The organism is Pseudomonas sp. RIT-PI-o, assembly GCF_001297215.1.
Taxonomy (GTDB): Bacteria; Pseudomonadota; Gammaproteobacteria; order Pseudomonadales; family Pseudomonadaceae; genus Aquipseudomonas; species Aquipseudomonas moraviensis_A.
Genome location: NZ_LHPA01000028.1, coordinates 115,344 through 172,746 on the forward strand (window position 1 = coordinate 115,344; position 57,403 = coordinate 172,746).

Sequence of the window (57,403 nt, forward strand, 5' to 3'; positions counted from 1 at the left end):
GCCGTTGCTCGACGGCGGCGTAGCGGCCATGCAGCGCCAGTTCGAGACCAATGTCTTTTCGATTGTCGGTGTCACCCGCGCGCTGTTTGCGCTGCTGCGTCAGGCCAAAGGTCTGGTGGTGAATATCGGCAGCGTGTCCGGTGTGCTGGTCACGCCATTCGCCGGTGCCTACTGCGCGTCGAAAGCGGCGGTGCATGCGCTGAGCGATGCCCTGCGCATGGAGCTGGCGCCGTTCGGTATCCGCGTGATGGAAGTCCAGCCCGGCGCGATTCAATCGAGTTTTGCCAAAAACGCCGGGCACGAGGCCGAGCAGTTGATCAACGAGCAGTCGCCGTGGTTTCCGCTGCGTGAGGGCATTCGCGCGCGGGCCAAGGCGTCGCAGGACAAGCCGACACCGGCCAATGAGTTTGCCGCCGAGGTGCTCAAGGCTGTGCAGCAGAGCAACCCGCCACGCTTGATCCGCATCGGCAATGGCAGCCGCGCGTTGCCGTTGTTGGCGGCGTTGCTGCCCAAGGGTTTGCTGGAATCGACGTTGATGAAGCGGTTCGGCTTGCGCGCGAAACTCTAGGCAGGGCGGCCCGCTCCCACAGGGATCTTCGGTGCAGCCTGGATTCAGTGTGGGAGCGAGCCTGCTCGCGAAGGGGACGACGCGGTCTGTCAGAGCTTCGCAGCAGTCTGGTTCACCACCACCGTGCAAGTAATCCCTGCCGCCAACAAAACCCCTTCCGGCACTTCATCAATGTGTATCCGCACCGGCACGCGCTGCGCCAGGCGCACCCAGTTGAACGTCGGGTTCACATCGGCGATCAGCTCGCGACTTTCCGGGTTGTCGCGGTCGTAGATGCCGCGTGAAATGCTCTCGACATGGCCCTTGAGCACTTCGCCGCTCATCAATTGCATATCGGCTTCGTCACCGACTTTCACATGCGGCAGTTTGGTCTCTTCGAAGAAGCCGTAGACCCAGAACGAGTTCATATCGACCACAGCCATTTTCGCCTCGCCGATGCGTGCGTAGTCGCCACGATGCACGTTGAGGTTGGTCACGTAGCCGTCCACCGCCGCGCGCACTTCGGTTCGTTTGAGGTTGAGTTCGGCCGCTTCCAGTTGTGCCTGGGCATGTTGGTAGTCAGCCAGCGCGGCGTCGGCGATGTTGCTGGCGTCGTCGCGGTTTTCCTTGGAGATCACCAGGTTGTCGAGGTCGGCGCGGCGGTGGGCGTTGACCTTGCGCATCTCCCAGGTCGACTTGCGCGAGGCGACCAGCGACTGCGCCTGCCTGACCGCGATGCGGTAGTGCTCAGGGTCGATGCGCATCAGCAGATCGCCCTTCTTCACCAACTGATTGTCACGCACCGGCACTTCTACCACTTCGCCAGTGACGTCGGCGGCGACGTTGATGATGTCGGCGCGAACGCGGCCATCGCGAGTCCACGGCGTGTTCATGTAGTGCTCCCACAACGTGCGGCCGATCCACAGCGCCAGGGCCAGTACCAGCAGGGTCGCGAGCAGGCTGAAAAACTTTTTCATCGGGGCCTTCTTCAGAGAGAGTCAGCGGTAGACAGTCAGCGCCATGGCGCCGAACAGACAGGTAAACAGGCTCAGACGCAGCAGCGCCGGGTGCCAGAAAAAACGGTACAGATCGAACCCCGAGAGAAAGCGGTCCAGCGCCCAGGCCAGCCCCGCAGCGACGAAAAACATCAGGGTCATGGTCGGCATGTACACGCCGTGGAAAGCGATTTCACGAGGCATGGGCAAGTCCTTCGGGCCTGACGGGAGCGAATTCGGCGAGGGGTGATTGCGGGTCGAGCAATGAGGTGCGGATGAAGTGCAGATAGCTTTTCACCCGCCGTAGCGCCGAGGTATCGAAGTGCGGCGCGAACGGTTCATCGGTGGCGGCGACGCGGCTGATGGCATGATCGACCGCCACCAGTGCACGCTCAAGATTGCTCGCGTTCGGCTGCAGGAACAGGCGCACCAGCGCGCGCCCCATCACACGGATTGCCTGGCGCCACGGCTGCGATTCGGCATACGCCGGGTGCACCGGCAGGATTGCCTGCTCCTTGCGCAACTCGATGATCGCGTGACCGACTTCGAGCACCACGAACATCCAGCGCAGCAGACTCTTCTGCACCTTCGGTTGCCCGGCCGCCAGGCCATAGGCCTGATGCAGCAGGTCGCGGGTGCGGCTCTCGAAACTCGAGGCCAGGGCCTTGAGCTTGCCGCTGATCGCGTAGACCACTTGCCCGCGCAGATCCTGCTCCAGGCGCTGCCATAACCAGCGGCTGTTCGGCGGCAGAATAATCGCCCCGGCGGCGGCACACACGAGCATGCCCATGACCATGGCGATGTAGTCGTTGATGAAGGTGTAAGGGTTGTAAATCGTGAGGTTGTCCGGCACCGAACCGGTGCTGAAAAAAATCAGCAGGCCCAGCCCGACACCGGCGTACTGCGGCCGTGAGGCGAGGAACGAACCGAGCACGATCACCGGTGCGAGCATCACGCAGAGCAAGGGGAAACCGTCGATCCACGGGAAGATGAAAAACATCTCGACGAAGCCGATCAACGCGCCGAGAAAAGTCCCGCAGGCCATCTGAAAAGCCATGCGTTTCGGGTTCGGTGTAGCCGCAGACAAACCGACAGTGGCGGCGGCGATCAGGGTCATGGTCGCCCCGCTCGGCCACGCGGTCGCGACCCAGTAACTGCCCAGCACGATCAGGATGAACGAGGCACGGATCCCTGAGGCGGCCGCCGCCCACCAGTTGGTTTGCGGGGTGAACGGCTCGTCCCAGCGTTCACGTTCGTGGCGGTGCTCGGCCAGGGACGCGTGGGTCTGGGCATAACTGTGCAGGTCATCGACGAAGCGGTAGAGCAATTCGTAGGCGGTGTGGAAATCCAATTGTTCGGCTTCGCTCGGACTGGTGCCCTGGAAGATCCCGCGCAGGGTGCGCACCCGCGTCGGCAAGCCTTCCTTGTAGATCGAAAGCGCGGAAGCCAAACGTGCCGCGTCGGGGCTGGTCAGGGCGCGGCCGCTGAAGCCGTCGAGCACTTCGGCGAGATCCTGCAGACCCGGTTTGATTGCCGCCACGACATGTTCTTCGCCATTGCCGCGCAGGCGTTCAAGCAACTGATGCAAGGCGTTGAAGCGCGTGGTGATGCCCATGAACTCGCTGTTCAAACGACTCAGCCGACCGTTGCGCCGGCGCATGTGCGGGTCTTCGAACACGGTCACGCTACGCAGTCCTTCCAGGCCGACGGCCTCGGCAATGAAGCGCACGTTGCTGGCTTCGAAGGCCTCGGCTTTGCTGCGCCCGCGCAAACCGTCGGTGACGAACAGGGCGAACACACCGAAGCGCTGATACAAGGCGTTGCGCATCGCTGCGCTGGCGGTCTGCGGCAGAATCGCGGCGCTGATCAGCGCGCGCAGAGAATCCCCAGCGAGACTCCAGCCCCCGCCACACTGCAGCCATGAATGCGCCGTCGGGATGCGCCAACGCCGGCAATCCGACCATCGCCGCGGTGTAACCGGCAAGGACAAAACCATACGCGCGAAAGTTGCGGCAACGGGCGGCACCGGCCGAGCAGATGCCGACCCAGATCGCCAGCGAGCCGAGAAACAGTTCGGTGTTCTGCGCGAATAAAGCGATCAGCGTGACCATCATCGCCGACCCGGCCAGCGTGCCGAGGAAGCGATAGAAACTCTTGGCGAACACCTGGCCGCTCTGCGGCTGCATGACGATGAACACAGTGATCATCGCCGTGCGCGGTTGCGGCAACTCCAGACGCATCGCCAGCCACAGCGTGAGAAACGCAGCGAGCAAAACTTTGAAGATATACACCCAGGTCACGCCATCGCTGCGTGCCCAGTCGAAGAAACCGCGACGCCATTCCAGGGAGTGGAGCCAGCGTAGAGATGCGGGCAAGGGAGTCATTGAATCCTGCTCAATAAATGAGGATTGAAGAATTTTTTATGCAGTACACAAAACCTGTGGCGAGGGGGGTTGCTCCCGCTGGGCTGCGCAGCGGCCGCAAAAATCTTGCGGGCGCTGCGCACTCGAGCGGGAGCAAGCCCCCTCGCCACAGGGATCGGCGTAATCCCGAACTGGCTTCACCGCAGGAGCGCCGGGGTTTTCGGGGCTTGGGTCTGCTCGGCCGTTGGCACGTCATCACCCGCACCGAGGCCACCACCCAGCGCCGTCACCAGTTCGGCATGCGCGCTCAACCGCGCGGCCTGCACCTGCTGCTGCACCTGCTGCTGCTTGAACAGCAGCGTCTGCGCATTCAGCACATTGAGGTAATCGGTGAGGCCGCGTTGATAGGCGATCATCGCGATGTCGTAAGTCTTCTGCGCTGCGGCGACGGACTCGGCGGCGAAGTCCTGTTGCTTGTCCATCGACTCGCGGCGGATCAACTGATCGGAAATGTTCTTCAGCGCGTTGATGAGGGTCTGGTTGTAATGCGCCACGGCGATGTCATAACCGGCCGCCGCTTCGCCCAATTCGCCCCGCAGTCGGCCGCCGTCGAAGATCGGCAACGAGATGGACGGGCCAACGTTGTAGTTGAGTTTCTTGCCGGTCAAAAACTCCAGCGCCCCACCGCCGGTGGCCATGTAACCGAGGCTGCCGACCAGGTCGACGTTGGGGTAAAAACCGCCGTGGGCAACATCGATGCCGCGTGCCTGCGCCGCCACTTGCCAGCGACTGGCGACCACGTCCGGACGCTGGCCGAGCAGTTCGGCGGGCAACGCCGAGGGCAACTTCAACGGCGCCGCCAAGGACAGCGTCGGCCGTTGCAGCAGCGCACCCGCGCCAGGACCTTTGCCGGCCAGCGCAGCAATCTGGTTGCGGCTCAGGGCGACTTCCTCGTCCAGCGCATCGAGTTGCCGATGGGTTTCGGGCAGCGGCGCTTCGGCCTGGCTGACTTCGAAGTGCGTGCCGATACCGCCGCTGAGGCGTTTCTGCGCCAGATCGAGAATCTGCTGTTGCTGCTTGAGCGTCGCGGCAACGATGTCGCGCTGGGCGTAATGCAGCGACAGTTCGATGTAGGCCCGGACGATGTTGCTCTGCAGCTCCAACTGCGCCAAACGCGCCTCGGCGACGCTGACATGCGCCAGATCCACCGCCCGTTCACTGGCATTGCGCTCGCGGCCCCAGAGGTCGAGGGCGTAGCTGAAGCCCAGCGCGGCGTTGTTGTCCCACGTCGTGGTGTTGGCCAGGTCGCCCGGGCCATAGAACTGATCGGTCGGCCAGTTGTGCCGCTTGAGGGTCGACTGGCCGTTGATCTGCAACGCCTCGGCCGCTTCGGCAACACCGGCCATCGCTTTCGCCTGACGCACACGCGCGGCGGCCATGGCCATGCTCGGGCTGCCTTGCACGGCGAGGTCGATCCAGCGATTGAGTTGCGCATCACCAAACGCCTGCCACCAATGGGCGGTGGGCCAGTGGGCGTCTTTGGCGGCCTCGGCAATGGCCGCGTCAGTGGCCAGTGAATCGGCCTCCAGCGCCTCGCCGTGTGGGGCAATGCCTTGGGTAGAGATGCAGCCGCCGAGAGCCAGGGTTAAAGCCAGAACACTGAGCGGCAAAAGCGCTCTGTTGATGCGACGCGGCACAGCTGCGAATTCCTGAGAAAAGGATCAATCGAGGGACTTGTGCAGGAGCTGCCGAAGGCTGCGAGCTTTTGATCTTGCTTCCCTTAAAACAAAATCTACAGATCGCAGCCTTCGGCAGCTCCTACCCAGGGACCGGCGCAATTCTATGGAGGTGCCTCTGCGGCGATAAGCTGGGATTTCTGTGAATCTTTGTTACGGTTAACGAGATAATCCCTTGGTCGGGGGTCTCAGCCCCTGAAACTTCGTGTCACAATTTGCCATCTCCCTTGAGAGCACCCCATGGACACTTTGCAAAACATGCGCGCCTTTAGTTGTGTTGCCGAAGCGGGCAGCTTCACCGCCGCCGCCGTGCAATTGGACACCACCACCGCCAACGTCTCGCGCGCGGTCTCCAACCTGGAAGCCCACCTGCAAACCCGCCTGCTCAACCGTACGACCCGGCGCATCGCCCTGACCGAGGCCGGCAAACGCTACCTGCTGCGCTGCGAGCAGATCCTCGCCTACGTTGAAGAAGCCGAAGCGGAAGCCAGCGACGCCCACGCGCGCCCGGCCGGCCAGCTGAAAGTGCACACCATGACCGGCATCGGCCAGCACTTCGTCATCGACGCCATCGCCCGCTACCGCAAGACCCACCCCGACGTGACCTTCGACCTGACTCTGGCCAACCGCGTGCCGGATCTGCTCGACGAGGGCTACGACGTCTCGATCGTCCTCGCCAGTGAACTGCCCGATTCCGGCTTCGTTTCTCAGCGCCTGGGTATCACCTACAGCATCGTCTGCGCCTCGCCGGCCTACGTGAAAGCCAACGGCGCCGCGCAGAAACCCAGCGACCTGCTCAACCACGCCTGCCTGCGCCTGGTCAGCCCGGTGATTCCGCTGGAGAAATGGACCTTCGACGGCCCGGACGGTCAGGAAATGGTCACGATCAACAGCTCACCGTTTCTGGTGAACTCCGCCGACGCCATGAAAACCGCGATCACCAGCGGCATGGGCGTTGGCGTGCTGCCGGTGTATGCGGCGATCGAAGGTTTGCGTAACGGCACACTGGTGCGGGTGATGCCGAACTACCGCTCCCAGGAACTCAACCTCTACGCGATCTACCCGTCGCGGCAGTACCTGGATGCGAAGATCAAGACCTGGGTGGAATATTTGCGTGGATCGTTGCCGGAGATATTGGCGGCGCATCAGGCGGAATTGGTCGCGTACGAATTGAGCGGGAGCCTGGCTGGCGCGCGCGTCGCCACCTGACTTTAAACACCGCTGACTTCATGTAGGAGCTGACGAGTGCAACGAGGCTGCGATCTTTTGATTTTGCTGTTTAAAAATCAACGGATCGCAGCCTACGGCAGCTCCTACATGGACGCGTTTACAAGGAAGTTTCCGACAGGTTTTGCAGGTTGTCCGTCGGAAGTGCGCTGGCTAGGATTTGGTTGTCGCTGACGAATCAGCGACCGGGTCTGGAAAACCCGCAGGATCACAGCGCATGACATAATGCCGCGCTCTTTCAGCGCCGGTAATCAGTTATGGCGGCTGTACGTGGGAGACCTTCGGGTCTGCCGGGTTTGATCCTTTGCCGGTTTTTCCAGTCCGCGTACAGCTGCCACCCCTTTCGCCTGGAAAACGAAAAATGGCAGCTCCATTAATCCAAAAGGACCTTTGCCATGTTCAAACCCACACCCAATCCCCCCGAATCCGAAAGCACCTCCCCCTACCAATCCCCCGACTCGAAAAAACTCCACGGCGCCGCCGAGCGTGCGCTGGATCACTACCTCAAACCGTCCGCCAGCACGCAGCAAAACCACAAACCCAGCACCATGTTCCAGATCGCCCCGGACCAGGACGACGAAAGCCTGCTGGCCCACGCCTGTGAATCCCTCGCCTCGGCCAGCATCATGAGCAGCGACATCGCCGCCCACGTCGACAGCCCACAACGGCACACGATATTGGCTATCCAACAAGTAATCATGCTGGCGGAACTGGCGGTGAACCGGGTGCTGGATAATTACGAAATCCACCAGCCCCCGTCACGCAGCTGACCCCGTGGGAGCGAGCCTGCTCGCGAAGGCTTCGGCACATTCAACATTCGAGGTGTCAGATAAACCGCTTTCGCGAGCAGGCTCGCTCCCACAATTCTGGATCGTGTACATCAGCAAGATATGAGTCGGCTGCCAGGCCGCCTTCGCTGGCAAGCCAGCTCTCACAGGGACAGGGTGAATCTGGCAGAGATGGGTTGGCTATGAGGACGTCATCGCGAGCAGGCTCACTCCTACAGTTTGAATCGAGTACATCAGCGAGAAACAGGTCGGCTGTCAGGCCGCCATCGCTGGCTAGCCAGCCCCCACAGGAAAGCAAAAGCAAGATCAAAAGATCGCAGCCTTCGGCAGCTCCTACCGCTGGATCGCGTGAACTCGATAGTAATTTGTTGACTAGCGGGCCGCCATCGCGAGCAGGCTCACTCCTACAAAAGCAAAAGCAAAGCAGCGCAGCTGCCCGCGGCGAAGCCGCCCCACTCAACAATGAGCGCAAGCTCGAGTGCTTTTGATCTTGATCCACGGGCGACTTCGGAAGGCTGAGTGGAGGGATTGATCCGGGGGTGGGAGCGAAGCGACCGTTTGGCGCAGCCAAACACAGCGAGTGTAGGTGCAGCGAAGCAAACCGGAGCCGCTGCGCCCGGATCAGTCCCGGAGCGAAGGAACCCGAGCCTGCGAGGGCCGAACGCAGGAGCAAGCCTTTTGGGTTACCTTTTTGGCGTTTGAAAAAGGTGACCCGCCGTAAGGGCGGAACCGTAATCAGCAACACCCGCAGAAACGGATATACACCCAAACCACCCAAGGCATGGCCGGCCCAGAGGCCGCCAAGACAACCCGAGCGAGAAAATGTTAGCGTGCTTGCAATCAAGCCCCGACGAGCCCAAGCCCAATGAAAAAAACAGTCCTGGCCTTCAGCCGCATCACCCCGCCCATGATCGAACGCCTGCAAGACGAATTCGACGTCATCGTCCCCAACCCCAAGACCGGTGACATCAACGCCCAGTTCAACGAAGCGCTGCCCCACGCCCACGGCCTCATTGGCGTCGGTCGCAAACTCGGCCGTGCGCAACTGGAATCCGCGACAAAACTCGAAGTGGTCTCCAGCGTCTCCGTCGGCTACGACAACTACGACCTCGACTACTTCAACGAACGCGGGATCATGCTCACCAACACCCCCGACGTGCTCACCGAAAGCACCGCCGACCTCGCCTTTGCGCTGATCATGAGCAGTGCCCGCCGCGTTGCCGAACTCGACGCCTGGACCAAGGCCGGCCAATGGCAAGCCAGTGTCGGCGCGCCGCTGTTCGGCAGTGATGTGCACGGCAAGACCCTCGGCATTGTCGGCATGGGCAACATCGGCGCCGCCGTCGCCCGACGTGGCCGCTTCGGATTCAACATGCCGATCATCTACAGCGGCAACAGCCGCAAGAGCGAACTGGAACAGGAACTCGGCGCGCAGTTCCGCAGCCTCGATCAACTGCTCGCCGAAGCCGACTTCGTCTGCCTGGTAGTACCGCTCAGCGACAAGACCCGCCACCTGATCAGCCATCGCGAGCTGGCGCTGATGAAGCCGAGTGCAATCCTGGTCAACATCTCTCGCGGCCCGGTGGTTGACGAACCGGCGCTGATCGAAGCCCTGCAAAACAACCGCATCCGCGGTGCCGGGCTGGACGTCTACGAGAAAGAACCGCTGGCCGAATCGCCGCTGTTCCAGCTGAAAAACGCCGTCACCCTGCCGCACATCGGCTCGGCCACCACCGAGACCCGTGAAGCGATGGCCAATCGCGCATTGGCCAACTTGCGCAGCGCGCTGCTCGGCGAACGGCCGCAGGATCTGGTCAACCCCCAAGTCTGGCGCGGCTGAAAAAAGGGGCCAGCGTACTGTTGCGCTGGCCCTTGATTCATTCTCCCTACATAACTTGCAACCGAACAATAAAGCCATACCAACTAACTGCACTATAAGCTCTCGGAAATTATCAACTTATTGATTAATTGCCATGGAGAGCTAATCCCGTGAACACCCTGACCACCGACAAACTCATTCGTTACAGCAAAGTCATCTTGATGACTTATATAAGTTTCTTTGGCCTGCTGGTGATGATCCACAACTTCACCGACTATGAGTCCAACTACACTTACGTCGCGCACATCCTGAGCATGGACACCACCAATGCCAGTGAAAACATCATGTACCGGGCGATTGACTCACCCATGATCCATCACCGGATCTACTGGTTCATCATCACCATGGAAGTCACTTATACGGTGCTGTGCCTGATCGGCACTTACCAGTTATATCGCTACGTCGATGCATCGGCTGCGGAATTTCATGAAGCCAAGAAGTTTTCGATCATGGGCATATTGGTTGCCATCTTCATTTACTACGTGTGCCTGCAAACGGTCGGCGTCGAGTGGTTCGACATGGACACTTCGCAATCATGGAATGCCAAAGACTGGGCAAGACATATTGTCGACTTCATCTTCCCGGTGATGATTTACATCACATTGAAAGTTGAGCGCTGAACAGCAGCGCTCGTTCTATCAGGCCAACTTCCCCTGCCCTGCTGACAACAGCGTTTTCGGTTTACGAAACACCAACACGTTGCCCAGCATCACCAACACCAGCCCGACCAGCGCCGGCGCGGTCCATTGGTAACCTTCGGCAAATGCCGACACGTTCAGCGCCACCACCGGAAACAGCACTGTGCAGTAAGCCGCACGCTCCGGGCCCATGCGCCCGACCAGCGTCAGGTACGCGGTGAAGCCGATCACCGAGCCGGGAATCACCAGATAGAGCAACGCGCCGACATAACGTGGTGACCAGTCCATCTCGAACGGGATGCCTTTGAGCAGACACCACACCGTCAACATCGCCGCGCCATAGGCCATGCCCCAGGCGTTGGTGGTCAGCGGTCTCAACCCTGCTTTCTGTTGCAGGCTCGAAAGCATATTCCCCGCCGAAAAACACAAGGTGCCACACAACGCCAGACCCAGCCCCAGCAGGGTTTGCGGACTGGCCTGATGCCCGGCCACCTCCGGCCAGAACAACAGTCCCAGACCGAACAGCCCGAGCGCGCCGCCCATCAACACATTGCGCGCAATGCGCTGGCCGAAGAACACCCGCGCATTCAGTGCGTTCCACAGCGTCGCGGTGGAAAACACCACCGCCACCAGTCCGCTGGGAATCCACTGACTGGCGGTCAGGAAACACATGAAATTGATGCAGAACAGACACAGACCCTGAGCCACGCAGATCAGATGCCCGCGACGGTCCATCGGCTGCAGGCGACGACTGAGCAGCAACAGCGCGAACAGGACCAGTGCGGCCAGGCCGAAGCGATAGACGATCGACACCGGAATTTCGACCACGCCCAATTGCCATTTCAAGGCGATCCAAGTGGTTCCCCAGATCAGCACGGTCAGCAGGTACAACGACAGGTTCATGGCAGACGCTCCTCAAACAGGCCTTGAGTGTCTGCCTCGCCCGCCCATGCACGCTTGCAGAATCTTGCGCTTTTGTCCGCCAGCAGGCTGGCAGCGCCACGTCTACGGAGTAGGATGCGAAGGCGTTGAAGAGAACCGAACATGGCCGCCATCGATACCCTGCAAGTCTTTCAAGCCCTCAACCGCTCGCCAAATGCACGCCTCGTGCATAGCGCCGAGCTCGGTGACGGCTTGTCAGCGGCCTTGTGGACCAACCACCACGACGCCCAGGAATACGAGGCACCGAGTCATCACACGCTGTCCTGCTACATCGCCGGCGGCACCGGTACATTCCGGCGCGGCCAGCCGGGCCGCAAGGGCGGGCCGGACAAGCTGTGCATCCTGCCGGCCGATCACGAGTCAGGCTGGGTGATCAACGGTGATATCCGCTTGGCGCACCTGTATTTCAGCGCCGAACAATTCGCCCTCGGCTGCGTGACTTTGCTCGACCGCGAGCCGCGCGAGATGCAGTTGCGCGAACAGACCTTTCTCGAAGATCCGCAGCAGGCGCAGCGCTTCCGGCAGCTGCTGACGCTGAATTGGGAGGAGCCTGCCGAACGTCTGCTGACCAGTAGCCTCGCCCATGAATTGATCAGCCACACCTTGCTCAGTCAGGTCGGCGCGCGTCAGGGTTTGCGTTTGAAAGGCGGGCTGGCGGCGCACCAACGTCGGCAGTTGGTGGAGTTCATCGACAATCAATTGAGCGAAGCAATCAGCCTCGGCCAATTGGCCGGACTCTGCGCGTTATCGGAATACCACTTCGCCCGGATGTTTCGCGTGAGCTTCGGACTTCCACCGCATCAATATGTGCTGGCGCGGCGCTTGAGCCGGGCACGGGAATTGTTGCGCGGGACGACGTTGCCCTTGGGGGAGATCGCGCTGGCGTGCGGGTTTGCCAGTGCCAGTCATTTCACCAATCGGTTTCGCCAGGTTCTGGGTGGGACGCCGGGGGAGTATCGGCAGGCGTTTTTGCGGTGAGCCCATTCCCCTCACCCCAGCCCTCTCCCAGGGGGAGTGGGGGCCGACCGAGGTGTCTGGCGCTATACGTCGACCTGAAACACCGAATCGATTATGGATTCAAAGCATCACGTTCAAGTCGGTGTACCTCTGGAATATCCACGGTCAGTCCCCTCTCCCTCCGGGAGAGGGCTAGGGTGAGGGGCTTTTGACTTTGACTCAGAACTCCAGAGTGCTGGAAAGCGAAACCTGCCGTGAGTCCCCCATCGAGACAAAGAAGCGGCTCGCCGACGAGGTGTAATAGGTGCGATCAAACAGGTTCTTCACGTTCAACTGAAACTTGACCTTCTGCCCTTCAACCGTGGTGTCGTAAGTGGCAAACGCATCAGCCACGGTGTAGCTCGGCAGATCGAAATCATTCACCGCGTTGCCGGCCCGCTCGCCGACATAACGTGCGCCAGCACCGACACGCAATTGATCGCCGCCAAACACATTGCCGAAGTCGTACACCGCCGACAGCGACCCGGAATTCTTCGCGACGTTCTGCAGGCGCTTGCCTTTGTACTCAGGGTCTTCGGTGACTTCGGCATCGCTGTAGGCATAGCTGCCGATCAGGTTCCAGCGCTCGCTGAGTTGCCCGCTGACATCGACTTCCAGCCCGCGTGAACGCACTTCGCCTGCCGCACTGTAAATCGTCGTCGGACCTTCAGAGTTGGCCACCAGCACGTTGCGCTTCTTGATGTCGAACAACGCGATATTGCCGGTGATGCTGCCCGGCATATCCAGTCGCGCCCCCAGCTCCCAGGACTTGGCTTCCTCCGGCGCGATACTGCCGTCGAGTACCGTGCTGCTGCCGCTCAGCGGGGCGATGGTCGAGTTGGGTTTGAACGATTCGGTATAGCTGCCGTAGAACGACAAAGCGTCGGTGTAGCGATAGACCAGACCGGCGCGCGGCACCCACTTCTGCCCGTTGCTGTCGGTATTGGCCTTGAACGGCACGCCTTTGCCGGCGTACTGGTCGTACTCCTGAAAGCGTCCTCCAGCGACCAGAATCCACTGCTCGTTGAGGTGAATCGAATCCTGCAGGAACACCGAATCGCTGCGCAGCTCATCGGTCTGTGCGCTGTCGGGCGCACTCACGGTGGTGCCCATCACTTCGCGGCCATACACCGGATTGAGGTAGCTGAAGGTGCTCAGGCTTTTTTGCCGAATCAAGTCTTCGCGGTAGATCTTGCGGTACTCGTCATCGACGCCGAATACCAGGTCATGTTGCATGCCCAGTACATTGACTTTGCCTTCGAGGCTGGCGGTGGTGAAACGGTCGGTGCTGATCGCATTCCGGGTGCCGTCCATGCTGCGCGTCAGTGTGCCGTTGCGGGTATTGATGGCGGTAACGCGGACCTGGCTGGCGTCATAGGTTTCGCGGTTCCAGCTGTAGCCGAAGTGGGCTTTCCAGTCGTCGTTGAGTTCGTGGTCGGCTTCGAAATGGTACAGATCCGAGCGCCCTTCCATGTCGTTGAACGGCTCATCGAGACGCTCCTTGCGCGAGATATCCAGCGGATGATTGGTGCGCGGATCGATCAAGGTGCCACGGTCGAACGGGGTGAGAAATTCGCGGTGCTCGTAGGCAAACAGCAGCTTGGTGCGTTCGCCGTACCAGGCCAGCGACGGCGCGATCAGGGTCTCGCGGTGGGTGCCAAAGTTGCGCCAGTAATCTTCGTCTTCATGATCGACGATCATGCGATAGGCGAAACCGGAGTCGCCCAGCGCACCGGTGCTGTCGAAGGCGCCGCCGCTGCCGTTCTTGCCGTCACCGTAGGTCGAACCCCGCAGGGTCCAAGCGTTGTACTGGGTCAGTTCCGGCTTCTTGCTGACCAGATTGACCACACCGCCAGGATCCTGAATCCCGTAGAGCAACGAGGCCGGGCCCTTGAGCACTTCGACGCGGTCCACGCTGGCGTTCATGCCGCGGCCCTGCACCAGCGGCATGCCATCGCGCATGATCGAGCCATTGCGGTTGTCGCCGAAACCGCGGGTCATTACCGAATCCTGCGTACTGCCCAAGGTGTTGCCCTGAGTGATGCCACTGACATTGGCCAGCGCGTCGTCAAGATTGCGCGGCGCCTGATCACGAATGACCTGCGCCGGGATGATATTGACGGTCTGCGGAATTTCTTGCAGCGACGCCGATGAGCGCATCACCGAACTGGTTTCCGGCGGCTGATAACTCAGCGATTCATCGCGCGTTGAGGTGATCGTTGTAGCGTCGAGATTGAGCGCGCCTTCGGTCGGGGCCGGCTCCAGTGCCAGGGTGTGACTGTCAGTGCGGCGAAAGCTCAGGCCGGAGTTGCCGAGCAGGCGTTGCAGGGCCTGCTCGGCGCTCATCTGCCCGTTGACTGCCGGAGCATTAAGGCCGTACGGCGCTTCGTCGGTGTAGACCACGCTTTGCCCGGTCACGCGGCTGAAATCGCTCAGGGCTTGCGGCAGCGGTTTGGCGGCGAGGGTGAAATTGAATTGCTGCTGCGCCTGATTGCTCAGCGCTTCAGCGGCCAGCGCCATGCTCATAGGCAGCAATGCCAACGCGGAAAAACTCAACGCCGACACGCTTAACCACTGTTTGACCGAACCGGATTTTGCCCTGGACTTCATTGCTCAATGACCTGTGTAGAACCGCAACGGATGCGAATGGCTCGCAGTTTCAGTCACTACACGGATGGGGCCCGGAGTTACCTCACCATAAATCGAAAATAATTTTGAAGATCAAAAGATCGCAGCCTTCGGCAGCTCCTACAGGGGAACGCATTCCAATGTAGGAGCTGCCGAAGGCTGCGATCTTTTGCTGCCTCAGCGCAAAATGATCAGGTGCCCCAACACCCGATGCTGCTCAAACCCCAACACTCCCTGCAGCGAATTCAGCACCGCCTGCGGGTCCTTGCTCGGAAAGCTGCCGCTGACCTTGCGCGCTGCCAGGTCATCGTTGAGCAGCACAATCCGCCCCGGGTAATAGCGGCGCAGATCCTCGACCACATCAGCCAACGTGGTTTTGTAGTAAGTCAGCCAACCCTGACGCCAGGCCAGTTGCGCTTCACTGTCGACGGTATGCAGTTTTTCCGCCGTGCCGTCGGCGTAGGCGACTTGCTGGCCGGCCGTGAGAATCTGTTGTTGGCCATGCTCATCCGCCGTCACCGCGACACGTCCGGACAATACCGTCACTTGCGCACCATGGAGTTGCCGGCGCACGTCGAACTGCGTGCCGAGTACCCGCGCCTCGCCCTGCTCCGCCGCCACTACAAACGGATCGCCGGTGTGGGCGACGCTGAAGAAACCGGCGCCACGGATCAACTGCACGCGGCGCTGACCGTGGCTGAAATCCACGGCAATCGCACTATCGGCATCCAGCGTCACTTGCGATTGGTCGGCCAAGGTCACCGTGCGGATTTCACCGGGCGCCGAGACGTGATCGGCGCGCAGATCGTCGAGCCAGCGCTGCGCTTGCCACCCCGTGCCGAGGCTGACCATCAGCAGCAGACACGCGGCCACCGCCAGCGCTCCAGACCAACGCAACAATGGCGAACGCCGTGGCGCATCCATCGCCTGCAGATAACCTTGCAACGCGAACGCCTCTTCATCGGCCAGCGTGCGCGCCGGGGCTTCGCTGAGTTCCCAGATCACCTGCGCCTGCGCATACGCCTCGGCGTGGGCGGGATCGGCGCGCAGCCATTGGCTGAAGGTCAGTTGATCATCAGTGCTCGGGCGGTCGTGCAACAGGCTCAGCCAGGCCAGCGCGGCCTGCTCCTGGGCCGGTGTCGGTGTGATCGGAGTGGATGGCTTCACGGTGCTTTCCCTGGCAGGCGTGGCGCGGGGTCGCGCAGGCTGGCCTTGCAGGCCTCGAGGGCGCGCATCATATGTTTTTCCACGGCACTTTGGGACAGGCCCATGGCCTTGGCGATTTCGGCGTACTTGCGCCCGTGAATGCGATTGAGCAGAAAAATCTGCCGCGTGCGTTCGGGCAAGGCGCGCAACGCTGCTTCGACATGACGCAGATCATTGCCGGCTTCGAGCGCGGCCTGGGGTTCGCTGCCGTGGCTATCGGGTTCGTCCGGCAGCCAGCCATCATTGAACCGCGTGCGCGTGCCTTCGCTGCGCAAATGATCGATGGCGATGTTGCCGGCGCAGCGCAGCAGATAGGTGCTGAGTTCTTCGACCTGGACCAGCGGCCGCCGCCAGAAGCGCAAAAACAGATCCTGGACCAGATCCGCCGCCGTCGCCCGACAACCGACGCGCCGGTTCACCAGTGCTTCCATTTGCGCACGCTGGGACAGAAACACCTGGAGAAAATGCGCACGCGCGCCACGCGCTTCATCATCACGCGATTCCGGCGGCAGACCGATCAGCACTTCAGCACTGCGCCCATGCCGCAACCGGACTCGCCAACAGGCTCAACCCGGCCAGTGCCAAGGCCAGACGCGGGCGATACGGCAGCAACAGCACCAGTGCCAAAGCGCTGAGCATCAGCACCGCGAACCAGTCGACCAGACCGAAACTCCAGCCATTGGCTGCCACCGCCGCCCACAGCGACAGCACCAACAACAGCCATCCCGCCAACGACATCGCTCGCTGCCGTCCAGTCGAAGGTTTGGCGCCGAGCAATTCAGCGTGATGGCGAGGCATCGACAGACACAATGCGGTGAAGCCGGCGTAGGTGAGTAACAGGGCCAGCAGCATCAGTTGGCACTCTGTTCAAGGGTAATCGACCGAGGCGATGACTTTACTTTGGGAACGCTGACGCGGTTGCCAGCACGCTGCATCTTGCGCGCAGCCCAGCCGAGAAAAAGCCCCGTCGCCAGACAAGTCAGATCAAATCCGGCCAACGCCCAATCGCGCTGTATCAAGGTCGCGCCAAGATTCCACGGCGTAGTCAGCGCATTGATCAGCGGCACCGCGATAAACAGCGCGGCGCCGAGCGTCAGCTGTTCGATCCAGGCCTTGCGGCCCGGACGCAACACCGCATGCACCAGGCTCAGGCCCCAGGCGATGAAGAACGCATTCACTTCCCAGTCGGCCCGTCCCGTCAGACTCACCGGCAACAACCGATTGGCCAAAAAGAATACCGCCACCGCCGACACCAGCCCGGCCATGCTGGCAATATTAAGCACTTCGACCAAACGCAATTCGAACGGCAGCGCTGCGCTTTTTGCGTGCTTGAGCTGACGCTTGCCCAGCCAGATCACCAGCCCGGTGCCGATCATCGCCGTGCCGGCCAGTCCGCAGATGAAATACAGCCAGCGCAACAGCGGCCCGGCGAAATGGCCCATGTGCAGACCGTAGAATGCACCACCCACCGACATCGCCATGGGTTGATCGGGGGTACTGCTCAGAAGCTGCCCAGTGACGCCGTTGAACGTCACCGCCCGGCCAAAATCATGCACCACCCGATCGCCTGCGCGGGACAGCACCACCGTGGCGCTGGCATCGCCCGGATTGCTCACCGACAGGCGCGCGGTGTGGCCGCCCGACCACTGCTCGCTGGCCTTGGCAAGTAGCGGAGCCATGGCGGTCAGCGGCGCGGCGATATCAGCACGTTCCGGCGTCTTCGAGGCGGGAAAGACTTCGTCGTAAAACTTGCGCACGTCACTGCCGTAAGAGGCAACGATGCTCGCCGGCATGACCATCGACATGAAAATCACCAGGCTGCTGTAGGTGATCATCAAGTGAAACGGCAGCACCAGCACACCCACCGCGTTATGCCCGTCGAGCCAGGAACGCTGGCCCTTGCGCGGGCGAAAGGTGAAGAAGTCCTTGAAGATTTTCTTGTGGGTGATGATGCCGCTGATCAACGCGACGAACATCACCATCGCAGCGATGGTCGCCAGCCAGCGGCCCCACGGATAAGGCATCTGCAACTGGAAGTGGAAGCGGTAGAAGAACTCGCCGCCCATGCTTTCGCGGCCCTGTACTTCGGCCCCGCTCTGCGCGTCGAGGGTCCTGGATTCGAAGCGACCGCGCTCCCCGGGCTTGCCCGGTGCCTGCTGCCAGCGCACGGTAAGGCCGGGATCGCGGGCATCGGGCAAATCGATCAGCCAGCGCGAAGCACCGGCGGCATGTTGCTGCAGATAGTTTTGCGCCAGGGTCAGGCTCGCTTCGGCATCGAGTGGATGCGCAGCCATTTCCGGCTGCATCCAGTGACTGATTTCGTCTTTGAAGTAAGCCAGCGTTCCGGTGAAAAAGATCGCGAACAGCAACCAGCCGAACACCAGTCCGGCCCAGGTGTGCAGCCAGGCCATCGCCTGGCGAAAACCCTCTTTCATGCCAGCCCCAGACCGCGCGCGACACCGGAAATGGTGGCGAGAATCACGCTCGGCACCAGCAAGCCGACCCATGCCGACCATGCGCTGCGGCAGGCAAAGCACCAGAGCACTGCGACCAGCCAGACGAGAAAGGACACGGTCATGCCGGTGACCACGGCTTCAGCGCGGTTCAACGGCAGCCACAGCGTCAGGGTGACACTGGCCAGCGCCGCGACCAGATAGCCGCCGAAAACCGCCGCCAGCACTCGCGAAGTGACGGCCAGACGATAGGACATGGGAAGCGTGGCGAGTTTGCCTTTCATGTTTCGACCCTGAAACGAAAAACGTTCGGCCGACAAGCCGAATCTACAGGCGAGCAATATTAATGATAAATATTCTCATACGCAAAAGCATCTGATTGCCGGACACGGTCCCCAGCCCCTACAATGCGAACCGTTCTTGTTCTCTAACGCACGTTCTCTACGCAAGCATTGCGTCCGGAGTCATTTCGTTGCCGCCCGCCCATCCTGTCGAATCGCTCTATCACGCCCATCACAGTTGGCTCACCGGCTGGCTGCGGCGCAAGCTCGGCTGCCCGGACAGCGCGGCGGATCTGGCTCAGGACACGTTCGTCAAAGTGCTCACCGCCCGCGAGCCGCCGGTGATCATCGAACCGCGCGCGTTTCTCACCACCTTGGCCAAGCGTGTGCTGTTCAACCATTACCGGCGGCAGGATCTGGAACGCGCCTACCTCGAGACGCTGGCGCAAATGCCCGAGATGGTCGCGCCGTCGGAAGAACACAAAGCGATCATCCTGCAGACGTTGCTCGAACTCGATGAGCTGCTCGACGGTTTGCCGCAGCCGATCAAACGCGCCTTCCTGCTCGCGCAGGTCGATGGCCTGACTTATCCGCAGATCGCCGCTGAACTGGGTATCTCGATAGCCACGGTCAAACGCCATCTGAACAAAGCGGCGATGCGCTGCTATTTCGCTTTATGAATCGAGTGCCGGAATTTTCCGCGCAGGTCGCCGAACAGGCGGTGCACTGGCTGCTGGAAATGCAGCAGGGCACGCTCACCCCGCGCCAGCAACAGGCCTGGCAACAATGGCTGGATGCGCACAGCGAACACCGCCGGGCGTGGGAGCACATGCAACGGGTCAACCAGCGCTTGCGCGGCGTGTCACCGCCGTTGGCCCACGCGACGTTGAACGGGCCGAAGTCCGCCAGCCGTCGTCAGGCGCTGAAAATGCTGCTGATTCTCGGTGCCGGCTCAGCGGCGACCTGGGGCCTGCGCGAGCACACGCCGCTGCCGTCGCTGCTCGCCGATTACCGCACACCGGTCGGGCAGCGGCGCAAGATTGCCCTGGGCGGCGCCGATTCCTTGCAGCTCAATACCGCCAGCTCCGCCGATGTCGATAACGCGCAGCGCCAGATTCGTCTGCTTGAAGGCGAAATGCTCCTGAGCGCTGCGAGCCCGTTCGACATACACACGGCGCACGGCGTGTTGAAAAGCCAAGGGGCGCGCCTGAACGTGCGGCAGTTTGCCGATCGCACGCAGATCGCGCTGTTTGAAGGGCGAGTCGAACTCACCGCCAACCCGCGCGCGCCTCTGCTGCTGCCGGTCGCGCGTCAGCTGAGTTTTAGTGGCAGCGCCGTCAGCGAGGCCAAGCCGCTGGACGCCAACAGCGGCGCCTGGACCGACGGCATGCTGGTCGCCGCCCATATGCGCCTCGGCGACTTTCTCGAAGAGCTTGGCCGCTACCGGCGCGGTCAGTTGAGTTGCGCCAGCCAGGTCGCCGATCTGCTGATTTCCGGGACGTACCCGCTGGATGACAGTGAGCGGATTCTCGACCTGCTGGAAATCAGTTTGCCAGTGAAAGTGAGGCGCTTTACCCGATATTGGGTGAGCGTTGAAGCGCGGGTTTGAAAAGCAGGATCAAGAGATCGCAGCCTTCGGCGGCTCCTACAGAAGGCTGCGATCTTTTTATTTTCAAAACAAATGAGCCGTTTTTCAGATCTGGCGTGACAGAGAAGGAAAGCCCCCTTGATTCCCCCTTCTCAGGATCATCCACATGCAGCCCCCCCGCCTCACGCCACTGGCCCGCAGCCTGCGCAATCTTCTGCTTGGCGCCAGCCTGAGTTTCACCGCCCTGCCCGCCGCGCTGGGCGCCGAGACCAAGGTCTATCACATTGCCCCGGCGTCGCTGGAAACCGCGCTCAACCAGTTTGGCCGTGAAGCCGGCGTGCTGATCTCCTTCGGTTCGCAAGTCACCAGCGGTGTGCAAAGCCGTGGTCTGGAAGGCAATTACACGACGCAGCAAGGTCTCGATGCATTGCTCGAAGGCACCGGCCTGCAAGCCCGCGCCGAGGGCGAAAATGCCTTCAGCCTGCAACCGTTGGGAGATTCCGCGCTTGAGTTGGGCACTTCGACCGTGGTCGGCGACTGGCTCGGCGATGCGGCGCAGGTCAACGTGTTCGAACACCCGGGCGCGCGTGATGTGATTCGCCGCGACGAATTCGAACGCCAGGGCGCGACGCAGGCCCGTGACGTGCTCAACCGCATCCCCGGCGTCAATGCGCCGGAGAACAACGGCACCGGCAGCCATGACATGGCGCTGAATTTCGGCATTCGCGGTTTGAATCCACGTCTGGCCGCGCGCTCGACAGTCTTGATGGACGGCATTCCGGTGCCTTTCGCGCCGTACGGTCAGCCGCAGTTGTCGTTCGCGCCGATCAGCATGGGCAACATGGATGCCGTGGACGTGGTGCGCGGCGGTGGCGCGGTGCGTTACGGCCCGCAGAACGTCGGCGGCGTGGTCAACTTCGTGACCCGGGCAATCCCCGACGAGCCGACGGTCAAGGGTGGTTTCCAGACTGAAACCAGCCCGTCGTCGAGCCACGACGGTTTCAAGACCAGCGCCAATCTGCTGGCCGGCGGCACCAACGCCAACGGCCTGGGCGGCGCCTTGCTGTACTCCGGCACCCGTGGCGGTGACTGGCGTGAGCACAGCGATAGCGAGATCGACGACCTGATTCTCAAGGGCAAATACCAGCTCGACGAAGCCAACAGTTTCAACGCCATGGCCCAGTATTACGAAGGCAAGGCCGACATGCCCGGCGGTCTGAACGTCGCCGATTACGATGCCGATCCCTATCAGTCCACGCGCCCGAAAGACCAGTTCTGGGGGCGCCGGACGATGTTCAACTTCGGCTATCGCTATCAGGAAGATCGCCGCGAGTTCACCGCCAACACCTTCTTCACCAAGACTTTGCGCAGCGGCTATCTGGATCAGGGCACGTTCCTTTCGCTGTCGCCACGCGAGTATTGGGTGCGTGGCCTGGAAACCCGCTTCGCCCAAGGCTTCGACCTCGGTCCGAGCAGCCATGAAGTCGGCGTCGGCTACCGCTACATCAACGAGGCGGGCCACGAACTGCGCTACCGCACGCCGATCAGCGCCAACGAATACCCGACCACCAGCAGCCGCAACGACCGCGATACCCGTGGCGGCACCGAGGCCAATGCGTTCTTCGTCGACGACCGCATCGACATCGGCAAATGGACCATCACCCCGGGCGTGCGCTACGAGATGATCGAGTCGCAGCAGACCAACAACCTGACCAACGTCAAATACAAGGGCGACTACAACACCGCGCTGCCGGCGCTGAACGTGCTCTATCACCTGACCGACAGCTGGAACCTGTACGCCAACACCGAAGGCTCGTTCGGCAGCGTGCAGTACAGCCAGATGCCCAACCGCGTGAGCAGCGGCGAGGTGAAACCGGAAAAAGCGCGCACCTGGGAACTCGGCACGCGTTATGACAATGGTGCCCTGCGCGCGGAAATCGGCGCATTCCTGATCAACTTCGATAACCAGTACGAAAGCAACCAGACCAACGATTCGGTGATCGCCCGCGGTGAAACCCGCCATCAGGGCATCGAGACCAGCGTCAATTACGCCCTCGATGACTTGAGTCCGGCGCTGGCCGGTTTCGATGTCTACGCCAGCTACGCTTATGTTGACGCGACTATCCGCGAAGACGGGCCGAACAAGGGCAATCGCGTGCCGTTCTCGTCGAAACACAAAGGCACGATTGGTGTCGGTTACACCGAAGGCCCTTGGAAGTTGAATCTGGATAGCAGCTTCCAGAGCGATCAGTTCGCCGACAACGCCAACACCTCGAAGGAAAGTGCCGATGGCAGCACCGGCAAGATACCGGGGTACATGCTGTTCAGCAGCCGCGCCGGGTATGACTTCGGGCCGCAGTTGGCGGATTTGAATGTGGCGGTAGGCGTGAAGAACATCTTCAACACGCAGTACTTCACGCGCTCGTTTGATGACAACAACAAGGGCAAGTACGTCGGGGAGCCGCGGACGGTTTATGTGCAGACTTCTGTGGCGTTCTGAGGGTTGAAAAGCCCCTCACCCTAACCCTCTCCCTGAGGGAGAGGGGACTGATCGTGGGATGCTTGCGACGTACGCCGACCTGATTCTGCTTTGCCGAATCCATAATCGACTCGGTCTTTCAGGTCGATGTACCCCGCAAAACACCTTGGTCGGCCCCCTCTCCCTCCGGGAGAGGGCTGGGGTGAGGGGAATGGGCTACAGTGAAATATCAAACCAACTTCACAAGGATCGTGAAGCATGCAAACCCGCCCCACCCTCGCCCAATTCGCCCGCCAGTTACGCGTCAACCAAACCGATTGCGAACAGTTGCTCTGGCAAAAACTCCGCTCCCGCCAAATCGCCAATCTGAAATTTCGCCGGCAGTTTCCGTGTCCGCCTTAGGTGCTGGATTTTTACTGTGCGGAGCTGAAATTGGCGGTTGAACTGGACGGTGGTCAGCACTATGAAACAGTGGGATTGATTCATGACCAGCGCCGGACACGCTATCTGAACCAAAAGGGCATTGAAGTCGCGCGTTTCAGTAACCTCGAGGTGATCCAGCAGATGGACGATGTGCTAGAGCAGATCATAAGAATTGCGGCGAATCGAAAAATGCCCTCACCCTAACCCTCTCCCAGAGGGAGAGGGGACTGACCGTGGGACGCTTGCGAAGTACGCCGACCTGATTCTGCTTTACCGAATCCATAATCAACGCGGTCTTTCAGGTCGATGTACCTCTTCAGACACCTCGGTCGGCCCTCTCCCCGAGAGAGGGGGAACTGATCGCCCCCTCTCCCTCTGGGAGAGGGCTGGGGTGAGGGGCTTTTCTGCTACAAATAAAAAACGGGCCTGCATCAGCAGGCCCGTTCTCCTTGTGTGACTTGTGAAATCAGCGCATCAACTGTTGATGGCTGCCTGTTCGTTCTCGTCGAATTCTTCCGCCAGCAGCTTGTCGTTGGCCTTGCCGGTAAATGGCACTACCGCAGCGCGTGGTTTACCTCGCAGTTTGCCGAACAAATGATCCAGTTTGTGCTCGAGTTTTTCGGCAGCACCGTCGATCGCCTGTTCCAGCGAATCGGCTTTGTGGGTCACGGAAATGGGTTGGTGGCCTTTTGGCCGCGCTTCCAGTTGGCAGCGCAAGTCATGGGGACCTGGCTTCTCGCCGTTCTCGTCGCTGAGGTGGACTTCGACACGGGTCAGGTCTTCTTCATAACGGTCGAGCGTGCTCTCAATAGTTGTACGTACCCACTCCTCCAGTCGCTTACTGCTTTGAATATGGTTATCGCTGTTGACTTGGATTTGCATAGTTCATCCCTTATTTCAGCTAGCTCGCTGGAGGCCTTGAGTTGAATTTCCTGACCTCCTGGTTACAACAATCGGCCCGAGCGCCGAACATTTCAACCCCTGAAAAAAGAAAAATATTCATTCGCAAAAAAAGCCGGACAACCGAGCAAAGCGCTGCTAAGGTCGGGAGTTGGGTCGACCCGCTCCGCTGAAAAATCTACTCACATCTGCTGCTCATTCAGCGGGTGCAGACTGCGAAAAATCCCCGCCTCCTCCACCAGCCAATCGTGCACGGCACGTACGCCCGGATGGCTCAACGCCCCCGGCGCATACAGCAGCACGTAGCGTTTATGGTTAGGCACCGACAAGCCGAACGGCACGATCAGAGTGCCGCGTTCCAGCTCGTCGTTGAGCAGCGTGCGCCGGGCAATTGCCACGCCCATGCCGGCAATCGCCGCTTCGATGGTCAGGTGATTGCGATTGAACGTATGCCCGCGGCGCACATCGGCGCCTTCGAAGCCGATCGCATTCAAATAGAACTCCCATTCCGCATATTCGTAACTGCCACGCCAGGCGGTGATGTCGTGCAGCAGCGGGAAATGCACCAGATCCGCCGGCCCGTGCAACGGCGGTCGCCCACGCAGCAGGCTCGGCGCGCATACCGGAAATATCTGTTCGTCGAGCAAGGCTGTGGATAACAATCCGGGGTAACTGCCATCGTTGAGATCGATCGCCAGATCGAAATCGCCTTGGTGCAACGGCACGCTGCTGTCCTCCGCCACCAGGCGCAACTGGATGTCCGGAAAGCGTTGCTGCAAGCGCGGCAAGCGCGGGGTCAGCCACTTGCCGAGAAACGACGGAATCGAACGCAGCCGTAACGTCCCGCTGATCATCCCGGCATCCAGTCGGCGCAACTCCGCATCGATGCTGCCATAGGCTTCGTTGACAGTAATCGCCAGCCGCTGCCCCTGCGCGCTCAACTCAACGCCGCGCGCTCGCCGATGAAACAGGCGAAAGCCCAGGCGCTCTTCCAATTGGCGAATCTGCTGGCTGACCGCCCCCGGGGTGATGTGCAGCTCTTCGGCGCAGCGGGTGAACGACAGGTGCCGGGCCGCACAGGCAAATACCTGCAGCCAGACATAGGTCTGGGCATGCAATTGACGACTCATTGTTTAGTCCTGCTAAAGGCTGTCTTAGGAGGTTTCGTTGGTCACCTCGAACCGAGGCAGGCAGTATCGCCGACATTGCGCTTGTCCGACAAAAAATGGCAGCGATTCCTACTCCATTGCTTGTGAGGGTTTAGCATGGCTATCAGTGTTTTCGATCTATTCAAAGTAGGCATCGGCCCGTCCAGTTCCCATACCGTCGGCCCGATGCGCGCAGCGGCGACGTTTGCCCAGACCCTGATCGACCAGCATCTGCTCAATGACGTGCGACGGGTGGAAATCCGTTTGTATGGCTCGCTGTCGGCCACCGGCGTTAGCCATGCCACCGACCGCGCGACCGTCATGGGCCTGATGGGCGAGTGGCCGGACAGCATCGATCCGTCGACCATCGATCCACGCATCCAGCAACTGCGCGAAACCGGGCAACTGTCCCTCGCCGGTCAGCGTTCGATTGCTTTCGACTGGCAGAGTGATCTGCTGCTGCTCGACGAGAGCCTGCCCTACCACCCCAACGCCATGTCGCTGACCGCCTTTGGCGAAAGCACCGAATTGTTCACGCAAACCTATTACTCGGTGGGCGGCGGTTTCATCGTCGAAGCCGCTGAAGCCGAGTCAGGCGTGGCGCCGACCAGTGACGTGGTGTTGCCGTACGACTTTTCCAGCGCCGCCGAATTGCTCGCCCTGTGCAAGCAACACAATCTGCGCGTGTCGGAATTGATGATGGCCAACGAACGCGCCTGGCGTAGCGACGCCGAGATCCGCCAGGGCCTGCTGCACATCTGGTCGGTGATGCGCGAATGCGTCGAACAAGGTCTGCGCCACGAAGGCATCCTGCCCGGCGGTCTGAAAGTGCCGCGCCGCGCAGCGAAACTGCACCGCAGCCTTTTGGAAATCGGCAAACCGAATGTGATCAGTTCGACTTTGTCGGCAATGGAATGGGTCAACCTGTTCGCCCTCGCCGTCAACGAAGAAAACGCCGCGGGCGGGCGCATGGTCACCGCGCCGACCAACGGCGCCGCCGGGATCATTCCGGCCGTTCTGCACTACTACATGAAATTCAATCCGGATGCGTCTGACGATGACGTCGTTGCGTTCTTTCTCGGCGCAGCCGCTGTCGGCATTTTGTGCAAGAAAAATGCGTCGATCTCTGGCGCCGAGGTCGGGTGTCAGGGCGAAGTCGGCTCGGCTTGTGCGATGGCCGCCGCCGGCTTGGCCGATGTACTCGGGGCAACGCCAGAGCAATTGGAAAACGCTGCCGAAATCGGCCTCGAACATAACCTGGGTCTGACCTGCGATCCGGTCGGTGGCCTGGTGCAAGTGCCGTGCATCGAGCGCAATGCCATCGCGGCGGTGAAGGCGATCAATGCCACGCAAATGGCCCTGCGCGGCGATGGCAATCACTTCATCTCGCTCGACCGGGTGATCCGCACCATGCGCGACACCGGCGCCGACATGCACGACAAGTACAAGGAAACCTCGCGGGGCGGCCTGGCCGTTAACTGGGTGGAGTGCTGATTGGCCTGACTGCACCGTCAGCGGTCGTTGACTCATTCCTGCCCTGAAAACGCGCCGAAAAAAACGGCGAGCCCCGAGGCTCGCCGTTTTTTTCACCGGGTTTATTGTTCGACAATTTTTCCGGCATGCGCCTTGCTACATCACTCTTGAGGCAAACGGACATTGCGAACCTCAGCGAACGAGATGCCAGTGGTCTGGTGTTGCGAACCAAATCGGATCATGGCCGGTCAACAACTGCACGTTCAATCAGGCGGTGACGCATCATGGACAACCCATTTCAAATCATTACCGATGCTTTTGCGCCGGACTATCAGATCAATCTGAGCATTCAGGGCCTGGACGGCAGCATCATGCTGACCCTGTCCAACGCCGGCCGCATCGTGGCCAAACGCATGATCAGCGCCGAACAGCGCAACGATCCAGAGCGGCTGAAGCGGCTGGTGCAAAGCATTCAATTCGGCATCGCCATCGAACAAGGCCACAGCGCCATGTCGATTCTCGAGGCCATGACCAACGGCGCCGGGCTGACCCCGCCACCGCCACGGGTCAAAGGCCAGCCCGGCCAGGCGGCGGGCCTTTAAAGCTCGCCCTTCTCCACTTCAGGATGTTCGCTGGAGCCCGTGCCGATCTTGCGCTGCGGGTTCTCGATCTTCACCGAAGGGAACTGCGACGAGGCGTAACGCACCACCAGGATCGCGAACGCCAGCAGCAGAATGCCGCCGCACAGATAGATGATGCCCATGTCCGGCGGGTTGTGGTGCGAGACGTTGGAGATCAGCAGGCGCGTCAGCGCGGTGATCGCTACGTAGATCAGAAAGCGCACCGGCATGTGGTTGGTCTTGAAATAAATCCCGACCATCGCGCCCAGTTCCAGATAGATGAACAGCAACAGAATGTCATCAATCTTGATATGCCCGACTTCGAGCATGCCGAGAAACTCCATCACCGCCGCCCATGCCGTCACCGCACCGATGGCGAACAACGCCAGGTAGTGAAAGGTTTCGACGAACAGGTTGCCCAGGGACTCGGCCAGTTGATGCACGTTGCGCCGCAGTTTCTCGGCCCAGTTGATTTTCACGATGAGTTTCCTTAGCCCGTATCGGGCGGATGATGCGTATCGCACGTGACGGTTTTGCGCGCGCGCCTTGTAGCAACGGTTTTCATGCAGGTTCAGGGCCACGCATCATGGCGATCCGCCGCAAATCCCGCGCCGTGGCGTTTGGTCGCACCGCTGGACTTTCCGTGGGAGCGAACCTGCTCGCGATAGCAGCGACACCGTCCCCCTGACAAACGCCAAATCCGGTCTACATTGAAAAGCCACTACCCATGGCGCAGGGATTCGCTTATCCTTTTCGCTGTATATGGATACAGTAGTCGTCAAGACAACTTAACGTGAAGGCATGTGAGGTGGTGAATGGCCGTCGAAGTGGTATACCGCAGCAGCCGAGATCTGGAGCGCTTGTTCATGGATAAAGCCGAAGCTGATCGTCATGACAAAATGCTCGAACTGGCCGAATATCTGGCCGATGTGCTGCAAAAAGCCGTTCCGTCCCTGACCGAACAGCAAGTGGAAGAAGCCGGGATCTACATGGCGAAGAATCGCGATGTGTTCGCCCGCGCGTTCAAGAGCCAGCCCGATGCGCTGTCGGAGCTGATCAATGCGCCGGCCGAGCCTGTGGAAAAGACCGAAGTTGCAGAACCTGACGAGGCACCGGCGAAGCCCGCCAAAGCAGCGAAAGCGCCGAAGTAATTCGCGCCCAATAAAAAGATCGCAGCCTTCGGCAGCTCCTACATTCCGAGTGTAGGAGCTGCCGAAGGCTGCGATCTTTTGCTTTTCAGCGATACAAAACCTTTTCGGCCAACTCATCGGCCACCCGTGCCGGCGAACGTTTTTCCGCCTGGGCGTGAGCGAACACTTCGGTCAACCGCGAACTGATCTTCGACAGATGCGCCGTGATGGTCGGCAACTCCTCGCCACGATGCTTCAGCGAAACGTAGATAAGCCCGCCAGCATTGATCACATAGTCCGGCGCATAAAGAATCCCGCGCCGTTCCAGTTGATCCGCCACGTCCAGATGGGAAAGTTGATTGTTCGCTGAACCCGCCACAGCGGAGCAGCGCAATTGCGAGACTGAATGACTGTTGAGCACCCCGCCCAATCCGCACGGCGCCAGAATGTCGCAGGGCGTGCTGAGCAGCGCATCGTTGGCGATCGGGTGGGCATTGAGCTGTTCCATCGCCAGTTGCACCTTGCCGTGATCGATGTCACTGACCAGCAACTCGGCGCCTGCCGCGTGCAGTTGCTCGGCCAGCGCATAACCGACATTGCCAAGGCCCTGAATGGCGATGCGCAAACCTTCCAGGTTGTCGCTGCCCAGGCGCGCCATCGCCGTGGCGCGGATGCCGGTGAACACGCCCATGGCTGCGTGCGGCGCCGGGTCGCCTGCCGAAGTGGTGCTGGTGACATGCCGGGTCTGCTGGGCAATGCAGTCCATGTCCGCCACCGAGGTGCCGCTGTCGATGGCGGTGATGTAGCGGCCGTCGAGCTGCTCGATGCAACGACCGAAAGCCTCGAACAACGCGCCGCGATTCTCGACATGGATCGGCCGCACGATTACCGCCACCCCACCACCCTGCGCAAGGCCGGCCAGCGCCGCTTTGTAGCTCATGTTTTGCGCCAGGCGAATGGCGTCCTCGACCGCAGATTCGTCGTTGGGATAGGCAAGGTAACGGCACCCGCCCAAGGCTGGCCCCAGACGGCTGTTATGAATGGCAATGACCGCCTTCAACCCGGTGACCGGGTCAACGCTCAGGTGCAGCGATTCCAGGCGAGTGCTTTGCATGAGAGCGAACATCGACAGGCTCCCGAATCACTTCTTGTAGAACGCCAGTATAGGCTTGCCCCTGAAAATTGCTGGCGCGCGCCGGCATAAGCCGCCGAGCGGGCAATGTCGTGCCGCGATAACTTGCGCTCAATGAGCCAGACACTGGACGAAGCACCCGGACGGGGCTAAAACGAGGCATTGGAGGGAGATTTAGATGAGTCCGCGCCAACGCTTTTTCGACTGCCTGCACCGTTCGCCGCCAGCCCTGCTGGAAGCTGCGCTGTGGATAAGTGCCGAGCACGACAAAACCGTCGAACCCGAAACCTGGTTGCGCACGTTCAAGGATCTGCAATTACGGGTCAGCTATGGCTTGCCGATGCTGCCGGTCAGCGAACTGGCGCAACCGCTGTTGCGGCGCATGGTCGATCTTGGTTTCGCCCAGGATGATTTCCTGCCGCTGCGTCCACAGGCGGCGCTGCTGCATCGCGTCTTGCACACTCAACGTGGTCAGCCGCTGGCGTTGGCGTTGATTGCGCTGGAATTGGCCCACGGCCTGGAGATTCCTCTGGTCGGGGTGAATTTCCCCGGGCATTTTCTGCTGCGGGTTCCCGGCGCCGATCATTTGCTCGACCCTTGCGGCGGGCGGCGGTTGTATCCCAATGACTGTCGCGAATTGTTGCAGCGCCAGTACGGGCCGAACATGCAGCTCAGCGCCGAGCATCTGCTGACGGCAACGCCGGTGCAGATGCTGCAGCGCCTGTCACGCAACCTGCGGCAATTGCACCTGACCCACGACGATTACATCGCCGCGCTCATTGACGCAGAACGAGTGCTCGAACTGGGCGGCGCCAAGGCGGCTGATTACATGGCCAGGGCCAGTCTGTACCAGCGGCTCGACTGCCCCAACGCTGAGCGCTTCGATCTGGAGCACGCGCTGTTGCTCAGCGAAGACCCGATCCAGCGCCTGCGCCTGACCGAACGCCTCGGCCATCTGCCACCCCACTCCGTCGTCCATTAACCACCTTCTGCAGGCTTGCCCCCATCCTTGAGGCCCGTACAAACCTGTGTGGGAGCGAGCCTGCTCGCGAAGCAGGCACCTCGGTCTCCCGGTCAAACCGCGTTATCGTTCTTCGCGAGCAGGCTCGCTCCCACACTGGATCGGCGGATCTCAGTCGGCGAGCGCACCTGAATGATCAGCAGCGCAGCTATCACCGCCGGGATCGCGCAGAAGAAGAAAATCTGCTCCACCGGTATGTGCATTGCCAACAGCAGACTGCCAAACAGCGGCCCGAGGATCGAACCGAAACGCCCCACGCCCAGTGCCCATCCGGTACCGGTGGCACGCACATGAGCCGGGTAAAAATTGCTGGCAAAGGCATTCAGCGTCAGTTGCCCGCCGATGATGCAGAACCCGGCGGCAAACACACAGGCCACCAGAAAACGCGGATCGTCGTGGTTGAGCCCGAGCAGAATCGTGCACAGCGCCGCCCCTGCCAGTACGCCGGACAACAGGCGCACCTTGCGGTGCAAACGGTCGGCGAACCAGGCCATGCAAATCGCGCCAAGGGTCCCGGCGAACAGGAACATCGAGGTAACAAGGTTGGCCTCGTTAAGTTTCAAACCGCTTTCCAGCAGCAGCGTTGGCAGCCAACTGATCATGAAATACAACAGAATCAGGCTGACAAAAAATGTCGCCCAGATCAGCAGGGTCGGCCGCCCATAGCCGTTGCGAAACAACTCGACCACGGTCAGTTTGCTGCCCAGCTCGCGCTCGTTCTGCTCGACGCTGGCCACCGGTGGCTGCCAGTCCGGCAACATCCGCGTGGTGACCTTGCGCAGCCGTGCATACGGCGGTGCATCACGCAGCAAGCGCGGAAGCGACTCCGGCAGCATCCACCACAGGAAAGGAAACAGCAGCAATGGCGTCACGCCGCCGGCGAGGAACACTGCCTGCCAACCGAACTGGTCGATAAAACCGGCCGCGACAAAACCGCCCGCGGCGCCACCGAACGAGAAGCCACAGGCTGCCAGGGTCACCATCAAGGTGCGCAGACGCGGCGGCGAATATTCCGACATCAAGGCCATGGCGCTGGGCATCGCGCCGCCCATGCCGATGCCGCAGATGAACCGCGCAATCATCAACGTGTTCAGCGAATCGGCGAAAACCATCAGCACCGTCAGCGTGGCGTAGATCAATACGCAGGCAAGCAGAATTCGCCGCACACCAAAGCGATCAGCCAGCGGCGTAACCGCGAGAGACCCGAGAGTGAGACCGAGCAGGTTGGCGCTGAAAACCGGCCCGAACGCGGATTTTTCCAGCCCCCAATCCTGGGCCAGCGCGGGCACTACATAACCGAGCACCTGGGCATCGTAACCGTCGGTGACCAGCAGCAAGGCGAGCAGAATCAGCAGCAACCACTGATAACGAGACACAGGCCGGGCGTCGAGCGCCGCGCGGAAGCTGGCAATCTGGTTATGCATCGCAAGGTACCTGTTTTTGTTTTTATGGTTTTTATGTCGCAACCCAGCCCTTGTCGGAGCGAGCCTGCTCGCGAAAGCGGTGGGTCAGCTGAATGAAAGGCCACTGACACCAGGTCTTCGCGAGCAGGCTCGCTCCCACAGGGACTACGGGGTGTCCGGTTGATTGGCAGGATGTGCCTTGATAAACGCCGGATGTTCAGCCGCCAACGCGGCCACACGGCGGATTCTCGGGTAGGCATCAAGGCTTACGTTGAACCGCTCGGCCGCATACAACTGCGGGATCAGATACACATCCGCCACGCACGGCCATTCGCCAAAACAAAAGCCACTGTCACCGATCAACTGCTCCACCGTCGCCAGCCCTTGGCTGATCCAGTGACTGATCCACTCCACCACCTGCGCCTCATCCTGTCCCGACTGGCGCAGGCGATTGAGTACGCTGACGTTGTGCAGCGGATGCACATCGCAGCCGATTACCGCCGCGACACCGCGCACCTGCGCGCGCGCCACCAGATCATCCGGCAGCAACGGCACCTGTGGATAACGTTCCTCCAGGTACTCGATGATCGCCGGCGACTGAATCAGCACCGCGCCGTCATCGGTCCGCAGCGCCGGCACTCGGCCCTGCGGATTGATCGCCAGATACGCCGCTTGCCGATGTTCGCCACCCGACGGTGCGATCAGGTTGACCGGCAGCGCCTGGTAATCGAGACCCTTCAACGCCAGCGCAATGCGCACCCGGTACGACGAAGTGGAACGGTAATAAGTGTAGAGATCCATAAGCCGCTCCTGTCAGCGCGCCGCAATCACGGTGCCGCGGCATTCGCCGAAGCCGATCGACGCAAAACCGTCGCGGGCGCAGCGGGCGCGCAAGATGATTTCGTCACCGTCCTCAAGGAATTTGCGCACTTCGCCGGACGCCAGTTCGATCGGTTTCTTACCGCCCTCAGTGATTTCCAGCAGGCTGCCGAACTGACCGTTTTCCGGGCCGGACAAGGTGCCCGAACCGAACAGGTCACCGGCCTGCAACTGGCAGCCGTTGACGCTGTGATGCGCGACCATTTGCGCGACGGTCCAGTACATGTAACGGGTGTTGCTCAGGGTCAGGCGATGGGCCGGCAGGTTCTGCTCGCGCATGGCTTCGGTGCGCAGCAGCACCTCCAGTTCGATGTCGAAGGCGCCGCCGTCCTGATCGCGCTTGTCGAGCAGATACGGCAGCGGCTGTGGATCGCCTTCGGGACGCGCCGGCTGTGCCGTGCGGAACGGTTCCAGCGCTTCGGCCGTTACTACCCAGGGCGAGACGCTGGTGATGAAACTCTTCGACAGAAATGGCCCCAGCGGCTGGTATTCCCAAGCCTGGATATCCCGCGCCGACCAGTCATTGAGCAGACAGAAACCGGCGATGTGCTCGGCGGCGTCCCCGATGGCAATCGGCTCACCCATCTCGTTGCCCGGGCCGATCCAGATGCCCAGTTCCAGTTCGTAATCCAGACGTGCGCAGGGTCCGAATATCGGTTCGGTCTGCCCGGCCGGCAGCGTCTGGCCTTTCGGCCGGCGCACGTCGGTGCCGGATGCACGCACGGTGGACGCGCGACCGTGATAGCCAATCGGCACGTGCTTGTAGTTCGGCAGCAGCGGGTTATCCGGGCGGAACAGTTTGCCGACGTTCTGCGCGTGCTCGATGCCGACGTAGAAATCGGTGTAATCGCTGATTCGCGCCGGCAGGTGCATCTGGCAATCGGCAGCCAACGGCAGCACTGTCGCACCTTGCGCTTCGATGTTGCCGCGCAGGGTGCTGCCTTCACTGAACAGTTCGATCAGGCGCTCGCGCAAGGCAACCCGTGCCTCCCGGCCGAGTTCGAAGAACGCGTTCAAGTGTCCGCCGTGCATGGCTTCCACCGCGCTGCGGGCGACACCGTCGAAGAGACCGGCCTCAAGCGCCACCTGCAAATCGAAGATGTGCTCGCCAATCGCCACGCCCGCGCGCGGCGTCGAACCGTTCAGGCTGAACACGCCCAGCGGCAGGTTCTGCAAGGGGAAATCACTGTGACCATTGGCCGAAGCGACCCAGCTGCGGGGGATGGAATTGTGTGTCATGGGTTATCTCCGGGTCGGGTCGAACGTGGCGGGCAGAGTCGCCCAGCAGGCGTCGTAACTGGATTGCAATTGTGGGCAGTCGAGGGCGAAACGGCTTGGGCGCAACACCTGGCTGGTCTCGAACATGAAGGCCATGGTGTTGTCGATTTTCGCCGGCGCAAGCTCGGCATTGATGGCTTTGGTGCAGGTCTCGCCGTCCGGACCATGGGCGCTCATGCAGCTGTGCAGCGAAGCGCCGCCGGGCACGAAACCTTCAGCCTTGGCGTCGTACTCGCCCTGGATCAGGCCCATGAATTCATTCATCAGGTTGCGGTGGAACCACGGTGGCCGGAAGGTTTTTTCGGCGACCATCCAGCGCGGCGGGAAGATCACGAAATCGAGGTTGGCCAGACCGTGCACACTGGTCGGTGACGTCAATACCGTGAAGATCGATGGATCCGGGTGATCGAAACTCACCGTGCCGATCGTGTTGAAGCGGCGCAGGTCATATTTGTACGGCACGTTGTTGCCGTGCCAGGCGACCACATTGAGTGGTGAGTGATTGAGTTCGGTGGCCCATAACTGGCCAAGGAATTTCTGCACGAGGGTGGTGGGTTGTTGCAGGTTTTCGTAGGTGGCGACCGGGGTGAGGAAATCCCGTGGATTGGCCAGGCCGTTGCTGCCGATCGGCCCCAGGTCCGGCAAGCGCAGCGGCGCGCCGTGGTTCTCGGCGAGGTAACCGCGCGCCTGCGGATCGAGCAGTTCGACGCGGAATTTCAGGCCACGCGGCAGCACCACGATCTCCAGCGGCGCGACTTCCAGCACGCCCAGTTCGGTGGCGATGCGCAGCCGGCCCAGTTGCGGCACCAGCAGCATTTCTCCGTCGGCGTTGAAGAACACGCGCTCCATCGAACGGTTGGCGGTGTAGTTGTAGATGCTGATGCCGGACGGTTTTTCGTCGCCAGCGTTGGCCGCCATGCTTACCAGGCCATCGATGAAATCCGTCGGCTCGGACGGCAGATCCAGTGGATTCCAGCGCAGACGATTGGGGGTCACTTCACCCAACGGTCCGCCCGCCAGTTGCCGCTCCAGTCTGACGAACGCCGGATGATTGGCCGACGGCTGAATCCGGTACATCCAGGTCCGCCGCGCTTCGCTGCGCGGCATGGTGAACGCGGTGCCGGAAAACAATTCGGTATACAGGCCGTACGGGGCTTTCTGCGGGGAATTCTGGCCAACGGGCAGGGCGCCGGGCAACGCTTCAGTGCTGAATTCGTTGCCGAAGCCTGACTGATAAGCCAAGGCCTGCGCGGTTGAATCGAGGTTCATGGAGCCTCCTGAACAGGGAGTCGGCAGTGGCCCATCGCTCTGGCTCAGAGGTCTCGGCACGCCGGGGTTGTTATTATCGTAATCTGATTACGCATAACGTAATTTGCTCGCTATCCAGCGTCAAGCTATAAAGACGCCCATTCGAACCGGAACCGCCAGCCCCATGGAAAAAACCAGCGACAGCAACGGCAAACAGAAAGTCCGCTCCGCCGAAGTCGGCACCGACATCCTCAAAGCCCTGGCCGAGTTGTCACCGTCGACTTCGCTGTCGCGTCTGGCCGAACACGTGCAGATGCCGGCGAGCAAGGTGCATCGCTATTTGCAGGCGTTGATTGCCTCGGGATTTGCCGAACAGAACACCGCTACGAACCATTACGGCCTCGGCCGTGAAGCGCTGCGCGTAGGGCTGGCGGCACTCAACAGCATGGACGTGCTGAAAGTCGCCGCCCTGCCGCTGTCCGATTTACGTGATGAACTCAATGAAACCTGCTTCCTCGCGGTATGGGGCAATCAGGGCGCAACCGTGGTGCACATCGAACCGGCGGTGCGCGCGGTGACGGTGGTGACGCAACTGGGTTCGGTCCTGCCGCTACTCAGTTCGTCCACTGGACTGGTGTTCAGCGCCTACCTGCCGCACCGGGAGACCGATGAGTTGCGCGCGCAGGAAATCGCCGTCGCGGAGCATCCGCTCAAGGACGAAAAAGCCTTTGCAGCGCTCTGTGAACAGATCCGCGAACGTGGCCTGCATCACGTGCATGGTTTGTTGATGCCGGGGGTGGATGCGCTCTCTGCCCCGGTGTTCAACGCGGTCGGGCAGATCGCCGCCGTGCTGACCATTGTCGGTCCGACCTCGCTGTTCCACGCCGACGAAAACGGCCCGGCGGCGCAGCGGTTGTTGGCTGCGACGCGGGCCGTAAGTTGGCGAATGGGCTATGAACGATAAGCCTGGCCTATGAGCGTCCGGAACGACTCAACGAACCGTGGTCTTGCTCAATGCGGCGTCAGCATCTTGCATCAGTGATTTGAAGAAGCCGATCAGCTCATCCTGGGTGTCTTCATTGCCGGTGTAATACGTAACGAGTTCGGCAACCGTCCGCGCGTCTTCGAACATATCGAGAAACGAGCGCTGCACACGGGTAAGTTGTTTCACGGTTGCGCCCGCCGCCGCAGCCTGCCCCAACGTCAGCAGTCCGCTCATTACGTCCCGTACATGCCCGAGCGCAGCGGAATAATCACCCCGTAGGTCCGATTGCGACGCGTCGTAGATGCTTTTCATCACCTGCACAGCTACCACGACAGTGCCCACGGGAGGCACCAACAGGCTGACGATATTCGCGACTTTCAACAGGTTGTTGTAGACAATGCCGGCGATTATTTCATTGAGACTGATGGTGCGTTCATCGATATCACTCAATACACGGCGCACTCGCTCATCATGGAAAGTGAACAGATCAGGCAATAACGAACGCTGTTGCGTGCGAATAACCGGCTTGGTGTCGACCGTTGCGACCAGGTTATCGAAGTAGTCATTGATCACTTTCTGGTCACGCAGCAATATCCGCTCGCTGTAGTAATGGCGGAACGGGCCGTTTCGAAAACGAATCGAAGGGATGAACTCAGCGATTGGCCGGAAGCTGACGAGATCAGGCGCGTCAGGCGTGTACAGTAAATCGAGAAGCCCTGACAACAACTTCAGTCGGAAGATATAGACGCCGCCAACTGTGCGGTCCCACGCAGCCGTGAAACCCAGTCCGCCGATATTGAATTTGTAAAGCCCGACGCCACCTTCAGAGCTGCTGTCTGGAATTGACTGATAGCCGCCACTCTCTTTCAGATTATCGATAATCCATTGGATAGCAGAGAACAACTCTGTCGATAATCTGCCATTGGTAAAGTCCGCATAAGCGTTGCGGTACATTTCACAGCGGATTTTTCGGCCGTGTACAGCGCGTTTGAACGGGTAATCAGGATGAGCCTTGTTCTGATGTCGCTCTTTGAGCATCGCGGTATATCTGTCACCGGGACGGAAAGTTTTCGACAGCGAAGAAAGGTCGCGGATATCCAGTTTTTCAACGGCAGGATGCCCATTCACCAAATAATATTTCGGGCTGAATTTCGTTTCGTAGGCCGGGTGGACAGCTTCAAAGGCCAGTCCCTCGAGCAGAACGTCGGTCACGCTCTTACGAAACTCTTCGGTCTGAACCATGATGTGGTCGGGGTTGACCGAAACGTTGCTGCCACGCTGACGCAAGATGTCTTCGATCTGAGCTTTCACCGCGTCATAGGTGAACTGTTCGAATGTCGGGAAACCATTGTCTCGTGCATCAACGGTGGACAGCGCCTTGAGTTCGGTTGTCAGACGCGAGTAGCGCTTGCGGCCCTCGACGCCAAGTGACCGATAACCTAAAGGGGCAATGGCCTTGTGCAGGGCAACTTCGGCTCGGTAAGCGACATTGACGTAGTCCGCCAGCGGTGTTTTGGCATTCAGGCCAAGATCGACCGGTCGGCTATCGAGCTTATAGCGGTAGTGCAACTGTGTTGGATCGCTGCCGAGCAACTCACCCGCGTCGTGCAGGTAGTCTGGATGGATCAGCAAAGCCGCATATTCACGATTTGCGGACAATGCCGACTCGAGCCAGCGATTAGCTGCGTAAATATCGGAGAATTTTTGCAGTTCGAATTCACCGCCAGGTGTTTTTACCAGCATCAGCGAAGGTACATATTCTCTGGCCGAAATCATCAGGACGTCTTTCAACGCTGGTACCTGTAAATTGATTCGCACGCCCTGAATAGTCACCGCGGGGTCATTGGCCATGGCGCGAGCGATGATGTTCGCATCGGTGGAATCCAGCTTCCCGGAGTAGCGAGCGACAAAAACTGCAAACTCCATCTGGCTGAAGAGATAGTTGCGATAAGCCTCCTGGTAATCAACCGACGGCGAGAATGCCAGGCTGCCGGTATATTCCAGCCGCAGGTTGCGATTTGCCAGCCACTGCTCAAGCGCTGCGGCCGTCAGCCGACTTCCGTCGGGCGCACCGGTGATAGTCAGGGTCGCTTGATAACCCGTGTCGTGCAGTCCGAAAACGATAAATTCGGTCAACGTCCGGGTGTCTTCCTGCTCGATGGTACGCCCGGCAATTTGCAGCCTGTACGAGCTATGGACACTTATCGTCTCTGGGTCCAGGTGTTCCCCGAGCACTCTGTCTGCCCATTCAGCGAATGTCCGCGCCACATAATCCTTGAACGAAAAGCACGCATCGAACGCGCTCGAATAGGCTGCCTGGTATTCATCCCTGGATTCTTCAAGTTCGGTGTAGCGCTGTTGAACATCGCTACCTGCGGCATGAAGCCAAAGCGGCCAATCGGTACGTTTCAATGCTGCCCAAAGCAGATAGAAGCGGGTGTCGATACCGTAGCGCAGCACATGCAGGCCCTGGTTTTCCTGCAGCACGGAGGTAAGTGGACTCTCCAGTTGGTCCCGGCCGCTGAGCAACGAGGACACGCTTTCCAGCTGACCCTTCAGGTGAGCCTCTGCGCAGAAGGTGTGAGGACTCTGTGTCGCTTTCAGGTATCGGATCTGCTCGCTGCGCAAAGACAGCCGCTGCTGGAGTTTGCTGTGCAGCTCGGTATTTTTGTCAAAGAACTCGAAGCCGTTTTCCGGCGTGTGCATAAGGTAGGAAGTCGATTCGTTACCCAGCTGCATTTCTGCATCCAAACGCTCGGCGTTGTCCAGGACGAAACACGGCTGGAGCGAAAGCAAATAATCCTGCGCCGGTTGCAACTTGACTTCAAACGCTGCGCGACCGGCGTCTGCGTCGAGCAGATGGGCGAACCGCTCACCCAACCGGGCATCGAAATTGTTGGCCATGACCGAGAGCGACAGCTCCGCACTCGTGACCACGGCGTACGCTTCGATGAAAGCCTGCTTATTGGACAACGGTGCAGAGTCCGGGCGCATGGATCTGGCTGGCGCCGCCCAGAACTTTGCGATCTCGGCTCGCAACGTTTTTTCAAATCCGCCTGCTACGGCAGCGATCAGATCTTCGACAATAAGAGTATTGAGGACATTGACTTTGAATTGTTCACTGAATGTGTTTGGCAGAAAGAAAACACCATCGCCGCCGAGTATGTAGGCGGGACTGACATCATTATTCAAACAATGAACAGTAACATCCCAAAGAGTCCCCGAAGGGCGCTTTTGGTCAGCGGGGAAAGCAGGGTCGGTATTTATGTAGACCTTGTCGATATCAACCGTTTTGCCCAAACGCTTCAATTCATTTTCAAGCATGTTGCGAAGAATGCCCAGCACGCTCGGCATGGCGTCGATGATCTTGAGCAGATCTGCTTTTGCCCGACTGGCCTTCTCCCATTCCTCAGCCCAGGAAACTTGCTCCCCCAAAGAGCCACGCATCAGACTTTTGAACAACTTAACCATAACTTTTCCTTACTTATACTATCCAGAACTGCGAATGCAGCCGCTGTAGATAGTTGCAAGGTAGTTTCTTTTCCAACCAACATGAAGGGCGAACAATTTACAAAACATGCCAACAAACAGACAGAACCTTTTTGCACTACAAAACTTCACTGATCAGACCAGTATCCCCATCAACTTCGCTTTCGCCACCGCCTGAGTTCGGCGTTCCACACCCAACTTTCCGTTTATTCTCCGCGCATGGGTCTTTACTGTATGCAACGAAATAAAAAGTTGTTCGGCAACTTGCTGATTCGAAGCACCTTGAGCAATCAACATCAGCACTTCGCGCTCGCGTCGGCTGAGGCCCGGGGCAAGATCACCGTTATCGCCCGGCCAGACAGGAACCTGTTTGCCAGACACCGTGCCAACGCCGCCTCGGCGTAATTCCCACTCCCGCATGGCTTGCTGCAACCGGCAACGTTCCACCAGCGTTGCGGCTCGCTGCAAAGCCTGCTGCGCCGCCACCATGTCACCGTTGGATTCCGCCAACTGGGCGAAGGCCAGCAGCAACTCGGTTTGCGCCGTCAACATGCCTCTGGCCTGGGCGTGATCCAACCATCGCTCAATGGTTGGCAGACGGTTTTCGCCCGGATTTAATTGCGCCTGCGCGCAGGCTAGCAGGTATTCAATACGGATGATCAGCTCGAATGTCGCGGGCGGCGCCTGTAGCCCGGAGGGTCCACGGTAATGCCGTAACAGCCGGCTCAACGCCTCCTGCACCCGTTGCGGCCGGCCCTGCTGTAACCAGAACTGACTGCTGACCTGCAGCACGATACCGCGATAGACGGTATCGGGAATCTGTCGCTGCTGCATCACCCTTTCAGCCTCGCGCAGACGCTCGAACGCGCAGGCATAATCACCGCGATTGCCGGCCAGTTGCGCCTGCCCCACGTAGCCATACAAGACCCGCTTGTCCTGGCTGCGCAAGCAATCCTCAAGACCCCGGCTGAACAGATCCGCAGCCTGCGCTTCAAGTCCCATGCACAGCGCCAGCCGTCCGCGTCGCAGCGCAATCCGGCCCAGCAGCGGCGTGGGTACCATGGCGCGCTGGCGCAGCAGGTGCTCGATGTCCACCAGCAGACTTTCGGCGCGCACAGGCGCTCCTCGCTGCTCCAGCCATTGCGCATGGTCAAGCTCGAGCAACCCCTCGAACAGCAAGGAGCCGTGCGCACGCGCCAGGCACAGCGCTTCGCGGTTGAGGGCATGGGCCTGATCGAGCTCACCGCACAGTAACGCCTGCTGGGTCAGTCCCGACAGGCACAACAAGCGCGCCTGCCAGGCGTCGTCAGCCAGCGCTGACAACGCCTCCTGAAAGCACGCGCGCGCAGGCTCCATCTGCCCTTGCAGGTGGCACAGCCAGCCGTGTTGCGCCAGCCAACGGGCCAGCAATTGCTGCTCAAGGTGTGCGGTCGGCTGCGGCATGAAGCGGGCGAGATGGCCGAGGCATTGCCCGGCCTGTTCGAAGCGGCCGGCGAACAGCAAAGCCCCGGTGACCAGCCCGATCAACTGCGGGGTCATCAGGGTCAGCTCCTGGCTTTGACGCTCATGCAGGCGCAAAAGAAGGACCACGATCTGGTCTTCGAACAAATCCTCGAAACTCAAATGCTGCAGCAGACTTATGGCGGTTTCGTATTCCTCGGCCAGCAACGCTTGCTCGAACGCAGCTCGCCAATCCAGCGTCGCGGTGAACCACTGACAGGCGCGCCGGTGCCAGGAACGCGCACACGGCCAATGCGATTCCTGCATGATGCGCGACAGCGGGAGGAAGACCTGAAGCCAGTCGGCGGATTGCTGCCATGGTTCGATAAAGCAGCCCAACACTTGCAGATCATGCAGCAGTTGCGCGCCTTCGCCGGGGCCGAACAAATGCTCGCATAACGGCGCGTTGAACCGTGGCAGATGAGCCAGAACACGCCACGCCTCGTCCTGTTCCGGGGTCAGGTGGCTGAAGAGTTCGTGCTGCAGGTAATCGAGCAGCGTGTCGACACGCTGCTGCGGCTGCAGGTTTTGCGACCAGTCGCATTTTTGCAGGATCGCCATGCGCGCCCCCGCGCACCAACCGCCGGTACGCTGGATGATATGGGCAGCGACACGGCTCGCCTGATCTGGCGGCAAATGGCCCAACACCGCTACGACCTCATCATGAGTCAGCGCCAGACTGGCGCCCTCGGACTCGTAGAGTTCGTCATCAAGCAACAGACGCGGCCAGTTGCACTGCGGCCGGCGGCGAGTGCTGATCCACCAAGTCAGCGCCGGGCTGCTGACCGTCAGCAACCGATCCAGTAAAGCATCCAGCGCCGGATCCGGCAGACGGCTGTAGTCGTCGATAAACAGCGAGGTCGACCTGGACCAATGTGCCAGCTCCGCCATCAGTTGTGTAACGTCCAGGCCTTCGGCCAGCCCTAGCGCCCGAGTCAGTCGCAGGCAGAATGCCTCGGGGCTGAGCGCAACTCCCGCCAGCGGCAGCCAGATCGCCTCGCACTCCCCACGCACTTGCAGCAGACATTCAGTGAGCAGTGCGGTTTTGCCACTGCCCGCAGGCGCACACAACAGCCTGACCCGCGCGTTGGCGGCCAGCAACGGTTCGCTCAAGCGAGTGCGAGGCTGATGATGTGAAGAAAGCCTGGGCTGAAATCCGGGTCGATCCAGGCATGCTGTCATGGCGGTCATCGGCTGAGCCTTCTTATCGTTGTGCGCTCACCCTAGCCCTCTCCCGCGAGCTTGTTGACGAGTATTCAGCACGCTGATTGACGACCATAAAAAAGGCGACCGTGCGGTCGCCTTCTGTCCAGCGGTGTGGCAGAACCGTTAGCGCACGCCCTCGGCGCGCAGGGCCGATGGCGTGTAGTCGGCGGCCTTGGCTTCGAAGCCGAATTCGAAGCTGTGTTTCTCTTCGTTCTTCATGCCCAAGGCAATGTAGCGGCCGGCGATGATGTCGTAGAGCGCTTCGAGTGTGTAGGCCTGGGCCTGGTGATCGTAGTAGTACTGCGCGTGACCTTCGGCAACGCGCCACAGTTGCCCGCGACCGTCGTAGTGATCGGCCAGTGCCACTTGCCAGCTGTCCTCGTCGATGTACATGTGGCGCTTGGCGTAGATGTGCCGCTCGTTCGGCTTCACCGTGCCGATCACCTCCCAGACGCGGTGCAGTTCGTAGCGGGTCAGGTCCTGATTGATGTGCCCGGCCTTGACGATGTCGTCGTACTTGAGCTTCGGCGAGTCGAGCTTGTAGCTGTTGTAGGGAATGTACATTTCCTTCTTGCCGACCAGTTTCCAGTCGTAGCGATCCGGCGCGCCGGAAAACATGTCGAAGTTGTCGGAAGTGCGCAGACCATCTGCCGCTGTGCCCGGGCCGTCATACGCCACTTGCGGCGCGCGCCGGACGCGGCGCTGACCGGCGTTATAGATCCACGCCAGACGCGGTTCCTTCACCTGATCGAGGGTTTCATGGACCAGCAGCACGTTACCGGCCAGCCGCGCCGGGGCGGTCACCGATTGCTTGAAGAAGGTCAGCACGTTGGCCGCTTTGTCCGGGTCGATGTCCTTCATCAGTTGCGGCACGGCGATCTCTTCTTCGAAGCGGATCGGCGTGTAGCTGCCATTGGTCTGCGGCGTGACCTGGGTGATGATCCGCCGCAAATTGCCGCCGTGATAACGGGTGATGTGGTTCCACAGCACCTCGACGCCGTTCTTCGGAATCGGGAAGGCGTAATAGCGATTGCCGGTGAAATTGGCCAGGCCGTTACCGTCGTTGATCGCATTCACATTCAGGGCGCTGCGCTTGGCCGACTCGTAGATTTCCGCCGGTGCGCCCACGGTGCGGTGGGTCGGATAAACCGGGATCTTGTAGGTTTCCGGGTAGCGTTTGAACATCGCTATCTGGCCATCGGAGAGCTTGCTCTTGTACTGCTCGACGTTCGCCGCAGTGATGGTGAACAGCGGTTTTTCGTTGGCGAAGGGGTCGGCAAGGAAACCCTTGCTGTCCACCGCGCCGGCGTTTTTCGCGATGCCGCCGGTCCACGCCGGAATCGAACCGTCGGCATTGCCGGCCTTCTCGGCGCCGAGCGGAGTCAGGCTGGTGCCGAGTTTGTTCGCTTCATCCGGCGAAACCGCCGCCATCACATTGGCCGCCAGCAGACTCAAGGCCAGCACGCCACATTGCAGAATCGTTTTGCGCATTGCAGTCATCCTTCTCGGGCAGATCAGAAGTTCACGCCGAAGCTCAGGGCCACGAAGTCACGGTCTTCGAGGACGTTGTAGTCGCCACCGAAAAAGTCGGTGTAACTGAGGCTCGCGGTGTAGGTGTTGCGGTAGTCGGCATCGACGCCGAAGCTCACGGCTTTCGCACCTTCGTTGAACAGACCGTTGGGGCCGTAACCGGCGACGTCGTGCGACCACGACAGGTTGGGCTTGAGGTTGATCCCGCCGATGACGTTGGCGTAATCGAGAATCGCCCGGGCGCGATAGCCCCACGAGGTCGAGGTGACGAAACCGTCGGTGTCGCCGCCAAAACCGTACTGGCCGTAGACCGAATCACGGCCATAACGCAGCTCACTGCGCGACTCCAGGCCACCGACATGCACCACCGCCGCTTCGCCGACTACGGTCAGGCGTTCAGCGCCCAGCACCTGATCGAAGAAGTGTGTGAGGGTGCTCTGGATCTGCGTGACTTCCTTGCGCCGGTAGCCTTTGTTGTCCGCGCCCGGCGAAGTGGCGACTGGCGATGCCGTGCCGCCGGCAATCGGGTTGACCAGCGCCAGGGTCAGGTCGTTGGTGTTGACCTGCACCGGCGCGTTCGGCCGGTAGCTGATCTCGCCGGTCCACGCGGTACCGGTCGGCAGAGTGGTCGAGAAGCTCGCGCCGTACAGGCGAATGTCTTCCGGGTATTCGAGGTAGTACTGACCGCGCCCGAGCATCACGCTTTGCGCCAGCCCCGCGCCGCTGCCGGGCGCCAGGCCGTGGGCAATGCCGACCAGACCCGGCAACGCCGCCAGTGTCGACAGGCCCGCCGTGGTGGTGCCGACCGTCGGCGTACGGCTGTGGTAGTTCATGAAGTAGAGGCCGTATTCGGTGTCTTCGCCGAGCCAGCGCAGCGCCGTGCCCCACTGCCCCGAATCGCGCGCATCGCGGTCGCCGCCACGGGGGATCACCACGCCTTCGCGGGTGACCTGAATGCCTTGGCCGAACGCGGTGGTCAGCGGCACCAGTGGCGCCACCGCCGGACTGCCGACGGTGTAGCCGTTGTTGCAACCGTCCGCGGCTACGTCGACACCGAAGAACGTGCCGCAGTTGTCGAGAACGGTCTGGTCCCATTCCAGTTGATAGAAGCCTTCGACCGAAAGTTTGTCGGTCAGGCTTTGCGAGCCGAACAGCATGTTCACCGGGATCAGGCCTTCCTTGATCTCGGCACCGGGCCGCCGGAATGCCGAGACGTCGATCGGGTTGATGCTGTTGATCGAGTTGCCAATGAACGTGCTTTCGCCCCAGCTCACCACCTGCTTGCCGGCTCGCACGGTGCCCGGCAGATCGGCGATGGCGTAGTTGTGATAGACGAAGGCATCGAGAATCTGCGCGCCGGAAGACTTGGCGCCTTCCTTGCGGCCGCTGTCGCTGATCTGCTTGAACTCGCGGTCTTCGTCCTTGAGTTCAAAGTCGTACCAGTATTTGCCACGAACGAACACGCCAGTGTCGCCGTACTTCAGTTCGAGGTCGTGGATGCCCTTGAAGATTTTCGAGAAGGTTTCGCCCTTCTTGAAATTCAGACGCCCGTCATCACCGGTGGAGGATTGTCCGCTGCCGCCATTGACCGTGCTGACCAGCGAGCTGTCGGCATCGCGCAGGCCCCAGCTCGCGCCGATCGAGAGTGACGAGTCGAAGGTGCCTTCGATTTCGCCGATGTTGAAGGCAACCGCTTGCGCCTGGGCACAGCAACCCAAAGCCACCGCAGCGGCCAGCGCCTGCGGTGTGAAGATGGCGCGCATTGTTGTTTTTGTCATGCGTCTTCCCCGGTGAGTGACAGAAGGCCCCACCCTACTGCCGGGGGAAGCGGTCGATAAGCGCACCAAGGAGGTATTTGCGTTGTCGCTCGAAAGGATGAATGTCCTTGCAGGGCGGGGCCTGGAACGGTTCATGGACTGGCTGGATGGCCCATCATCAGCGCCATGCATGGGCACGCAACTGTTGCGCGCCCCGTAACAGTGCATGTCTGGAATTGGTATTTTTCCTACAGACTCAAGCCCTTATCCTGAGCGCGCTTTCCCGGAACACGCCGGAAAGCGCGAAGCCCGCTGCGCAGATAGCGCAAGCGATTGGCTACCGATTTCGGATAAATCGATTTTTCGGTCTATCGCCCCGCTGTTCACTGACGTTGATTTGTAGCTCCTTGATCCAACGTCTTACCTTGGCCGCTGCGTTTGCAGCGGCCTTTTTTATGGGCGATTTCTTGTGCGATGTGCATGGGAGCGGGAATCAGGGCTCGCTGGAGCCCTGTCGATCGAGGGTAGGGGTTAAACCGAGTACTTGTGCAAATTCGCCATCATTTCCTTCAGCGCCTCGATATTGTCTTTTGGGTGCGCCGCCCCTTCGAAGTCACAAATCTGCTGCCAGTGCGCCGCGACATCTTCCGGCGAGAAGCCTACGCGCGGATCAAAACCGGCACCGAGGCTGCGTTCCCAACGCACCTTGCCCATCCATCCGCCGCCGACTTCGAACAGCCCGGACGTTTCCTGGCATTGCTCGCTGGCCAGATACACCACCAGCGGGCTGACCAGTTCCGGTTTCAGTTGCTCGAATACCTGCGGCGGGATCAGACCTTCTGTCATGCGCGTGCCGCCAGTTGGGGCGATGGCGTTGACCAGAATGTTGTTCTTGCGGCCCTCGATCGCCAATGTTCGGGTCAGACCGTAAAGGCCGAGTTTGGCCATGCCGTAGTTGGACTGACCGAAGTTGCCGTAAATGCCGGACGTCGACGCAGTGAAAATCACCCGGCCGTAGTTTTGCTCGCGCAGATGCGGCCATGCGGCGCGGGTCACTTTATAGGCGCCCTCGACATGGACGCGATAGACCAGATCCCAGTCGGCGTCGTCCATCTTGTGAAACGATTTGTCGCGCAGGATCCCGGCGTTGTTGACCACCACATCAACGCGCCCGAAGGCATCGAGGGCGTTCTGCACCAATTTGTCGCCGTCGGTGACCGAGTCATGGTTGGCTTCGGCAATACCGCCAGCCTCGCGGATTTCCGCCACCACGCGGTCGGCAGCCGAGGCGTTGGCGCCCTCGCCCTGTGTCGAGCCGCCGAGGTCGTTGACCAGCACCCTGGCGCCCTGTCTGGCGAACAGCAGCGCATGCGCACGACCGAGGCCGCCACCGGCGCCAGTGACTATCACGACTTTATCTTCGAAGCGCACAGGCTCATTCATCGCAGCAACTCCAGCAGGCCAGTATTGATCCTGAGTGTCAGGCACAGGGCTTTGAGTCACAACGAACACGGCTGAGGCTGAATGGTGCGCGATAAGGTTGCGCGATGATGAAGGCGTCAAAAGATCAAAAGATCGCAGCCTGCGGCAGCTCCTACACAAATCCAATGCAGGAGCTGCCGCAGGCTGCGATCTTTTGATCTGTCAGGAGTACGCCACTTTGCGCGGAGGCAATACCAGACGATCACGAAACGCCAGATAGTGCTTGAGTACCTGCACCGGCGCCTCGGTTTGCGGATAGTGACCGATGCCCGGCAACAGCACGGTGTCCGCATCAGCAATCAACTCGCGATAACGCTCAACCATGTGCACACCGGAAATTGGATCGACCGCGCCGTCGATCACCCGCAAGGGGATGTCACCACGCTGCATGGCCGTCACCCAGCGCTCACGTTGAACCCGGCGCTCGGGGATGTAAGTAATCAATTTGTGCAGGATGCGCGGGCCATGGTTGCTGTCGACCAGACTCCAGTAATCATCCAGTTCGCTTTCGCTCGGCTGCGTCTGCGGGCCGAAGATCTGCCGGAAACCTTTGACCAGCGCCTCACGACTGAATGTGCGACCGAGCAGCCAGCCAATCGGGCTGAGCAGCAGTTTCTGCATCAGTAACGGCCGGTGGGTTTCCGGAAACAGACCGCCATTGAGGAACACGCAACTGGCCACTTCGATGCGTTTCTCGTAATGCCGCGCGAGCAATTCCTGAGCAACGCTGTCGCCATAGTCGTGAGCGAGAATATGCACCGGCTGTTCGACCAGCAGATGGGCGAGCAACGCCTGTTGCAGATCGGCCTGTTCCAGCAGGCTGTAAGTGTGATTGCGCGGTTTCGCCGAGTCGCCGAAGCCGAGCATGTCGCAGGCGATCACCTGATAACGCTGCGCCAGTGGCTGCCAGAGGTAATGCCAATCCCAACTGGCAGTGGGGAAACCGTGGATCAACAGCAGCGGCTCACCCTGCCCGACCATCCAGTAGCGGATCGACTGACCACGAAAAACGAAGGTCCGGCTGCGCTTGCGCCAGACACACAGAGGAATCTCGGCGAGCGGCATTAGAATTTATACCCCGGGTCTTGTAGATCGAGTTTGCGCAGTAGCGCCGGCCAGGCCAGCGCGCCGCCCATGCCTTGCGCGCTCTTGGTGACGCCGGCAATCATCGCCTTGGCGCCAGCAAGAATCTGCGGTTCGATGGCGATCAGGTCCGCGCCGCCCGTTTGCGCCATGACCTGAATGTCGCAGGCACGCTGGAACGTGAACATCATCAGAAAGGTATCAGCGATGGTGCTGCCGCAGGTCAGCAGACCGTGGTTGTGCAGCATCAGGAAATTGTTGTCAGCCAGATCGGCCTGCAAGCGTGCTTTCTCTTCGTGATTGAGCGCCACGCCCTCGTAGGCGTGATAAGCCAGGCTCGACAACACGAACAGCGACTGCTGACTGATCGGCAACATCCCCTGCTTTTGCGCCGACACCGCAACACCCGACGCAGTGTGGGTATGCAGCACACAAACCACATCATGGCGCACTTCGTGGACGGCGCTGTGGATGGTGTAGCCGGCGGGGTTGATCTCGTACGGACTGTCCATCAGTTTGTTGCCGGCCTGATCGACTTTCACCAGGCTCGAGGCAGTGATCTCGTGAAACATCAGGCCAAACGGATTGATCAGGAAGTCTTCGGTGCCGGGCACCTTGGCGGAGATATGCGTAAAGATCAGATCGTCCCAGCCGTGCAGCGCGACCAGACGATAACAGGCGGCAAGGTCGACACGGGTCTGCCACTCGGCAGCGCTGACCTGGTCTTTGACACTCGGCGACGATTGGACGGGGGCTACGCTCACTGTATGCACCTCTGCGTTCTTCTTGTTCTGCTCGTGTCAGCAGTCTAGTCAGGCGCGGGGCATCGCGTAGTTGCATTGGCAGCCAGCTTGATGACTGAACGAGTCAGCCGGGCAAACGGCCTGTAGCCGTTCCAGTGCAACCACGCTTGCAAGGTGCAGCGAGAATGTCTGGCAATCAGCCCTTGAGCGCGTCCATCAACTGCGCCAGCCAGGGCTCGGCATCGGTTTCCGGCGTGACGCTTTCGCTGGCGTCGATGCGCAGCATTTCCTGCACCTCGTTCACACCCAGTTCGGCAAACAATTCACGCATTTGCTCGCCACCGCCGCAAAAGGTGTCGCCGTAGCTGGCATCACCCAGGGCGATCACTGCGCCTGGCAGCCCGCGTAACGTAGCAGGCAACTGATCGCGCAGGGACGAATACAACGGTTGCAGGTTGTCCGGCAGCTCGCCCATGCCCGTGGTCGAAGTCACAGCGAGAAGGGCCTCAGGCCCGAACGCCTGAATATCAGCCAGCGAGGCGCGCGAGTTGTAAAAGGTTTCAAAGCCGGCGGCTTTCAGCAGATTCTGGGCGTGGCGGGCGACTTCTTCGGCGGTGCCGTAGACCGAACCGGAGAGGATGGCGACTTTCATCAATCTGATCCTGAAACTGAAAAAAAGAGCCGCGATAGTAACAGCCCTCGCGCGGCAGTTGCGATCAGCTCCCACTCCACGCTGATGGCCTATAGACAGTCCGCGCCATTCTTCTAGAATGCCTGCCACTGACACAACGGAAGGGATTCTCGGATGATCAACGCCAGTCTGCTGCAATTGGTGATCAATGCCTCGAACGAGGGGATCGTGGTGGCGGAAAAGGAGGGTGATCAGGACAACATTCTCATCTACGTCAACCCTGCCTTCGAGCGCATGACCGGTTATAGCAGTGAGGAGATTCTTTATCAGGACTGTCGTTTCCTGCAGGCTGGAGACCGTGACCAACCGAGTCTGCAGCTGATTCGCGAGACATTGCGAAAGGGCGGTTCGTGCCGGGAAATCCTGCGTAACTATCGCAAGGACGGCACGCCATTCTGGAACGAGCTGTCGCTGTCGACGGTGAAGAATGCCGATGACGGGCAGACGTATTTCATCGGCGTGCAAAAGGATGTGACCGTTCAGGTCAAGGCGCTGCAACGGGTCGCGCAGCTGGAAGCACAAGTGGCGGCACTGCAAAGCGAGCTCGCGACAGTCAAAGCGACGAACGGCGCAAACAAAACCGCGAACTGACGGTCATTAACTACAATCACCAATGACTTTGTAACTATTCACTTCGAGTTAACCATGCAGCGCGACGCCCTCCTCACCCAGGACGAGCTGGATTTCATCCAGACCATGCAGCACAACCCGCAACTGAATGTGCGGGATGCGACGTCGAGTCTGCTGGTTAATGGCGGTTCGCAGATCCGTGATCTGCTGACCCGTCTTGCCGCTCATGAGCAAGTGACGATCCAGGCGAACTTCGAAAATCAGCAGATGACTTTTCCGCTGCATCTGGTGGAAGACGAGTTTCACGCGCTGCATCTGCGTCTCGGTGTGCCAAGCATTTACGAAGACGGGCCGATGGTGCGACCGTGGCGTCTGGTACTTGAGGAGCCGGTGGCGCTGGAAAATGCCAAGGGCCAGCCTGGCATGCTGTGGGTGCACGAAGTGTCGCACAAAGGCGTATTGCTGGAAGTGCGCAACAAGACCAAACCACCGAAGAACTTCGCCCTGTGGTTCAGCCCTTCCGGTTATGAGCGTATCTCGTTACGCGGCCATTTCGAGCGTGAAAACGAGCAAGGTTTCTACGCCTACGAACTGAGCCAGACCGATGCCGACGAAACCGAGCGCCTGCGCCAGTTCATTCTGCAACAGCATCGGCTGACCCACCCCGCCCTGCACGCCTGAGGTTCAGGTATCCAGCTTGCCTGCCATGAATTGCTTCATGCGTTGCCGCATTGTCCCGCCCTCGTTCCCCAGGCACGCCACTGCCGAGCCGGCCAGGCTGTCTTCGGCCAGTTCGGAGGCATCGCCCGCCAGCATCAACTGACAATCCAGGCTCAGCGCCAGACGATTCAGGCGCCGGGGCAGCTCTGGCCCGGGCGCATGATTGGAAAACAGCACAAGTGCCTCAGGTTTGACCTTTTCACAGACCAGCGTCAGCTCGTCGAAGGGTTGGCCGGTGGTCAGCACCCGTACGCCGGAATCGTTGCCGCTGAGAAACAGCGCCGCCACCAGTAACTCAAGCTCACGACACTGCCCGGCGAGCGCACTGACGATTATTCGCCGCGGCTGCGCGCCACGCAGCATGACGATGCGCTGCAACACACGCACTCTGAGAAAACCGTCGAGAAACAACCATTCGCTGGTTTGCCCGAAAGCCTCCTGCCGCTGCAGCAGTTGCCGCCACAACGGCATGATGATGGCTTCAAACACCACCGGCAGCGTGTACGACGAGAAGATCTGCCCATAGACGCGATCCAGTTGCTGGTCGTCGAACGCACTCACCGCCTGCTGAATCTGCTCCTGCCATTGCTTGTAATCGGCCTGCACATGGTCTTCGGGGATGAAGTTCGCCAGCACCTTCAAGGGCTCTGTCTTCGCCAGGATCTTGCCGACTTTGCTCACGGCCACGCCGCGGTCGATCCAGTCGACAATGCTGCGAACGCGCTCGATATCGTTCATTGAATACAGGCGATGCCCGCTTTCGGTGCGGGTCGGCTGGATCAATCCATAGCGACGCTCCCAGGCACGCAGGGTCACCGGGTTGACGCCGGTCACGCGCGCCACTTCGCGGATGGGAAACAGCTCCTCACGCTCGAGCGTGACGGGCACTGTCGAAGCCGGGCGAATGTCCGTGATTACAGGCATCTGGCGGTCAACTTCCATGTCGGTGAATTGGATCCCATTCTAAACACGATGGGGCGCAAGCGTTCAAGTAATGATCTGCGACGAAAGTGACTGGTTTAATCGACAAAATCAGGAATAATCCTTGCTTGTAGTAAAGCGCAGGCCTCTACCCCGGCCTGCGTCAGGCGAAGCTCTTACCCGGAGCAACGCGCTCGAAATACGGAGATACAAAATGTCTACTTCCCCCGTCACGCTGATGGTAGCGCGTCGCGTCGCCGATGGCCGTTATCACGATCTGATCGCCTGGCTGCGCGAAGGCGAACAATTGGCTACCGACTTCCCCGGCTACCTCGGTTCCGGCGTCCTTGCGCCACCGCCCGGCGATAATGAATTCCAGATCATTTTCCGTTTTGTCGATGAGCAGACGCTGCATGCGTGGGAATATTCTGCGTCGCGCACAGCCTGGCTGAACCGCGGCAGCGACTTGTTCGAACACCCCAAGGAGCATCGGGTCAGCGGCATCGAAGGCTGGTTCGGCGCTGCCGGGCAACGCCCACCGCGCTGGAAACAGGCCGTGGCGATCTGGCTGGCGTTTTTCCCGGTGTCGCTGATATTCAATTTTGTCCTCGGCCCGCTGCTGGCTGAGCTGAGTCTGTTGCCACGCATCTTGATCGGCACGGCTTGCCTGACACCGCTGATGGTGTATTTCTTCATCCCGTTGTCGACGCGCCTGCTGGCAAACTGGTTAAACAGCACGCCGACGAGGCTATTACCGGCCACGGCGTCGACGCAGAATCGTTGATCTCCAAGGGGCGGCGAGCCTGTTATAGTTTTCGCTTCAACCGCGATACGAGCCGCCCATGCCAGATTCCGCAGCCCCGATCCTCATCACCGGCGCCGGCCAGCGTGTCGGCCTGCACTGTGCGCAGCGTCTGCTCGAGGATGGCCATCGGGTCATCTTCACGTACCGGACCGAACGCCCGGGCGTGCAGCGATTGCACGATCTGGGCGCGACAGGCCTGTACGCGGACTTTTCCGGTGAGCCCGGGATTCTTGCCTTTATCGAAGTGCTGAAAGCCCACACCGACAGTTTGCGCGCGATCGTGCACAACGCCTCCGAATGGCTGGCGGAAACCCAGGGCAGCGAAGCTGAAGCTTTCAGTCGCATGCTCAACATTCACATGCTCGCGCCGTATCTGATCAACCTGCACTGCGCCGAGTTGCTGCAGCGCTCGACGCCAGCCGACATCATCCACATCAGCGACGACGTGACCCGCAAGGGCAGCAGCAAACACATCGGTTATTGCGCCAGCAAGGCCGGCCTCGACAGCTTGACCCTGTCGTTTGCCGCGCGCTTTGCGCCCGCCATCAAGGTCAACGGCATCGCTCCGGCACTGGTGCTGTTCAACCCCGACGACGACGCCGCCTACCGCGCCAAGGCACTGGCCAAATCTGCATTGGGGATCGAGCCCGGCAGCGAAGTGATCTACCAGAGCCTGCGCTATCTGCTCGACAATCCCTATGTCACCGGCACGACGCTCACCGTCAACGGCGGCCGGCACGTCAAATAGGCCGTCCCGCTTCGGCCGCGAGTCGAGTAAGATCCACCAGAACGCCTGCAATAGTCTGGACGGAGCTAATCAATGCCACAACTTCAACCGGGAATGGCGCGCATCCGGGTCAAGGATCTGCGCCTGCGCACCTTTATCGGCATCAACGAGGACGAAATCCTCAACAAACAGGATGTGCTGATCAATCTGACCATCCTGTACGCAGCTCAAGAAGCGGTGCGCGACAACGATATCGACCACGCGCTGAATTACCGCACCATCACCAAAGCGATCATCGCTCACGTCGAAGGCAACCGCTTCGCGCTGCTCGAACGCCTGACGCAAGAATTGCTCGATCTGGTGATGACCAATGCATCGGTGCTGTACGCCGAAGTCGAAGTCGACAAACCCCACGCGCTGCGCTTTGCCGAGTCGGTATCGATCACGCTCGCGGCAAGCCGCTAGCTACAAGCTTCAAGCCGCAAGCTGTAAACTTCGTTCACCGACACCCATCTTGCAGCTTGAAGCTTGCCGCTTGAAGCTGTCTCGCAGAGACTCCCATGACTGATCAACAACGCCTGGAACTCGAAGCCGCCGCCTTCCGCCGACTGGTCGCTCACCTCGACAGCCGCAAGGACGTGCAGAACATCGACCTGATGAACCTCGCCGGGTTCTGCCGCAACTGCCTGTCCAAGTGGTACAAGGCTGAAGCCGACCAACGTCAGATCGAGGTCAGCCTCGATGACGCCCGCGAAGTGGTGTACGGCATGCCCTACGCCGAGTGGAAGGCCCAATACCAGCAAGAAGCCAGCGCCGAACAGCAAGCGGCGTTCGCCAAAGGAAAACCCAATGACTGATCTGACCACCCTGCGCGCCAGCCTCAAGAGCGGCGAACACGCTTTTGCCGACACCCTTGCATTCATTGCCGCCGGTTACGACTACCAGCCTCAAGCGTTCAACAATGGCGGCGTGGAAAACGCTGCCGGGCAAAACGAAGGTTCGTGCAAGACGCTGGGTCTGGCCCTGCTGGAAGGCTTGAGCGATGAAGAAGCGTTGCTGGCGTTCGGCGAGCATTACCGTTCGGTGCTGGCGACGCCTGAGGGCAGCGATCACGGCAACATCCGCGCGCTGATCAAGCACGGCCTGGCCGGGGTGAAATTCACCGCGCCACCCCTGACCCGCCGCTGATCCCAACAGCCACCCATACCCCCTGTGGGAGCGAGCCTGCTCGCGAAGACGGACTGACATTATCGTTGATGTCGACTGATAGACCGCTTTCGCGAGCAGGCTCGCTCCCACACTGGATAGGTGGTGGCGGTGAATAGCGAGCGTAAAAAAACCGGCCGTCTCTGGCCGGTTTTTTTGTGCCCTGCGGTCTTAGAACGTGGCGTTCTGCAGGCCGTCCAGGTAACGCTCGGTGTCCAGCGCCGCCATGCAACCGGCACCGGCCGAGGTGATCGCCTGACGGTAAACGTGGTCAGCCACGTCACCGGCAGCGAAGATGCCTTCGACGCTGGTGGCCGTTGCGTTGCCTTCACGGCCACCGTGCACCACCAGGTAACCGTCTTTGAGGGTCAACTGGCCTTCAAACAGCGAGGTGTTCGGGGTGTGGCCGATGGCGATGAACACGCCGTCGACTTTGATCTCGTCGAAGCTGCCATCGTTGTTACGCAGACGCGCACCGGTGACGCCCATGTTGTCGCCGAGGACTTCGTCCAGGTTGGCGTTCAGCTTGAGGATGATCTTGCCTTCGGCCACACGGGCGTTGAGCTTGTCGATCAGGATCTTCTCGGCGCGGAAGGTTTCGCGACGGTGGATCAGGGTCACGGTGCTGGCGATGTTGGCCAGATACAGCGCTTCTTCCACAGCAGTATTGCCACCGCCAACCACGGCGACCGGTTTGTTGCGATAGAAGAACCCGTCGCAGGTCGCGCAGGCCGACACGCCTTTGCCCATGAACGCTTCTTCCGAAGGCAGGCCCAGGTAGCGGGCGCTGGCGCCAGTGGCAATGATCAGCGCGTCGCAGGTGTAGACGGCGCTGTCGCCGGTCAGGGTGTACGGCTTGGCTGCAAAGTCCACGGCGTTGATGTGATCGAACACGATCTCGGTTTCAAAACGCTCGGCGTGCTCGCGCATGCGTTCCATCAGCACCGGACCGGTCAGGCCGTGAACATCGCCCGGCCAGTTGTCGACTTCGGTGGTGGTGGTCAGTTGACCGCCAGCCTGCATACCGGTGATCAGCAGTGGCTTGAGGTTGGCGCGGGCCGCGTAGACCGCAGCGCTGTAACCGGCAGGGCCGGAACCGAGAATGATCACTCGCGAATGACGGACTTCAGACATGAATCTGCTCCTGTTGGCCGGCCATGAAAGATCTGGCGCGGACGCCGGACTGCCGGCGGAATAAAAAAGGACCGTGGAGACCTTGGGGAAGGCTTGAACTCGACAGTCCTGTAAAAAGTTGGGTGCAGCGTATCGAGGGGGGCAAGATTAAGGAAATACGGTTTAACAATCCAGCTCATAGGTGGTCTCTATGCCGAGTCGCTGACCAGATGAGCGTCTTTGTTACAGTGAATGTCGATCGCTCTGCCACGCTTTCGCCGCTGCGACAAAGCCGGTAACGTCGGCGCGTTTTCCCTAGCTTCGGAGCACCTTATGCCCGCCCCCGTTCTGTCCGGCCCGCAATACCTGCGCGAAGGCCTCAAACTGGTCTTGAGCCCGGGCCTGCGCCTGTTCGTGTTGCTGCCGCTGGCGATCAACCTGGTGCTGTTCGTCGGATTGATCTATCTGGCCGGCCACCAGTTCAGCCTGTGGGTCGACACGCTGATGCCGTCGTTGCCTGAATGGCTGAGTTTCCTCAGCTACATTCTGTGGCCGCTGTTCGTGGTCCTCGTGGCCTTGATGGTGTTCTTCACATTCACCATGCTCGCCAACATCATTGCCGCACCGTTCAACGGTTTTCTCGCGGAAAAAGTCGAAGTGGTGGTGCGCGGCACCGATGATTTCCCGGCGTTCAGCTGGGGCGAACTGATCGCAATGATCCCCCGCACTCTGGCCCGGGAAATGCGCAAGCTCGGCTACTTCCTGCCGCGTGCCATCGGCTTGTTCATCCTCTCGTTTATCCCGGTAGTGAACATCGTCGCCGCGCCGCTGTGGTTGTTGTTTGGTGTGTGGATGATGGCGATCCAGTACATCGACTACCCGGCGGACAACCACAAACTGGGCTGGAACGAGATGCTCGCCTGGCTGCGGCAGAAGCGCTGGCAGAGCATGAGTTTTGGCGGGATTGTCTATCTGGTGTTGCTGATTCCGGTGGTCAACATTCTGATGATGCCGGCAGCGGTGGCGGGAGCGACGTTGTTCTGGGTGCGCGAGCGTGGTGCCGAGAATCTGGTGATACAACACTGATCGCGTCACAAATCCGTCATCCGAACGTCACAACGTCGACATGGCCTCAGCCGACACTGAGGTCATGACGACAGCTCTACACATCACCCTCATCAGCGAAACCTTCCCACCGGAAATCAACGGCGTGGCCAATACCCTTGGCCGCTTGTGCGAGGGCTTGCGCGCGCGCGGGCATCGGGTGGAGCTGGTGCGCCCACGTCAGGCCGGTGATCCGCAGCGCAGCCAAGACGATGCGCTGTTGCTGTGTCGCGGATGGCCGCTGCCGGGCTATCCGGGGCTGCAATGGGGCCAGTCGTCGATGCATAAATTGCTGCGCCGCTGGAAACGCCAGCGTCCGGACGTTCTCTATATAGCCACCGAAGGCCCGCTCGGGTTGTCGGCATTGCGC

50 protein-coding genes and 3 pseudogenes (2 of these 53 only partly in view) are annotated in these 57,403 nt (G+C 60.4%); 24 read left to right on the forward strand and 29 right to left on the reverse strand.

Going from position 1 to position 57,403, the window contains the following annotated elements; genetic code table 11:
- A protein-coding gene (locus AEQ63_RS19275; protein ID WP_064364421.1) for an SDR family oxidoreductase crosses the window boundary here: on the forward strand, positions 1–568 show its 3' portion. It extends 257 nt beyond the left edge of the window; 568 of the gene's 825 nt are visible here — the last part of the coding sequence; its start codon lies beyond the left edge, outside the window; the stop codon is at positions 566–568.
- An 89-nt stretch (positions 569–657) separates the two neighbouring features.
- Here the strand turns inward: AEQ63_RS19275 and AEQ63_RS19280 are convergent, their stop codons facing one another.
- From AEQ63_RS19280 to AEQ63_RS19295, 4 genes and pseudogenes are all read right to left on the reverse strand, one after another.
- A complete protein-coding gene (locus AEQ63_RS19280) occupies positions 658–1,524 on the reverse strand; it encodes an efflux RND transporter periplasmic adaptor subunit (protein ID WP_042607692.1) in 867 nt (288 codons plus the stop codon).
- Positions 1,525–1,545: 21 nt separating this feature from the next.
- A complete protein-coding gene (locus tag AEQ63_RS19285; protein WP_041479478.1) occupies positions 1,546–1,746 on the reverse strand; it encodes a DUF1656 domain-containing protein in 201 nt (66 codons plus the stop codon).
- Positions 1,736–3,926: pseudogene (locus AEQ63_RS19290) on the reverse strand (FUSC family protein). The gene AEQ63_RS19285 and the pseudogene AEQ63_RS19290 overlap by 11 nt, the downstream one beginning before the upstream one ends.
- Before the next feature lie 176 nt (positions 3,927–4,102).
- On the reverse strand, positions 4,103–5,602 hold the full coding sequence (locus AEQ63_RS19295) for an efflux transporter outer membrane subunit (protein WP_064364422.1): 1,500 nt from the start codon (positions 5,600–5,602) through the stop codon (positions 4,103–4,105).
- 279 nt (positions 5,603–5,881) lie between these two features.
- On the opposite strand from AEQ63_RS19295, the gene AEQ63_RS19300 reads away from it, so the two are divergent.
- The 4 genes from AEQ63_RS19300 to AEQ63_RS19315 all read left to right on the forward strand — a co-directional run bounded on the left by AEQ63_RS19300 (position 5,882) and on the right by AEQ63_RS19315 (position 10,155).
- Entirely contained in the window at positions 5,882–6,850 is a 969-nt protein-coding gene (locus tag AEQ63_RS19300; protein ID WP_042607688.1) for a LysR family transcriptional regulator, read from the forward strand.
- A gap of 413 nt (positions 6,851–7,263) precedes the next feature.
- Entirely contained in the window at positions 7,264–7,638 is a 375-nt protein-coding gene (locus tag AEQ63_RS19305) for a DUF6124 family protein (protein WP_064364423.1), read from the forward strand.
- 883 nt (positions 7,639–8,521) lie between these two features.
- Positions 8,522–9,496: a 2-hydroxyacid dehydrogenase gene (locus tag AEQ63_RS19310; protein WP_064364424.1), complete on the forward strand. Its 975-nt coding sequence runs from the start codon at positions 8,522–8,524 to the stop codon at positions 9,494–9,496.
- Positions 9,497–9,645: 149 nt separating this feature from the next.
- Positions 9,646–10,155 carry a DUF2165 domain-containing protein gene (locus AEQ63_RS19315; RefSeq protein WP_064364425.1) on the forward strand — a complete coding sequence of 170 codons (510 nt, stop codon included), beginning with the start codon at positions 9,646–9,648 and terminating at the stop codon, positions 10,153–10,155.
- 18 nt (positions 10,156–10,173) lie between these two features.
- Here AEQ63_RS19315 and AEQ63_RS19320 read toward each other — a convergent pair whose 3' ends face one another.
- The gene (locus AEQ63_RS19320; RefSeq protein WP_064364426.1) at positions 10,174–11,076 is read right to left on the reverse strand and encodes a DMT family transporter; all 903 of its coding nucleotides are present in this window, start codon (positions 11,074–11,076) and stop codon (positions 10,174–10,176) included.
- Between the two features lie 141 nt (positions 11,077–11,217).
- Here AEQ63_RS19320 and AEQ63_RS19325 point away from each other — a divergent pair, with 141 nt between their 5' ends.
- Positions 11,218–12,093: a helix-turn-helix domain-containing protein gene (locus AEQ63_RS19325; protein ID WP_064364427.1), complete on the forward strand. Its 876-nt coding sequence runs from the start codon at positions 11,218–11,220 to the stop codon at positions 12,091–12,093.
- Positions 12,094–12,291: 198 nt separating this feature from the next.
- Here AEQ63_RS19325 and AEQ63_RS19330 read toward each other — a convergent pair whose 3' ends face one another.
- From AEQ63_RS19330 to AEQ63_RS19355, 6 genes are all read right to left on the reverse strand, one after another.
- The gene (locus AEQ63_RS19330) at positions 12,292–14,721 is read right to left on the reverse strand and encodes a TonB-dependent siderophore receptor (RefSeq protein WP_064364428.1); all 2,430 of its coding nucleotides are present in this window, start codon (positions 14,719–14,721) and stop codon (positions 12,292–12,294) included.
- Positions 14,722–14,916: 195 nt separating this feature from the next.
- On the reverse strand, positions 14,917–15,906 hold the full coding sequence (locus AEQ63_RS19335; protein WP_064364429.1) for a FecR family protein: 990 nt from the start codon (positions 15,904–15,906) through the stop codon (positions 14,917–14,919).
- A complete protein-coding gene (locus tag AEQ63_RS19340; protein WP_064364430.1) occupies positions 15,903–16,469 on the reverse strand; it encodes an RNA polymerase sigma factor in 567 nt (188 codons plus the stop codon). The genes AEQ63_RS19335 and AEQ63_RS19340 overlap by 4 nt, the downstream gene beginning before the upstream one ends.
- Position 16,470: 1 nt before the next feature.
- Positions 16,471–16,797, reverse strand: coding sequence for a DUF3325 domain-containing protein (locus tag AEQ63_RS19345; RefSeq protein ID WP_064364431.1), 327 nt, complete (start codon positions 16,795–16,797; stop codon positions 16,471–16,473).
- Positions 16,797–18,380: a PepSY-associated TM helix domain-containing protein gene (locus AEQ63_RS19350; protein WP_064364432.1), complete on the reverse strand. Its 1,584-nt coding sequence runs from the start codon at positions 18,378–18,380 to the stop codon at positions 16,797–16,799. Before AEQ63_RS19350 ends, AEQ63_RS19345 begins: the two co-directional genes overlap by 1 nt.
- On the reverse strand, positions 18,377–18,682 hold the full coding sequence (locus AEQ63_RS19355; protein WP_064364433.1) for a DUF3649 domain-containing protein: 306 nt from the start codon (positions 18,680–18,682) through the stop codon (positions 18,377–18,379). The genes AEQ63_RS19350 and AEQ63_RS19355 overlap by 4 nt, the downstream gene beginning before the upstream one ends.
- Before the next feature lie 188 nt (positions 18,683–18,870).
- On the opposite strand from AEQ63_RS19355, the gene AEQ63_RS19360 reads away from it, so the two are divergent.
- From AEQ63_RS19360 to AEQ63_RS19375, 4 genes and pseudogenes are all read left to right on the forward strand, one after another.
- Positions 18,871–19,359 carry a sigma-70 family RNA polymerase sigma factor gene (locus AEQ63_RS19360; protein ID WP_042607676.1) on the forward strand — a complete coding sequence of 163 codons (489 nt, stop codon included), beginning with the start codon at positions 18,871–18,873 and terminating at the stop codon, positions 19,357–19,359.
- Positions 19,356–20,288, forward strand: a complete 933-nt coding sequence (locus AEQ63_RS19365; RefSeq protein WP_064364434.1) for a DUF4880 domain-containing protein — start codon at positions 19,356–19,358, stop codon at positions 20,286–20,288. The genes AEQ63_RS19360 and AEQ63_RS19365 overlap by 4 nt, the downstream gene beginning before the upstream one ends.
- A gap of 145 nt (positions 20,289–20,433) precedes the next feature.
- A complete protein-coding gene (gene fecA / locus AEQ63_RS19370; protein WP_064364435.1) occupies positions 20,434–22,767 on the forward strand; it encodes a TonB-dependent Fe(3+) dicitrate receptor FecA in 2,334 nt (777 codons plus the stop codon).
- Positions 22,768–23,004: 237 nt separating this feature from the next.
- A pseudogene (locus AEQ63_RS19375) lies at positions 23,005–23,373 on the forward strand (endonuclease domain-containing protein).
- 270 nt (positions 23,374–23,643) lie between these two features.
- Here AEQ63_RS19375 and AEQ63_RS19380 read toward each other — a convergent pair.
- Positions 23,644–24,051, reverse strand: coding sequence for an HPF/RaiA family ribosome-associated protein (locus AEQ63_RS19380; RefSeq protein WP_016771629.1), 408 nt, complete (start codon positions 24,049–24,051; stop codon positions 23,644–23,646).
- 200 nt (positions 24,052–24,251) lie between these two features.
- Positions 24,252–25,199, reverse strand: coding sequence for a LysR substrate-binding domain-containing protein (locus AEQ63_RS19385; RefSeq protein ID WP_042607673.1), 948 nt, complete (start codon positions 25,197–25,199; stop codon positions 24,252–24,254).
- Between the two features lie 135 nt (positions 25,200–25,334).
- Between AEQ63_RS19385 and AEQ63_RS19390 the strand changes: the two genes are divergently transcribed.
- Positions 25,335–26,711: an L-serine ammonia-lyase gene (locus tag AEQ63_RS19390; protein WP_064364436.1), complete on the forward strand. Its 1,377-nt coding sequence runs from the start codon at positions 25,335–25,337 to the stop codon at positions 26,709–26,711.
- Positions 26,712–26,974: 263 nt separating this feature from the next.
- Positions 26,975–27,292, forward strand: a complete 318-nt coding sequence (locus AEQ63_RS19395) for a DUF3509 domain-containing protein (protein WP_042607671.1) — start codon at positions 26,975–26,977, stop codon at positions 27,290–27,292.
- Here the strand turns inward: AEQ63_RS19395 and AEQ63_RS19400 are convergent.
- Positions 27,289–27,789 carry a phosphate-starvation-inducible protein PsiE gene (locus AEQ63_RS19400; protein WP_016771633.1) on the reverse strand — a complete coding sequence of 167 codons (501 nt, stop codon included), beginning with the start codon at positions 27,787–27,789 and terminating at the stop codon, positions 27,289–27,291. The genes AEQ63_RS19395 and AEQ63_RS19400 overlap by 4 nt on opposite strands.
- 336 nt (positions 27,790–28,125) lie before the next feature.
- On the opposite strand from AEQ63_RS19400, the pseudogene AEQ63_RS19405 reads away from it, so the two are divergent.
- Positions 28,126–28,380 (forward strand): annotated as a pseudogene (locus tag AEQ63_RS19405) (YebG family protein); the annotation flags it as partial.
- Between the two features lie 166 nt (positions 28,381–28,546).
- Here AEQ63_RS19405 and AEQ63_RS19410 read toward each other — a convergent pair.
- The gene (locus AEQ63_RS19410) at positions 28,547–29,566 is read right to left on the reverse strand and encodes a Glu/Leu/Phe/Val dehydrogenase family protein (RefSeq protein ID WP_042607669.1); all 1,020 of its coding nucleotides are present in this window, start codon (positions 29,564–29,566) and stop codon (positions 28,547–28,549) included.
- A 184-nt stretch (positions 29,567–29,750) separates the two neighbouring features.
- Between AEQ63_RS19410 and AEQ63_RS19415 the strand changes: the two genes are divergently transcribed.
- A complete protein-coding gene (locus AEQ63_RS19415) occupies positions 29,751–30,554 on the forward strand; it encodes a SirB1 family protein (protein WP_064364437.1) in 804 nt (267 codons plus the stop codon).
- Positions 30,555–30,646: 92 nt separating this feature from the next.
- Here the strand turns inward: AEQ63_RS19415 and AEQ63_RS19420 are convergent, their stop codons facing one another.
- From AEQ63_RS19420 to hmgA, 4 genes are all read right to left on the reverse strand, one after another.
- Positions 30,647–32,017 (reverse strand): MFS transporter, encoded by a 1,371-nt coding sequence (locus tag AEQ63_RS19420; RefSeq protein WP_064364438.1) that lies wholly within the window; start codon positions 32,015–32,017, stop codon positions 30,647–30,649.
- Between the two features lie 144 nt (positions 32,018–32,161).
- On the reverse strand, positions 32,162–32,797 hold the full coding sequence (gene maiA / locus AEQ63_RS19425; RefSeq protein WP_064364439.1) for a maleylacetoacetate isomerase: 636 nt from the start codon (positions 32,795–32,797) through the stop codon (positions 32,162–32,164).
- Between the two features lie 12 nt (positions 32,798–32,809).
- Positions 32,810–34,114, reverse strand: coding sequence for a fumarylacetoacetase (gene fahA, locus AEQ63_RS19430; protein WP_064364440.1), 1,305 nt, complete (start codon positions 34,112–34,114; stop codon positions 32,810–32,812).
- A 3-nt stretch (positions 34,115–34,117) separates the two neighbouring features.
- Positions 34,118–35,422: a homogentisate 1,2-dioxygenase gene (gene hmgA, locus AEQ63_RS19435; RefSeq protein WP_064364441.1), complete on the reverse strand. Its 1,305-nt coding sequence runs from the start codon at positions 35,420–35,422 to the stop codon at positions 34,118–34,120.
- Positions 35,423–35,585: 163 nt separating this feature from the next.
- Between hmgA and AEQ63_RS19440 the strand changes: the two genes are divergently transcribed.
- On the forward strand, positions 35,586–36,365 hold the full coding sequence (locus AEQ63_RS19440) for an IclR family transcriptional regulator (RefSeq protein ID WP_042607663.1): 780 nt from the start codon (positions 35,586–35,588) through the stop codon (positions 36,363–36,365).
- Positions 36,366–36,392: 27 nt separating this feature from the next.
- On the opposite strand, the gene AEQ63_RS19445 is transcribed toward AEQ63_RS19440, so the two are convergent.
- The 8 genes from AEQ63_RS19445 to AEQ63_RS19480 form a co-directional block, all read right to left on the reverse strand.
- Positions 36,393–39,857, reverse strand: a complete 3,465-nt coding sequence (locus AEQ63_RS19445; RefSeq protein WP_064364442.1) for a dermonecrotic toxin domain-containing protein — start codon at positions 39,855–39,857, stop codon at positions 36,393–36,395.
- A gap of 153 nt (positions 39,858–40,010) precedes the next feature.
- Positions 40,011–42,566: a helix-turn-helix transcriptional regulator gene (locus AEQ63_RS19450; RefSeq protein WP_064364443.1), complete on the reverse strand. Its 2,556-nt coding sequence runs from the start codon at positions 42,564–42,566 to the stop codon at positions 40,011–40,013.
- Positions 42,567–42,704: 138 nt separating this feature from the next.
- Entirely contained in the window at positions 42,705–44,072 is a 1,368-nt protein-coding gene (locus tag AEQ63_RS19455; protein ID WP_042607660.1) for a DUF1329 domain-containing protein, read from the reverse strand.
- Positions 44,073–44,095: 23 nt separating this feature from the next.
- A complete protein-coding gene (locus AEQ63_RS19460; RefSeq protein ID WP_064364444.1) occupies positions 44,096–45,889 on the reverse strand; it encodes a DUF1302 domain-containing protein in 1,794 nt (597 codons plus the stop codon).
- 510 nt (positions 45,890–46,399) lie between these two features.
- The gene (locus AEQ63_RS19465; RefSeq protein ID WP_064364445.1) at positions 46,400–47,311 is read right to left on the reverse strand and encodes an SDR family oxidoreductase; all 912 of its coding nucleotides are present in this window, start codon (positions 47,309–47,311) and stop codon (positions 46,400–46,402) included.
- A gap of 201 nt (positions 47,312–47,512) precedes the next feature.
- Positions 47,513–48,415, reverse strand: coding sequence for an alpha/beta fold hydrolase (locus AEQ63_RS19470; protein ID WP_064364446.1), 903 nt, complete (start codon positions 48,413–48,415; stop codon positions 47,513–47,515).
- Complete coding sequence (locus tag AEQ63_RS19475; RefSeq protein WP_064364447.1) at positions 48,415–49,197, reverse strand: class II aldolase/adducin family protein; 783 nt, start codon at positions 49,195–49,197, stop codon at positions 48,415–48,417. Before AEQ63_RS19475 ends, AEQ63_RS19470 begins: the two co-directional genes overlap by 1 nt.
- Positions 49,198–49,372: 175 nt before the next feature.
- Positions 49,373–49,828 (reverse strand): flavodoxin, encoded by a 456-nt coding sequence (locus AEQ63_RS19480; protein WP_042607655.1) that lies wholly within the window; start codon positions 49,826–49,828, stop codon positions 49,373–49,375.
- Positions 49,829–49,981: 153 nt separating this feature from the next.
- On the opposite strand from AEQ63_RS19480, the gene AEQ63_RS19485 reads away from it, so the two are divergent.
- Together AEQ63_RS19485 and AEQ63_RS19490 are read left to right on the forward strand one after the other, a co-directional pair.
- Entirely contained in the window at positions 49,982–50,458 is a 477-nt protein-coding gene (locus AEQ63_RS19485; protein ID WP_064364448.1) for a PAS domain-containing protein, read from the forward strand.
- 54 nt (positions 50,459–50,512) lie between these two features.
- Complete coding sequence (locus tag AEQ63_RS19490) at positions 50,513–51,118, forward strand: hypothetical protein (RefSeq protein WP_064364449.1); 606 nt, start codon at positions 50,513–50,515, stop codon at positions 51,116–51,118.
- Positions 51,119–51,121: 3 nt separating this feature from the next.
- Here AEQ63_RS19490 and AEQ63_RS19495 read toward each other — a convergent pair whose 3' ends face one another.
- Entirely contained in the window at positions 51,122–52,081 is a 960-nt protein-coding gene (locus AEQ63_RS19495) for a MerR family transcriptional regulator (RefSeq protein ID WP_064364450.1), read from the reverse strand.
- A 211-nt stretch (positions 52,082–52,292) separates the two neighbouring features.
- On the opposite strand from AEQ63_RS19495, the gene AEQ63_RS19500 reads away from it, so the two are divergent.
- From AEQ63_RS19500 to AEQ63_RS19520, 5 genes are all read left to right on the forward strand, one after another.
- On the forward strand, positions 52,293–52,862 hold the full coding sequence (locus tag AEQ63_RS19500; RefSeq protein ID WP_064364451.1) for an antibiotic biosynthesis monooxygenase: 570 nt from the start codon (positions 52,293–52,295) through the stop codon (positions 52,860–52,862).
- A 58-nt stretch (positions 52,863–52,920) separates the two neighbouring features.
- Positions 52,921–53,631, forward strand: a complete 711-nt coding sequence (folM, locus tag AEQ63_RS19505) for a dihydromonapterin reductase (protein ID WP_064364452.1) — start codon at positions 52,921–52,923, stop codon at positions 53,629–53,631.
- A gap of 72 nt (positions 53,632–53,703) precedes the next feature.
- Positions 53,704–54,075: a dihydroneopterin triphosphate 2'-epimerase gene (gene folX / locus AEQ63_RS19510; protein ID WP_016771653.1), complete on the forward strand. Its 372-nt coding sequence runs from the start codon at positions 53,704–53,706 to the stop codon at positions 54,073–54,075.
- A gap of 95 nt (positions 54,076–54,170) precedes the next feature.
- Positions 54,171–54,467 carry a DUF1244 domain-containing protein gene (locus AEQ63_RS19515; RefSeq protein WP_056782977.1) on the forward strand — a complete coding sequence of 99 codons (297 nt, stop codon included), beginning with the start codon at positions 54,171–54,173 and terminating at the stop codon, positions 54,465–54,467.
- Positions 54,460–54,798, forward strand: a complete 339-nt coding sequence (locus AEQ63_RS19520; RefSeq protein ID WP_064364453.1) for a HopJ type III effector protein — start codon at positions 54,460–54,462, stop codon at positions 54,796–54,798. The genes AEQ63_RS19515 and AEQ63_RS19520 overlap by 8 nt, the downstream gene beginning before the upstream one ends.
- 189 nt (positions 54,799–54,987) lie before the next feature.
- On the opposite strand, the gene trxB is transcribed toward AEQ63_RS19520, so the two are convergent.
- Positions 54,988–55,950 carry a thioredoxin-disulfide reductase gene (gene trxB / locus AEQ63_RS19525; protein ID WP_042607647.1) on the reverse strand — a complete coding sequence of 321 codons (963 nt, stop codon included), beginning with the start codon at positions 55,948–55,950 and terminating at the stop codon, positions 54,988–54,990.
- A 312-nt stretch (positions 55,951–56,262) separates the two neighbouring features.
- On the opposite strand from trxB, the gene cysZ reads away from it, so the two are divergent.
- A complete protein-coding gene (cysZ, locus tag AEQ63_RS19530) occupies positions 56,263–57,015 on the forward strand; it encodes a sulfate transporter CysZ (protein ID WP_042607646.1) in 753 nt (250 codons plus the stop codon).
- A 40-nt stretch (positions 57,016–57,055) separates the two neighbouring features.
- Positions 57,056–57,403, forward strand: partial view of a glycosyltransferase family 4 protein gene (locus AEQ63_RS19535; RefSeq protein WP_064364454.1) — the start only. It continues 852 nt past the right edge of the window; the window shows 348 of its 1,200 coding nt (coding positions 1–348); its start codon is at positions 57,056–57,058; its stop codon lies off the right edge, out of view.

What these genes read in the sequence shown, in the direction of transcription:
- AEQ63_RS19460 (WP_064364444.1), bottom strand. Translation starts at nt 45,889, where the DNA reads ATGACAAAAACAACAATGCGCGCCATCTTCACACCGCAGGCGCTGGCC.
- AEQ63_RS19345 (WP_064364431.1), bottom strand. Translation starts at nt 16,797, where the DNA reads ATGCTGCTGGCCCTGTTACTCACCTACGCCGGCTTCACCGCATTGTGT.
- AEQ63_RS19410 (WP_042607669.1), bottom strand. Translation starts at nt 29,566, where the DNA reads ATGTTCGCTCTCATGCAAAGCACTCGCCTGGAATCGCTGCACCTGAGC.
- AEQ63_RS19450 (WP_064364443.1), bottom strand. Translation starts at nt 42,566, where the DNA reads ATGACCGCCATGACAGCATGCCTGGATCGACCCGGATTTCAGCCCAGG.
- trxB (WP_042607647.1), bottom strand. Translation starts at nt 55,950, where the DNA reads ATGTCTGAAGTCCGTCATTCGCGAGTGATCATTCTCGGTTCCGGCCCT.
- AEQ63_RS19455 (WP_042607660.1), bottom strand. Translation starts at nt 44,072, where the DNA reads ATGCGCAAAACGATTCTGCAATGTGGCGTGCTGGCCTTGAGTCTGCTG.
- AEQ63_RS19310 (WP_064364424.1), top strand. Translation starts at nt 8,522, where the DNA reads ATGAAAAAAACAGTCCTGGCCTTCAGCCGCATCACCCCGCCCATGATC.
- AEQ63_RS19445 (WP_064364442.1), bottom strand. Translation starts at nt 39,857, where the DNA reads ATGGTTAAGTTGTTCAAAAGTCTGATGCGTGGCTCTTTGGGGGAGCAA.
- AEQ63_RS19515 (WP_056782977.1), top strand. Translation starts at nt 54,171, where the DNA reads ATGACTGATCAACAACGCCTGGAACTCGAAGCCGCCGCCTTCCGCCGA.
- AEQ63_RS19320 (WP_064364426.1), bottom strand. Translation starts at nt 11,076, where the DNA reads ATGAACCTGTCGTTGTACCTGCTGACCGTGCTGATCTGGGGAACCACT.
- AEQ63_RS19520 (WP_064364453.1), top strand. Translation starts at nt 54,460, where the DNA reads ATGACTGATCTGACCACCCTGCGCGCCAGCCTCAAGAGCGGCGAACAC.
- AEQ63_RS19490 (WP_064364449.1), top strand. Translation starts at nt 50,513, where the DNA reads ATGCAGCGCGACGCCCTCCTCACCCAGGACGAGCTGGATTTCATCCAG.
- AEQ63_RS19420 (WP_064364438.1), bottom strand. Translation starts at nt 32,017, where the DNA reads ATGCATAACCAGATTGCCAGCTTCCGCGCGGCGCTCGACGCCCGGCCT.
- maiA (WP_064364439.1), bottom strand. Translation starts at nt 32,797, where the DNA reads ATGGATCTCTACACTTATTACCGTTCCACTTCGTCGTACCGGGTGCGC.
- folX (WP_016771653.1), top strand. Translation starts at nt 53,704, where the DNA reads ATGCCACAACTTCAACCGGGAATGGCGCGCATCCGGGTCAAGGATCTG.
- AEQ63_RS19415 (WP_064364437.1), top strand. Translation starts at nt 29,751, where the DNA reads ATGAGTCCGCGCCAACGCTTTTTCGACTGCCTGCACCGTTCGCCGCCA.
- AEQ63_RS19495 (WP_064364450.1), bottom strand. Translation starts at nt 52,081, where the DNA reads ATGCCTGTAATCACGGACATTCGCCCGGCTTCGACAGTGCCCGTCACG.
- AEQ63_RS19350 (WP_064364432.1), bottom strand. Translation starts at nt 18,380, where the DNA reads ATGAAAGAGGGTTTTCGCCAGGCGATGGCCTGGCTGCACACCTGGGCC.
- AEQ63_RS19380 (WP_016771629.1), bottom strand. Translation starts at nt 24,051, where the DNA reads ATGCAAATCCAAGTCAACAGCGATAACCATATTCAAAGCAGTAAGCGA.
- AEQ63_RS19440 (WP_042607663.1), top strand. Translation starts at nt 35,586, where the DNA reads ATGGAAAAAACCAGCGACAGCAACGGCAAACAGAAAGTCCGCTCCGCC.
- AEQ63_RS19470 (WP_064364446.1), bottom strand. Translation starts at nt 48,415, where the DNA reads ATGCCGCTCGCCGAGATTCCTCTGTGTGTCTGGCGCAAGCGCAGCCGG.
- AEQ63_RS19465 (WP_064364445.1), bottom strand. Translation starts at nt 47,311, where the DNA reads ATGAATGAGCCTGTGCGCTTCGAAGATAAAGTCGTGATAGTCACTGGC.
- AEQ63_RS19480 (WP_042607655.1), bottom strand. Translation starts at nt 49,828, where the DNA reads ATGAAAGTCGCCATCCTCTCCGGTTCGGTCTACGGCACCGCCGAAGAA.
- AEQ63_RS19355 (WP_064364433.1), bottom strand. Translation starts at nt 18,682, where the DNA reads ATGAAAGGCAAACTCGCCACGCTTCCCATGTCCTATCGTCTGGCCGTC.
- AEQ63_RS19365 (WP_064364434.1), top strand. Translation starts at nt 19,356, where the DNA reads ATGAATCGAGTGCCGGAATTTTCCGCGCAGGTCGCCGAACAGGCGGTG.
- AEQ63_RS19395 (WP_042607671.1), top strand. Translation starts at nt 26,975, where the DNA reads ATGGACAACCCATTTCAAATCATTACCGATGCTTTTGCGCCGGACTAT.
- AEQ63_RS19280 (WP_042607692.1), bottom strand. Translation starts at nt 1,524, where the DNA reads ATGAAAAAGTTTTTCAGCCTGCTCGCGACCCTGCTGGTACTGGCCCTG.
- folM (WP_064364452.1), top strand. Translation starts at nt 52,921, where the DNA reads ATGCCAGATTCCGCAGCCCCGATCCTCATCACCGGCGCCGGCCAGCGT.
- hmgA (WP_064364441.1), bottom strand. Translation starts at nt 35,422, where the DNA reads ATGAACCTCGATTCAACCGCGCAGGCCTTGGCTTATCAGTCAGGCTTC.
- AEQ63_RS19390 (WP_064364436.1), top strand. Translation starts at nt 25,335, where the DNA reads ATGGCTATCAGTGTTTTCGATCTATTCAAAGTAGGCATCGGCCCGTCC.
- AEQ63_RS19300 (WP_042607688.1), top strand. Translation starts at nt 5,882, where the DNA reads ATGGACACTTTGCAAAACATGCGCGCCTTTAGTTGTGTTGCCGAAGCG.
- AEQ63_RS19500 (WP_064364451.1), top strand. Translation starts at nt 52,293, where the DNA reads ATGTCTACTTCCCCCGTCACGCTGATGGTAGCGCGTCGCGTCGCCGAT.
- cysZ (WP_042607646.1), top strand. Translation starts at nt 56,263, where the DNA reads ATGCCCGCCCCCGTTCTGTCCGGCCCGCAATACCTGCGCGAAGGCCTC.
- AEQ63_RS19285 (WP_041479478.1), bottom strand. Translation starts at nt 1,746, where the DNA reads ATGCCTCGTGAAATCGCTTTCCACGGCGTGTACATGCCGACCATGACC.
- AEQ63_RS19485 (WP_064364448.1), top strand. Translation starts at nt 49,982, where the DNA reads ATGATCAACGCCAGTCTGCTGCAATTGGTGATCAATGCCTCGAACGAG.
- AEQ63_RS19330 (WP_064364428.1), bottom strand. Translation starts at nt 14,721, where the DNA reads ATGAAGTCCAGGGCAAAATCCGGTTCGGTCAAACAGTGGTTAAGCGTG.
- AEQ63_RS19385 (WP_042607673.1), bottom strand. Translation starts at nt 25,199, where the DNA reads ATGAGTCGTCAATTGCATGCCCAGACCTATGTCTGGCTGCAGGTATTT.
- AEQ63_RS19305 (WP_064364423.1), top strand. Translation starts at nt 7,264, where the DNA reads ATGTTCAAACCCACACCCAATCCCCCCGAATCCGAAAGCACCTCCCCC.
- fecA (WP_064364435.1), top strand. Translation starts at nt 20,434, where the DNA reads ATGCAGCCCCCCCGCCTCACGCCACTGGCCCGCAGCCTGCGCAATCTT.
- fahA (WP_064364440.1), bottom strand. Translation starts at nt 34,114, where the DNA reads ATGACACACAATTCCATCCCCCGCAGCTGGGTCGCTTCGGCCAATGGT.
- AEQ63_RS19325 (WP_064364427.1), top strand. Translation starts at nt 11,218, where the DNA reads ATGGCCGCCATCGATACCCTGCAAGTCTTTCAAGCCCTCAACCGCTCG.